At 59.5% G+C, this 56,895-nt stretch carries 53 protein-coding genes, 1 tRNA gene, 1 pseudogene and 1 other annotated feature (1 of these 56 only partly in view); of the genes and pseudogenes, 39 read left to right on the top strand and 16 right to left on the bottom strand.

The annotated features are described in order from the left end of the window. Positions 1–245: pseudogene (locus BM160_RS13345) on the top strand (group II intron reverse transcriptase/maturase); the annotation flags it as partial. A 101-nt stretch (positions 246–346) separates the two neighbouring features. On the opposite strand, the gene BM160_RS13350 reads toward BM160_RS13345, so the two are convergent. Then, positions 347–706: a YXWGXW repeat-containing protein gene (locus BM160_RS13350; protein ID WP_092006242.1), complete on the bottom strand. Its 360-nt coding sequence runs from the start codon at positions 704–706 to the stop codon at positions 347–349. A gap of 364 nt (positions 707–1,070) precedes the next feature. On the opposite strand from BM160_RS13350, the gene thrS reads away from it, so the two are divergent. From thrS to BM160_RS13415, 14 genes are all read left to right on the top strand, one after another. Beyond that, a complete protein-coding gene (gene thrS / locus BM160_RS13355) occupies positions 1,071–2,978 on the top strand; it encodes a threonine--tRNA ligase (RefSeq protein ID WP_092006245.1) in 1,908 nt (635 codons plus the stop codon). 96 nt (positions 2,979–3,074) lie between these two features. Next, positions 3,075–3,668: a translation initiation factor IF-3 gene (gene infC / locus BM160_RS13360; protein WP_092006248.1), complete on the top strand. Its 594-nt coding sequence runs from the start codon at positions 3,075–3,077 to the stop codon at positions 3,666–3,668. A 269-nt stretch (positions 3,669–3,937) separates the two neighbouring features. Next, on the top strand, positions 3,938–4,141 hold the full coding sequence (rpmI, locus tag BM160_RS13365) for a 50S ribosomal protein L35 (protein WP_068832252.1): 204 nt from the start codon (positions 3,938–3,940) through the stop codon (positions 4,139–4,141). Positions 4,142–4,167: 26 nt separating this feature from the next. Then, a complete protein-coding gene (gene rplT / locus BM160_RS13370) occupies positions 4,168–4,527 on the top strand; it encodes a 50S ribosomal protein L20 (RefSeq protein ID WP_011483030.1) in 360 nt (119 codons plus the stop codon). A 173-nt stretch (positions 4,528–4,700) separates the two neighbouring features. Continuing rightward, the gene (gene pheS / locus BM160_RS13375) at positions 4,701–5,765 is read left to right on the top strand and encodes a phenylalanine--tRNA ligase subunit alpha (RefSeq protein WP_092006251.1); all 1,065 of its coding nucleotides are present in this window, start codon (positions 4,701–4,703) and stop codon (positions 5,763–5,765) included. Positions 5,766–5,792: 27 nt separating this feature from the next. Next, positions 5,793–8,219 carry a phenylalanine--tRNA ligase subunit beta gene (gene pheT / locus BM160_RS13380; RefSeq protein WP_092006254.1) on the top strand — a complete coding sequence of 809 codons (2,427 nt, stop codon included), beginning with the start codon at positions 5,793–5,795 and terminating at the stop codon, positions 8,217–8,219. Positions 8,220–8,269: 50 nt separating this feature from the next. After that, positions 8,270–8,596, top strand: a complete 327-nt coding sequence (locus BM160_RS13385) for an integration host factor subunit alpha (protein WP_092006257.1) — start codon at positions 8,270–8,272, stop codon at positions 8,594–8,596. Between the two features lie 156 nt (positions 8,597–8,752). After that, positions 8,753–9,232 (top strand): MerR family transcriptional regulator, encoded by a 480-nt coding sequence (locus tag BM160_RS13390; protein WP_092006260.1) that lies wholly within the window; start codon positions 8,753–8,755, stop codon positions 9,230–9,232. 35 nt (positions 9,233–9,267) lie between these two features. After that, positions 9,268–9,344: transfer RNA gene (locus BM160_RS13395), tRNA-Pro, on the top strand. A 215-nt stretch (positions 9,345–9,559) separates the two neighbouring features. Further along, on the top strand, positions 9,560–10,798 hold the full coding sequence (locus tag BM160_RS13400; protein WP_092006263.1) for a tyrosine-type recombinase/integrase: 1,239 nt from the start codon (positions 9,560–9,562) through the stop codon (positions 10,796–10,798). A gap of 106 nt (positions 10,799–10,904) precedes the next feature. After that, entirely contained in the window at positions 10,905–11,549 is a 645-nt protein-coding gene (locus BM160_RS13405) for a hypothetical protein (RefSeq protein ID WP_092006266.1), read from the top strand. A gap of 162 nt (positions 11,550–11,711) precedes the next feature. Continuing rightward, positions 11,712–11,957, top strand: a complete 246-nt coding sequence (locus BM160_RS13410; protein ID WP_092006269.1) for a helix-turn-helix transcriptional regulator — start codon at positions 11,712–11,714, stop codon at positions 11,955–11,957. 10 nt (positions 11,958–11,967) lie between these two features. Then, a complete protein-coding gene (locus tag BM160_RS22290) occupies positions 11,968–12,897 on the top strand; it encodes a hypothetical protein (RefSeq protein ID WP_143093256.1) in 930 nt (309 codons plus the stop codon). A gap of 36 nt (positions 12,898–12,933) precedes the next feature. After that, positions 12,934–13,329, top strand: a complete 396-nt coding sequence (locus tag BM160_RS13415; protein ID WP_177219022.1) for a hypothetical protein — start codon at positions 12,934–12,936, stop codon at positions 13,327–13,329. Positions 13,330–13,371: 42 nt separating this feature from the next. Here BM160_RS13415 and BM160_RS13420 read toward each other — a convergent pair whose 3' ends face one another. Further along, complete coding sequence (locus BM160_RS13420) at positions 13,372–13,941, bottom strand: DUF4124 domain-containing protein (RefSeq protein WP_092006274.1); 570 nt, start codon at positions 13,939–13,941, stop codon at positions 13,372–13,374. Between the two features lie 405 nt (positions 13,942–14,346). On the opposite strand from BM160_RS13420, the gene BM160_RS13425 reads away from it, so the two are divergent. Further along, a protein-coding gene (locus BM160_RS13425; RefSeq protein WP_369821788.1) for an IS3 family transposase occupies positions 14,347–15,584 on the top strand; the annotation gives its coding sequence in 2 pieces (ribosomal slippage) (positions 14,347–14,644 and positions 14,644–15,584; 1,239 coding nt in all). Beyond that, positions 14,631–14,747 (top strand) — a sequence feature (AL1L pseudoknot). (Overlaps the previous gene by 117 nt.) A gap of 200 nt (positions 15,585–15,784) precedes the next feature. On the opposite strand, the gene BM160_RS13430 is transcribed toward BM160_RS13425, so the two are convergent. The 9 genes from BM160_RS13430 to BM160_RS13470 form a co-directional block, all read right to left on the bottom strand. After that, positions 15,785–16,678, bottom strand: a complete 894-nt coding sequence (locus BM160_RS13430) for a restriction endonuclease (protein ID WP_092006280.1) — start codon at positions 16,676–16,678, stop codon at positions 15,785–15,787. Between the two features lie 164 nt (positions 16,679–16,842). Continuing rightward, positions 16,843–17,829 carry a recombination-associated protein RdgC gene (locus tag BM160_RS13435; protein ID WP_092006282.1) on the bottom strand — a complete coding sequence of 329 codons (987 nt, stop codon included), beginning with the start codon at positions 17,827–17,829 and terminating at the stop codon, positions 16,843–16,845. A 186-nt stretch (positions 17,830–18,015) separates the two neighbouring features. After that, a complete protein-coding gene (locus BM160_RS13440) occupies positions 18,016–18,570 on the bottom strand; it encodes an NUDIX hydrolase (RefSeq protein ID WP_092006285.1) in 555 nt (184 codons plus the stop codon). Positions 18,571–18,703: 133 nt separating this feature from the next. Continuing rightward, the gene (locus BM160_RS13445; RefSeq protein WP_092006288.1) at positions 18,704–19,399 is read right to left on the bottom strand and encodes a fumarylacetoacetate hydrolase family protein; all 696 of its coding nucleotides are present in this window, start codon (positions 19,397–19,399) and stop codon (positions 18,704–18,706) included. A gap of 140 nt (positions 19,400–19,539) precedes the next feature. Further along, positions 19,540–20,940, bottom strand: coding sequence for an FAD-dependent oxidoreductase (locus BM160_RS13450; protein WP_092006291.1), 1,401 nt, complete (start codon positions 20,938–20,940; stop codon positions 19,540–19,542). 161 nt (positions 20,941–21,101) lie between these two features. Then, positions 21,102–22,088, bottom strand: a complete 987-nt coding sequence (locus tag BM160_RS13455; RefSeq protein ID WP_092006561.1) for a Bug family tripartite tricarboxylate transporter substrate binding protein — start codon at positions 22,086–22,088, stop codon at positions 21,102–21,104. Positions 22,089–22,171: 83 nt separating this feature from the next. Beyond that, positions 22,172–22,474: an antibiotic biosynthesis monooxygenase family protein gene (locus BM160_RS13460; protein WP_092006294.1), complete on the bottom strand. Its 303-nt coding sequence runs from the start codon at positions 22,472–22,474 to the stop codon at positions 22,172–22,174. A 17-nt stretch (positions 22,475–22,491) separates the two neighbouring features. Continuing rightward, positions 22,492–22,836, bottom strand: a complete 345-nt coding sequence (locus BM160_RS13465) for a 2Fe-2S iron-sulfur cluster-binding protein (RefSeq protein ID WP_092006297.1) — start codon at positions 22,834–22,836, stop codon at positions 22,492–22,494. Positions 22,837–22,840: 4 nt separating this feature from the next. Next, positions 22,841–23,884 (bottom strand): NADP-dependent oxidoreductase, encoded by a 1,044-nt coding sequence (locus tag BM160_RS13470; RefSeq protein WP_092006564.1) that lies wholly within the window; start codon positions 23,882–23,884, stop codon positions 22,841–22,843. Between the two features lie 100 nt (positions 23,885–23,984). Here BM160_RS13470 and maiA point away from each other — a divergent pair, with 100 nt between their 5' ends. Continuing rightward, positions 23,985–24,623 (top strand): maleylacetoacetate isomerase, encoded by a 639-nt coding sequence (gene maiA, locus BM160_RS13475; RefSeq protein ID WP_092006300.1) that lies wholly within the window; start codon positions 23,985–23,987, stop codon positions 24,621–24,623. A gap of 13 nt (positions 24,624–24,636) precedes the next feature. Then, positions 24,637–25,449 carry a peptidoglycan editing factor PgeF gene (pgeF, locus tag BM160_RS13480; protein ID WP_092006567.1) on the top strand — a complete coding sequence of 271 codons (813 nt, stop codon included), beginning with the start codon at positions 24,637–24,639 and terminating at the stop codon, positions 25,447–25,449. Here the strand turns inward: pgeF and BM160_RS13485 are convergent. After that, positions 25,357–25,674, bottom strand: coding sequence for a hypothetical protein (locus tag BM160_RS13485; RefSeq protein ID WP_092006303.1), 318 nt, complete (start codon positions 25,672–25,674; stop codon positions 25,357–25,359). The genes pgeF and BM160_RS13485 overlap by 93 nt on opposite strands. A gap of 101 nt (positions 25,675–25,775) precedes the next feature. Here BM160_RS13485 and BM160_RS13490 point away from each other — a divergent pair, with 101 nt between their 5' ends. The 4 genes from BM160_RS13490 (at position 25,776) to ybaL (ending at position 31,565) form a co-directional block, all read left to right on the top strand. Continuing rightward, a complete protein-coding gene (locus tag BM160_RS13490; RefSeq protein WP_092006307.1) occupies positions 25,776–27,521 on the top strand; it encodes a PHA/PHB synthase family protein in 1,746 nt (581 codons plus the stop codon). 34 nt (positions 27,522–27,555) lie between these two features. Beyond that, entirely contained in the window at positions 27,556–28,734 is a 1,179-nt protein-coding gene (locus BM160_RS13495; RefSeq protein ID WP_092006310.1) for an acetyl-CoA C-acetyltransferase, read from the top strand. A gap of 113 nt (positions 28,735–28,847) precedes the next feature. Continuing rightward, positions 28,848–29,585 (top strand): acetoacetyl-CoA reductase, encoded by a 738-nt coding sequence (gene phbB / locus BM160_RS13500; protein WP_092006313.1) that lies wholly within the window; start codon positions 28,848–28,850, stop codon positions 29,583–29,585. A 270-nt stretch (positions 29,586–29,855) separates the two neighbouring features. Then, on the top strand, positions 29,856–31,565 hold the full coding sequence (ybaL, locus tag BM160_RS13505; RefSeq protein WP_092006316.1) for a cation:proton antiporter domain-containing protein: 1,710 nt from the start codon (positions 29,856–29,858) through the stop codon (positions 31,563–31,565). Positions 31,566–31,627: 62 nt separating this feature from the next. On the opposite strand, the gene BM160_RS13510 is transcribed toward ybaL, so the two are convergent. Next, complete coding sequence (locus tag BM160_RS13510) at positions 31,628–32,023, bottom strand: hypothetical protein (protein ID WP_092006319.1); 396 nt, start codon at positions 32,021–32,023, stop codon at positions 31,628–31,630. A gap of 131 nt (positions 32,024–32,154) precedes the next feature. Beyond that, positions 32,155–33,984 carry a M14 family metallopeptidase gene (locus tag BM160_RS13515; RefSeq protein ID WP_092006322.1) on the bottom strand — a complete coding sequence of 610 codons (1,830 nt, stop codon included), beginning with the start codon at positions 33,982–33,984 and terminating at the stop codon, positions 32,155–32,157. Positions 33,985–34,122: 138 nt separating this feature from the next. On the opposite strand from BM160_RS13515, the gene dusA reads away from it, so the two are divergent. The 5 genes from dusA to BM160_RS13540 all read left to right on the top strand — a co-directional run bounded on the left by dusA (position 34,123) and on the right by BM160_RS13540 (position 41,036). Next, the gene (gene dusA, locus BM160_RS13520; RefSeq protein WP_092006325.1) at positions 34,123–35,157 is read left to right on the top strand and encodes a tRNA dihydrouridine(20/20a) synthase DusA; all 1,035 of its coding nucleotides are present in this window, start codon (positions 34,123–34,125) and stop codon (positions 35,155–35,157) included. A 204-nt stretch (positions 35,158–35,361) separates the two neighbouring features. Then, positions 35,362–37,287 (top strand): PrkA family serine protein kinase, encoded by a 1,926-nt coding sequence (locus tag BM160_RS13525; RefSeq protein WP_369821789.1) that lies wholly within the window; start codon positions 35,362–35,364, stop codon positions 37,285–37,287. 57 nt (positions 37,288–37,344) lie between these two features. Next, complete coding sequence (locus BM160_RS13530) at positions 37,345–38,616, top strand: YeaH/YhbH family protein (protein ID WP_092006327.1); 1,272 nt, start codon at positions 37,345–37,347, stop codon at positions 38,614–38,616. Next, on the top strand, positions 38,613–40,196 hold the full coding sequence (locus tag BM160_RS13535) for a SpoVR family protein (protein ID WP_092006330.1): 1,584 nt from the start codon (positions 38,613–38,615) through the stop codon (positions 40,194–40,196). Before BM160_RS13530 ends, BM160_RS13535 begins: the two co-directional genes overlap by 4 nt. A 396-nt stretch (positions 40,197–40,592) precedes the next feature. Then, positions 40,593–41,036, top strand: a complete 444-nt coding sequence (locus BM160_RS13540) for a TIGR02594 family protein (protein WP_092006333.1) — start codon at positions 40,593–40,595, stop codon at positions 41,034–41,036. A 34-nt stretch (positions 41,037–41,070) separates the two neighbouring features. Here BM160_RS13540 and BM160_RS13545 read toward each other — a convergent pair whose 3' ends face one another. Continuing rightward, positions 41,071–41,706: a GntR family transcriptional regulator gene (locus BM160_RS13545; protein WP_092006335.1), complete on the bottom strand. Its 636-nt coding sequence runs from the start codon at positions 41,704–41,706 to the stop codon at positions 41,071–41,073. 221 nt (positions 41,707–41,927) lie between these two features. On the opposite strand from BM160_RS13545, the gene scpA reads away from it, so the two are divergent. The 10 genes from scpA (at position 41,928) to BM160_RS13595 (ending at position 53,873) form a co-directional block, all read left to right on the top strand. Beyond that, the gene (scpA, locus tag BM160_RS13550) at positions 41,928–44,093 is read left to right on the top strand and encodes a methylmalonyl-CoA mutase (RefSeq protein WP_092006337.1); all 2,166 of its coding nucleotides are present in this window, start codon (positions 41,928–41,930) and stop codon (positions 44,091–44,093) included. A gap of 8 nt (positions 44,094–44,101) precedes the next feature. Continuing rightward, entirely contained in the window at positions 44,102–44,563 is a 462-nt protein-coding gene (locus tag BM160_RS13555; protein ID WP_255368884.1) for a GNAT family N-acetyltransferase, read from the top strand. 8 nt (positions 44,564–44,571) lie between these two features. Continuing rightward, positions 44,572–45,600 carry a methylmalonyl Co-A mutase-associated GTPase MeaB gene (gene meaB / locus BM160_RS13560; protein ID WP_369821790.1) on the top strand — a complete coding sequence of 343 codons (1,029 nt, stop codon included), beginning with the start codon at positions 44,572–44,574 and terminating at the stop codon, positions 45,598–45,600. A gap of 32 nt (positions 45,601–45,632) precedes the next feature. Next, complete coding sequence (locus BM160_RS13565) at positions 45,633–47,165, top strand: acyl-CoA carboxylase subunit beta (RefSeq protein ID WP_092006575.1); 1,533 nt, start codon at positions 45,633–45,635, stop codon at positions 47,163–47,165. An 18-nt stretch (positions 47,166–47,183) separates the two neighbouring features. Further along, complete coding sequence (locus BM160_RS13570) at positions 47,184–49,232, top strand: acetyl-CoA carboxylase biotin carboxylase subunit (RefSeq protein ID WP_092006342.1); 2,049 nt, start codon at positions 47,184–47,186, stop codon at positions 49,230–49,232. A gap of 135 nt (positions 49,233–49,367) precedes the next feature. Continuing rightward, on the top strand, positions 49,368–50,264 hold the full coding sequence (locus BM160_RS13575; protein ID WP_092006345.1) for a LysR family transcriptional regulator: 897 nt from the start codon (positions 49,368–49,370) through the stop codon (positions 50,262–50,264). A gap of 105 nt (positions 50,265–50,369) precedes the next feature. Next, on the top strand, positions 50,370–51,341 hold the full coding sequence (locus BM160_RS13580) for a Bug family tripartite tricarboxylate transporter substrate binding protein (protein ID WP_092006348.1): 972 nt from the start codon (positions 50,370–50,372) through the stop codon (positions 51,339–51,341). A 1-nt stretch (position 51,342) separates the two neighbouring features. Further along, positions 51,343–52,512: a CaiB/BaiF CoA transferase family protein gene (locus BM160_RS13585; RefSeq protein WP_092006351.1), complete on the top strand. Its 1,170-nt coding sequence runs from the start codon at positions 51,343–51,345 to the stop codon at positions 52,510–52,512. Beyond that, a complete protein-coding gene (locus BM160_RS13590) occupies positions 52,509–53,258 on the top strand; it encodes an enoyl-CoA hydratase (RefSeq protein WP_092006354.1) in 750 nt (249 codons plus the stop codon). Before BM160_RS13585 ends, BM160_RS13590 begins: the two co-directional genes overlap by 4 nt. A gap of 132 nt (positions 53,259–53,390) precedes the next feature. Further along, a complete protein-coding gene (locus BM160_RS13595; RefSeq protein ID WP_255368885.1) occupies positions 53,391–53,873 on the top strand; it encodes a VOC family protein in 483 nt (160 codons plus the stop codon). 30 nt (positions 53,874–53,903) lie between these two features. Here BM160_RS13595 and BM160_RS13600 read toward each other — a convergent pair whose 3' ends face one another. Next, positions 53,904–54,809, bottom strand: a complete 906-nt coding sequence (locus tag BM160_RS13600; RefSeq protein ID WP_092006360.1) for a LysR family transcriptional regulator — start codon at positions 54,807–54,809, stop codon at positions 53,904–53,906. A 158-nt stretch (positions 54,810–54,967) separates the two neighbouring features. Here BM160_RS13600 and BM160_RS13605 point away from each other — a divergent pair, with 158 nt between their 5' ends. Next, a complete protein-coding gene (locus BM160_RS13605) occupies positions 54,968–55,996 on the top strand; it encodes a YeiH family protein (RefSeq protein WP_255368886.1) in 1,029 nt (342 codons plus the stop codon). Between the two features lie 59 nt (positions 55,997–56,055). After that, positions 56,056–56,895 carry the 5' portion of a D-cysteate sulfo-lyase gene (locus tag BM160_RS13610; RefSeq protein WP_092006366.1) on the top strand. Its footprint extends 198 nt past the window's final position, so 840 of the gene's 1,038 nt are visible here — the first part of the coding sequence; its start codon is at positions 56,056–56,058; its stop codon lies off the right edge, out of view.

Here is a 56,895-nt window from a genome sequence, read left to right on the forward strand (position 1 = left end):
AAACGCCAAAAGTCTGGCGAACGTTGGAAAAATGGTTGCGCCACCGCCTGAGGGCGATCCAGCTGTGGCATTGGAAGCGGCCGAGGACGATTTACCGGGGGCTTAAGGCGATGGGTGCCAGCGAAGACGTTGCCAAGCAGGTGGCGGGAAACTGCCACCGTTGGTGGCGCAACAGCAATGGGGTCATCAAGATCGTGCTGACGATTGCGTACTTCAATGGGCTGGGGGTGCCAAGACTGTCCTGACCTCAAGCGCTCGAATCGCCCGGTGCGGACCCGCATGCCGGGTGGTGTGGCAGGGGTGCCTCCAAGAATGGAGGCCCCCTATGCCGATGGCTTGTCAATGCTTAGCGAACCCAGCCGCCACCGCGCAGTTGCCAACCGCCGTGCGGAGCCTGAGCCCAGTGGTGAGGCTGCCAGCGATAGCCGGGGCGCGGGCGCTCGTAGCGACCGGGCACCCACTGGTGACGTCCGTTGGACCAACCCCAATAGCCGCTGATCCAGACCGCGCCCGCGAAGGGAGCGACGGGAATGGCTTCAACATAGGGCGCGGGGGGCGCTACGCCCACCACCACATCGGGTTGATAGGGCGCCGCGGGCTGGCTGTAAACCGCCTGGCTTTGCGGATACGGTGCGACCACGCATGCCGATAAGGCCATAGTGGCCGCGGACAAGGCGGCCAGGCGAAAAATAGAGCTTGATGTCATCGTGAAACTCCTGCGTTTGAACCATGAAAAAGGGGTCTTTCATGCTTACAACGCTGGCGCGGTGCTTGCAGCCTACGCCTTGCTGTCGTGGGGCGCTTCTTTACCGTATAGATACAAGCCCATGCCCTGGCGGCTCAGGCCGCGTGAGGCAGTTAGAATCCAGCATCAGGCTCGTTATATCAACAGCCATTGCAAGAGCGAGAAAGGCAGACTGGTTATGACACCGCGAACTACAACGGTAAAGTTTTTATAGCTTATCAGGCCGTAGTCCGCGCGCCTTATGCGCTACCAGCTACAAAATTCATAGTAAAGCGCGGTCCGATCCGCGTTTTTTTTTGCCCGACACTTTTTCATTTTTTTCAACATGATTCAAATCACACTTCCCGACAGCTCCAAACGTGATTATTCCGGCCCCGTGACCGTGGCCGACGTTGCCGCCTCGATAGGCACCGGCCTGGCCAAGGCGGCCCTGGGCGGTAAGGTCGATGGCAAGCTGGTCGATACCAGCTACCTGATCGACAAAGACAGCGCGCTGTCCATCATCACCGCCAAAGACGCCGATGGCCTGGAGCTGATACGCCATTCCGCCGCCCACTTGCTGGCCTATGCGGTGAAGGAGCTGTTTCCGGAGGCGCAGGTGACCATTGGCCCGGTGATCGAGAACGGATTTTTCTATGACTTCTCGTACAAGCGGCCCTTCACGCCGGATGACTTGACGGCCATCGAGAAAAAGATGACAGAGCTCGCCGCCAAGGATGAGCCGGTGACGCGCCGAGTGTTGCCGCGCGACCAAGCCGTGGCTTATTTCAAGGAGCTGGGCGAGCACTACAAGGCCGAGATCATCGCCAGCATTCCGGCGAATGAAGACGTTTCGCTGTACCGCGAAGGAAAATTCGAGGACTTGTGCCGCGGCCCACACGTGCCCAGCACCGGCAAGCTGAAGTTCTTCAAGCTTATGAAGCTGGCCGGCGCTTACTGGCGCGGTGACCACCGCAACGAAATGCTGCAGCGCATTTACGGCACGGCCTGGGCCACGAAAGACGAACTCCAGCAGTACCTGACGCTGCTGGAAGAGGCCGAGAAACGCGACCACCGCAAACTGGGCAAAGAGCTGGATCTGTTCCACATTGATGAGCATTCGCCCGGTACGGTGTTTTGGCACCCCAAGGGCTGGACCGTGTGGCAAGGCGTTGAGCAATACATGCGCAAGGTCTACCAGGACAACGGCTATCAGGAGGTCAAGGGTCCGCAGATTCTGGACAAAGGCCTGTGGGAAAAAACCGGCCACTGGGACAAATACCGCGAAAACATGTTCACGACCGAGTCGGAGAAGCGCGAGTACGCGCTCAAGCCGATGAACTGCCCCGGTCACATCCTGATCTTCAAGCAAGGCATCAAGAGCTACCGCGACCTGCCGCTGCGTTACGGCGAGTTCGGCCAGTGCCACCGCAATGAGCCCACCGGCGGCCTGCACGGCATCATGCGGGTGCGCGGCTTCACGCAGGATGACGGCCACATTTTTTGTACTGAAGAGCAGATCCTCAAGGAGTGCGTCGACTACACGACGCTGCTGCAAAAGGTCTATACCGACTTCGGCTTCAAAAACATCATCTACAAGGTGGCGACGCGGCCCGAAGCCCGTATCGGCTCCGACGCCAGCTGGGACAAGGCCGAACACGCGCTGATCGAAAGCCTGCGCGCGTCGGGTTGCGAGTTTGAAATTTCCCCGGGCGAGGGGGCCTTCTACGGTCCGAAGATTGAATACACACTGAAGGATGCGATTGGCCGGCAATGGCAGTGCGGCACCATTCAGGTCGACTTCTCCATGCCCGAGCGCCTGGATGCCGAATATGTGGGTGAAGACGGTGAACGTCATCGCCCCGTGATGCTGCACCGCGCGATTGTCGGCAGCCTGGAGCGATTCATTGGCATCTTGATTGAAGAGCATGCCGGCGCACTGCCAACCTGGCTGGCACCGGTGCAGGTTTCCGTGCTCAATATCACCGATTCACAGGCTGATTACGCTCGCGAAGTTGCCAAAGCGTTGCGAAATCAAGGGCTTAGAGTCAACCTCGATCTGCGCAATGAAAAAATTACGTATAAAATACGCGAGCATTCCTTGCAAAAGCTGCCCTATATCCTTGTCGTCGGTGACAAAGAGAAGGCCGCCGGAGCAGTTGCAGTGCGCGCCCGGGGTAATAAAGACCTTGGAGTGATGTCCCTAGATGCATTTGCTCAGCAAATTTCTTCCGACATTGCACAAAAAGCCTGATTTTTGACAAGTTTGTCGATGAAATAGGCCTGTCGTCCTTGTGGGACGGGCGCGAGCAGCTATAGCTTTTATAGCAAATATTGAAGGACAAAAGCCATCGCTACTGAATTTCGTGACCGCCGCCACCGTGAAGAACGCAAGCACCGCTTGAACCGTGAAATCATGGCCCCCGAAGTGCGTCTGACTGGGCCGGACAACGAGCCCCTGGGCGTTGTCAGTCTCATGGAAGCGCTCCGGCTCGCCGGTGAAGCGGACGTAGATCTGGTTGAGATTTCGCCAACGGCTGTGCCGCCGGTATGCCGGCTCATGGACTACGGCAAGTTCAAGTACGCCGAGCAAAAGAAGGCGGCGGAAGCGAAGTCCAAGCAAAAAGTGATCGAGGTCAAGGAAGTCAAGTTCCGGCCCGGCACTGATGATGGCGACTACAACATCAAATTGCGCAATATCAAGCGCTTTTTGGAAGACGGCGACAAGTGCAAGATTACTTTGCGCTTTCGCGGTCGGGAAATTACCCACCAGGAATTGGGCTTGGCTTTGCTCGCACGTATCCGTGACGAGTTGGCCGATTTGATCGTGGTGGAGCAGTTCCCCAAGCTCGAAGGCCGGCAGATGGTCATGATGATCGCGCCGGGCCGCAAGAAGGTCGCAGCCAAGCCGTCGGCAGAGGCTACGCCTTCCGCTGCGAGCTGAGCGATTCGGCTGTAGAGATGAAACAAGGGCTTGCTGGTTTTTAATCAGCGGGTCGTGAAAGGGGCGCCTGACGGTGTTCCTGAGTAGGCGGGCGACAAGCCGGCCTTTCAAAAGTGATGGTGTCAAAACCATTGCGACAGGCGGCAGGCTTAAAACTCTGCCGCTGCAAGTGGCGAGCCTTAAAGCTTGCTACTACAAGTGGCTCGGGGCCATCAAGTCTGCGTAAGGTTCGCAGCGCCTCACGAGCACAAATGAAAAGGAGCATTAATATGCCCAAAATGAAGACCAAGAGCAGCGCGAAAAAACGTTTCCGCGTTCGTCCGGGTGGTACCGTCAAGCGCGGTCAAGCCTTCAAGCGTCACATTCTGACCAAGAAGACCACCAAAAACAAACGCCAATTGCGTGGCTCCACTGCTGTTCATGAGACCAATATGGGTCACATGGCACAGATGCTGCCAGGCCGTGGTATTTAATTTAACGACGAACAAGGAGTAATCACATGCCTCGCGTCAAACGTGGTGTAACGGCTCGCGCCCGCCACAAAAAAGTTCTCGCCCTTGCAAAAGGTTTCCGCGGTCGCCGCGGTAATGTCTTCCGTATCGCCAAAGAAGCGGTAATGAAGGCTGGGCAATATGCCTACCGTGACCGTCGTACCAAGAAACGCGTGTTCCGCCAGTTGTGGATCGCTCGTATCAATGCTGCCAGCCGTTCATTTGGCATGACTTACAGCCAGTTTGCCAATGGCCTGAAAAAAGCCGGTATCGAGATTGACCGCAAGGTTTTGTCCGATATGGCTATCCATGACAGCGCTGCTTTCGGCGCTATCGTTGAACAGGTGAAAGCCAAGCTGGCCGCCTGATTTTCAAGGTGTAATGCTATTGAATTGGTAGCTAATTACGCACGAAAATAAAGGGCTGGAGCTTGAAAAGGCTCTGGCCCTTTTTTATTGCCTGTGATGTAGCGCTCGTGTGATGGCCGTGTGGCCGAAAGTGTTGCTGCTGTTTTCCTCCTCGCACCCGTACAAGAGAATTTATGAACGAAGCTGATGCCCTCAATGAACTGGTCAGTTCTGCCAAAGCCAGTTTTGCGCAGGCCATGACGCCTGCCGATCTGGAGAATGCGAAAGCGCAGTTTCTGGGTAAATCAGGGCGTGTGACCGAGTTGATGAAGGGAATGGCGCAACTTTCCGTGGAAGAAAAAAAATCCCGCGGTGCCGCCATCAATTTGGCCAAGCAGGCCATCGAGGCCGCGCTCAACGAGCGTCGCCAGGCGCTGGCCGACGCCGAACTGCAAAAGCAGCTCAAGGCCGAAGCGCTAGACGTGAGCCTGCCGGGCCGTCAGCGCAGCCAGGGTGGTCTGCACCCCGTGTCTTTGACGCTGGAACGGATTGAAGCCATTTTCGGCTCCATGGGTTTTGATGTGGCGCAGGGCCCGGAGATTGAAACCGACTGGTTCAACTTCACCGCGCTCAACACGCCCGAAGACCATCCGGCACGCTCCATGCACGACACCTTTTATGTCGAGGGCGGCACCGAAGCGGCGCCCAATCTGCTGCGCACCCACACCAGCCCGATGCAGATCCGCTATGCGGTTCAGCATGTCAAAAAACACCGCACACTGATTGACGCCGGCGGCAGCATGCCCGAGATTCGCGTCATCGCGCCAGGCCGCACTTATCGCGTTGACAGCGATGCCACGCATTCGCCCATGTTCCACCAGTGCGAAGGCCTGTGGGTAGGCGAGAACGTGAGCTTCAAGGACTTGAAGGTCGTGTTCACCGATTTTTGCCGCACCTTTTTCGAAAGCAATGATCTGGTGCTGCGTTTTCGGCCCAGCTTTTTCCCCTTCACCGAGCCCAGCGCCGAGATCGATATCCAGTTCCAGACCGGGCCGCTGGCCGGCCGCTGGCTGGAAGTCGCCGGCTCCGGCCAGGTGCACCCCAACGTGGTGCGCAACATGGGTCTGGACCCTGAAAAATACATTGGCTTTGCCTTTGGTATGGGCCCGGACCGCCTGACCATGCTGCGTTACGGGGTGAACGACTTGCGCCTGTTCTTTGATGGCGATATCCGTTTCCTGTCCCAATTCCAGTCGTAAAAATAACAAGAACAACAAGGTAAGACCATGCAATTTCCAGAATCCTGGTTGCGCGAATTCTGCAACCCGTCGCTCACGACCGAACAGCTCGCCGAAACCCTGACCATGGCCGGGCTTGAGGTCGAGGAGCTCAAGCCTGTAGCGCCACCCTTTACCCAAATCGTTGTCGGTGAAATTCGGGAAGCCGTGCAGCATCCCAATGCTGATCGCCTGCGCGTTTGCCAGGTCGATGTGGGGCAGGGCACTCTGCTCAACATCGTTTGTGGTGCGCCCAATGCCCGCGTTGGCATCAAGGTGCCGTGCGCCCTGGTGGGTGCCGAGCTGCCGCCCGGCGAAGATGGCAAGCCCTTTCTGATCAAGCTGGGTCAGCTGCGTGGCGTCGAAAGCCAGGGCATGCTCTGTTCGGCGCGTGAGCTCAAGTTGTCCGAAGACCAAGGTGGTCTGTTGGAACTGGCAGCAGATGCGCCAGTGGGGCAAAACATACGCGAACACTTGAAGCTTGATGACACGCTGTTCACCCTCAAGCTGACGCCCAATCTGGCGCATTGCCTGAGTGTCTACGGTGTCGCGCGCGAAGTGGCCGCCCTGACCGGCGCGCCTTTGAAGGCACCTTCGATTGCAGTCACGCCCGTGGGCAATCAGGACAAACTGGCCGTCAAGATCAGCGCCCCCGATCTGTGCGGTCGTTTCTCCGGCCGCATCGTGCGCAATCTCAACACCCAGGCCACCACACCGGCCTGGATGGTGGACCGCCTGGCCCGTTGTGGCCAGCGCAGCGTGACGGCGCTGGTGGACATCTCCAATTACGTGATGTTCGAGCTGGGCCGTCCTAGCCACATCTTTGATCTGGACAAGATTCACGGCGGGCTGGATGTCCGCTGGGGCAAGTCCGGCGAGACGCTCAAGCTGCTCAACGGCAATACCGTGACGCTGGACGAAAAAGTGGGTGTGATTGCCGACGACGTTCAGGTTGAATCGCTGGCCGGGATTATGGGCGGTGATGCCACGGCGGTGTCGGATGACACCAAGCATGTTTATGTTGAGGCCGCTTTCTGGTGGCCCAAGGCCATCGCCGGCCGCTCACGCCGCTACAACTTCTCCACCGACGCCGGCCATCGCTTTGAGCGTGGCGTGGATCCCGGTCAAACCGTCGAGCATATCGAGCGCATCACCCAGTTGATCATAGAGATCTGCGGTACGGCAGAAACGGTTTGCGGCCCGGTGGATGACGCGCAGGTCAACCTGCCTAAGGCGTTGCCCGTCACCTTGCGCGTGGCGCGCGCCGCCAAGGTGATAGGCATGCCGCTGACGCAGGCGCAGTGTCTTGATGCGCTCAAGCGCCTGGGTCTGCAAGTCGCCGAAGGCGATGGCACGCTGACCGTCACACCACCGAGCTACCGGTTTGATTTGCAAATCGAGGAAGACCTTATTGAAGAGGTGGTGCGCATGGTGGGTTACAAGCACCTGCCCGAAACCCCACCGCTGGCGCCCATCACGGCGAGAATCCGCTCCGAAGCCGAACGCAGCCCGTTTGCCGTGCGCCGCGCGCTGGCTTCATTGGGTTATCAGGAAACCATCAACTTCAGCTTTGTGGAAGAGCGCTGGGAGCACGAGCTGGCCGGCAACCCGAATCCCATCAAGCTGCTGAACCCCATTGCCAGCCAGATGAGCGTGATGCGCTCCTCGCTGCTGGGCTCCTTGCTGCAGGTGCTCAAGTTCAACCTGGACCGCAAGGCCCCGCGCGTGAATGTGTTTGAGCTGGGCCGGGTATTTTTGCGCGATGCGCAAAGCCAAAATACCGACACCACGGTGGCCGGTTTCAACCAGCCTATGCGAGTGGCGGGCTTGGCCTACGGACCGCGCGCTATGCTGCACTGGGGTCTGTCCGACAAGGTGGTTGATTTCTTTGACATCAAGGGCGATGTCGAAGCCTTGCTGGCTCCGCTGCAAGCGGTTTTTGCCCCGGCAACGCATCCTGCCATGCATCCTGGTCGTTGTGCCAGCGTGTCGGTCGCGGGTCGGCAAATTGGTTTCGTCGGTGAGTTGCACCCCCAGTGGCGACAGGGCTACGACTTGGCCCAGGCGCCGCTGCTGTTTGAATTGGAGCTCGATGCGGTGCTGCAGCGACCGGTGCCAGTCTTTAAACCGGTCAGCAAGCTCCAGCCTGTGGAGCGAGACATTGCGGTGATTGTTCCTGAGAGCGTGACGCATGCCGCGCTCATGACGGCAATCCATAGTGCCAACACCCAGGGCCTGCTCAAGGACGCAACACTGTTCGACGTTTACCGACCTCAGCAAGCCAATGCCGGCATGCAACTGGGCGAGAAAAGTCTTGCCGTGCGTTTACAGCTTTCAGCTGGCACCACGACCTTGACCGACGACGACATCGAGGCCGCGGTGCAGGCGGTGCTTGTCAATCTGCAAAGTCAATTGCAAGCCCGTTTGCGTGCCTGATAAGCTCGCAGAAGTTCATATAAAAAGTAGTCAGCTGGAGGCGCACCCCGATGGAATTTTCTGTTCAGAGCCTGGAAACCCCGGCGCTTACCAAAGCGCATCTGGCTGAACTGCTGTTTGAGCAGATCGGGCTCAACAAGCGCGAATCGAAAGACATGATCGATGCCTTTTTTGACCTGATTTCAGACAGCCTGGTGGACGGCAACGACGTGAAAATCTCTGGCTTTGGCAACTTCCAGATACGCACCAAGGCGCCGCGTCCCGGTCGCAACCCGCGAACGGGGGAGGCTATTCCCATAGAGGCTCGCCGGGTCGTGACTTTCCACGCAAGCCACAAGCTCAAAGACCAGATACAGGGCAATACGACTGCCGAGTAAGGTGAGGCAGGCGCTTTTGATGGCGGGCCTGAGATGCTTCACCGCTCTGAATGGGGTTGTCTCACGACACCTGGAACAAAACCATGGCAAGCCCCTTTGCGCTAAGTTTCGACTTAGAGTAGATTTGACGTTTCGTTTCTTAGCGTATTGATTTAATTGGAAAAACCCCTTCCGTCCATTCCCGCGAAACGCTACTTCACCATTGGTGAGGTCAGTGATTTGTGCGGTGTCAAACCTCATGTGCTCCGGTATTGGGAGCAAGAGTTCACGCAGTTGCGCCCGATGAAAAGGCGCGGCAATCGTCGTTATTACCAGCACCACGAAGTGTTGATGATTCGCCGAATTCGCGACCTGCTCTATGACCAGGGCTTCACGATCAGCGGTGCGCGCAACAAACTGCAGGAGATCGTTCAGACCGAACGCGACCAGCGGCGCAATGGTGAAGTCATGCTGGAGGCTGTAGATTTGCTGGACGGGAGCGATTCCCTGTCCGACGATTTTGACGACATGGCCGATTTTGAAGACGGCAAGCCTGAGGGTGCCGATTTATCAATGACAAACCTGGCGCAATACCAATTGCAATTGGTGCGCCGTGAGTTATTCGAAATTCGCGATCTGCTCAGTCCCATGTATTGAACAGGGCCTGCATCGGGTTATAATCTATAGCTTGTCGGTGTGTGGCGCAGCCTGGTAGCGCACTTGCATGGGGTGCAAGGGGTCGAAGGTTCGAATCCTTTCACACCGACCATTACGAACGACAGAAGCCTCTAGGGAGTGATTCCTCGAGGCTTTTTTCATTGGTAAATCAATGTCTTATGCTGCAGCGGCGTACAAGGTCCGACATTGACATGCACCCCAAAGCGGGGGAACATGTAGGGGAACAAGTGGGGTAAGTCGGGCTTTTGGGGGTAAATGTTCCCCCATCCCCCAATGACAGACCTCAACCCTTTGGAGCCGTTCCCCATGCTGACCGATGCCGAATGCAAAAATGCGACTTGCCCACCTGACAAAAAACGGGCGCGGCTGGCGTGTTCCGGCGGGCTGTATCTGGAAATCAGTCCGGCAGGATCGAAGCGCTGGTTTTGGAAATACCGCAAGGACGGCAAAGAAGGCCGTATGGCGCTGGGCAGTTACCCCGACGTTGGACCAAAGAAGGCACGCGAGGAAATGACCGCAGCAAAACTCATGAAATCCGGCGGCCGTGATCCTGTGATGGTGCGCAAGATTGAAAAGCTGAAAGCCATCACACCGGCGGGCGATACCTTCAAGGCAACGGCGCTGGAATGGTACGAACAAAAGTTAGACAGTTGGAGCAGTCATTACGCCATCCGGGAAAAGCGCAACCTTGAAAAAGATCTTTTCCCGTTCTTTGCGAGTCGGCGTATTGGGGATATCGAGGCCATAGAGCTACTGGCAGTAATACGGCGGGTAGAGGAGCGTGGCGCTTTGGACGTGGCACACCGGGTGTTGACCACGGCGGGGCAGGTTTGGCGCTATGCAGTGGCGACAGCACGGGCGAAGCGGGATGTGACCCCGGATATTCGCGGGGCGCTTAAGCCACACCGGGGAAAACATTTTGCAGCTATTACCGAGCCGGTGAAGCTGGGTGGACTGATCCGGGCCATCCGTGGCTATCAAGGTGGGCCAATAGTCCGGGCGGCACTCCAACTGGCACCTATACTGTTTCAGCGACCCGGCGAACTGCGCGGCATGGCATGGGCCGAAATTAACCTAGACACGGCGCTGTGGACTATTCCGGCCATGCGAATGAAGCGCGGCAAAGACGGTAAGGAAAACGGCGACCCACACCTTGTACCGCTACCCACTCAGGCGGTGGAGATTTTGCGCAAGCTACACCCACTGACCGGACACGGCGTTTTAGTGTTTCACGGAGAGCGCAGCCATAACCGGCCTATCAGTGATGGCACCTTACGAGCGGCGCTGCTAACCATGGGTTTTGGGCCTGACGTGCAAAGCGTGCATGGTCTGAGGGCCACCGCACGCACGCTGTTGGCAGAGGAGTTGAACGTTGAACCGCTGGTGATCGAAGCGCAGTTAGCCCACGCGGTGAAGGATGCTAACGGGCGGGCCTACAACCGCACGCAGTACCTAAAACACCGTGTCACGATGATGCAGCAGTGGGCTGATTATCTGGACAAGCTAGCCATCGGTGCAGACGTGATCCAGTTCAAGGCGGCTTAGCTTTTTAACCGTACCCAGCACGTATTAATTACCCGTAGTCACAACCGGTACAGCTTGATCCGGCAGCGCTGGCTTCTTATCAAGGTGAGAGGTAAAGAGTACAACCATGGAAAATTTATCGCAGTGGGACTTTAAGTCCGAGTTCACTGGATCGGAAGCCGCAGCATTGATATTGGGGATTGATCCGGTTGAAATTGGGTCTGCTCAGGACGTGAATCGAGCGGTTATCGATCGTATGGAACTAAGCTATTACAGTGCTAGATATCGCTTAATTCGCAACCTTACTCCATCTACTGAAGGTGACTACTTGCCACCTAAAGCAGATCAGTTGCGCAGCTTGCGCATGACCGAGTTTGATGATCCAGACAATGAAAATGATGTTAGCGAATGGTTGGGGGCCGTGCAATCCGACTTCCCATATCAGAAATTTACAAGGATCGAGCTATCTCGTTGGCTTGCAGCTATTGGAGTTAAGTCTATTTATCGCTTCGAGTTGGAGCAAACTGGAGTTTCCGATAAACCTCAAGGAAATTGGCCTTGGGGTGAGCACCACACGAAAACTTTGGGGTATCTCGAATCGGCGGCGAAAAAGTGGTGGGTGAACTATGACCCTTCAGATGTATCAACCGCCCCCTTAAATGCGACCGTCATCAAATGGCTCCAAACTGAATTCGGGATATCTAAAACCAAAGCTAATTCCATCGCATCAATGCTCAGGGCTGACGGTCTGCCAACCGGACCGCATACATAGTGGTCCGACCCTAGTAAAGCCAATAACAGTGCGGCTCTACGTGGTTACCCGGGGTAATCCGACCCATGTTATCTGGGTCAATCGACCCTATTATTGAAACTCAAAATCTCCGACAGTTACCCCATCGCAACAACGGCATACAAAGCCGGATAGGGGTCAACAATGGCAATCTTAAGAATGCCCGCAGTGAAAGCGGAAACAGGGCACCGCAGCCATGCCAGCATCTACAACGCAATCAGGGAAGGGCTTTTCACCACAGGGGTTGCCATTGGGCAGCGCTCAAAAGGCTGGCCCTCCGATGAAGTGCAGGCCATCAATGCGGCGCGGATTGCTGGTAAATCAGATGCTGAGATTCGTGAGCTAGTTCAGCACTTGCACGCCAAACGCAGAGCCCTCATCTTGAGTTGAGGATGTGCACGTGAAACACATTGCCGTTATTAAAAAACCGATTCTGCGCGCCAGCTCTCGGGCGGCGGATTCTGACAGAGCAAGGGGTGTCGCCTGCGAAATAATCTCCTTTCCAAACTCACAAAGTCCTAAAGGACGTATCGAAAAAAGGAGTCAAGAGACAAAAGGAGCGATTCAAGTCGGCCTCAATAGTGCTGTCAAGGCAAGGCTGGAGCAGTTTCAAGGCGACCGAAAAGATCTATTGAGTCTTTACCGTGAGCTGCGCGAATTGTGGGGGAACGACGTTTTTTATGGCACGCAGAGTTGCCACGAAAATATGAAATCCCGGTGTAAAAAGGGCTATGCAAGTCTTGATCCAGCATTCGAAGCATTGCCGGGTTTCCTCTTGCACATGGGACCTAGACCATCTCCAGAGTTCAGCATAGATCGAGAAAATAATGATGAAGGTTATAGCCCAACAAACTGTCGTTGGGCGGATAAAGTCACCCAGACCCGAAATCGCTCCAATTCGATAACTCTCACGATAGGTAACGAGACCAAGACTGTGAAGGAGTGGGCGAAGCAGGTGGGCCAACTGGAAAGTGTGCTTTATCGGCGAAGAGCGCAGGGGCTCAGCGACTATCAGGTGGTCTACGGGAAGCGTCCCGTAATTCTTCCATCCAGCAAATTCTGGCCGCCCCATAGCTGGGATGAACTAGAGGCCTGCGTTGACGCTTGCGCCAGATGGTCCAACGAACACCGCCGCGCACTCCGAGCCGAAATTAAGTCCAACATGGATTGGATAGATCGCGAGGCTGAATTCTTTTGCATACCTGCCCCTTTCCGTGAGACTGCGCGCACGGATCTTCTAGACATCGAAAAGAAGTGGAGTGACGTTTACCAGCGATATGCAAAGCTTCTTCGAGTAGTGGCTCGCATTCCTGTCAACAGATATGAATAACGACTTACCGATGCACACGCCACAGAAAGCCACAAAATGCCACAGAATTCGAAATTGAACGTCAAGCAGATTCAGGCCGTGCAATTAACTGCACAGGGAATGAGGTGCAACCTTGTTGCCACACAAGTTGGCATTGATCCCGGAACGCTTTCACGGTGGAGACGAATGCCATCGTTTCAACAAGAGTTGAGCAAACTTCTTGAGCAGAGTGAGCGTGAATGCGTTGACTCTTTTCGAGCAATCAAGACCATTGCTATTGAAAGATTGGCGGCGCTTCTAGACTCGAAAAATCAGACGATTGCGCTTAAGGCCATTGAGTTGGTGCTATCAAAAATCGACCTCCGATCGGCGAAAGTACCTCCCACGGATCCTTACTCGGAGCTCGAGAAAGCCCATTGGAACAGCATTCTTGATGAACTACTTCGGGCTTAAGCCGCGCTACTTTGGTGGATAACGCCTACCCTTTTGAGATGCTTACCGTTCAAGCTTAGCGCAAGATCGAATCACTAGGGTGCTTAAAACTTTTTCAAAGTTGTCGGACTCTGGTAACGCGACCTTTCCGTCACGAGTCCAATAAAAGGGTTTAAATCCGACATACCCTCCCATTCGATTTTTCGAGTTCACCTCGCCGCACACAACGTCAATGACTGGCGGGCCTGAAGCATCCTCGACGCTGTAAAAGTTGCGGGCAGCGACTCCAATGTAGGCCTTGACGTTACGAAATTCAGTGCTCTTCGGATCTATCATGCGTTCTGTTATTCGGGCTTTTGCTTGAGCTTCCAAAAGCTTAGGCTGCTGGGACCGCTCCTCCGGGCTCATTGCATTGGTAGCCAAGCTGTGCTGAAGAAAGCGGTCGTTTTCAACTTCTTTCTGCTTTGCGCGACGTTGCGCATCCTCGGCAACTGTTCCAAGGGAACCAAGACAGGGCGAATCTTGAAAGACTGTTTGACCGTTTACCGTACAACGGTAAACAGCCAGCGCGTTTGAAATGGATGCCAGAAAGAGAAAGGCGACAAGTGCAAATTTCAAGAACGGCAGCTTCATTGGGCGGTACTTTGTATGGATTTTGAAAGCTGAGGATAACCTAGGCTAACGGTCTGCTCTGAGCTAACTTTGATGGGGTATCAAAATTAGAAAGGGGGAACAGACGGGGGAATAAAATGACATTTCAAAAAAGAAGAGCTAGTATTTATGCGGGTTTCTAGCCTTCTTTCAAGCGGTTTCACACCATATGAATCGAGGACTTAGAGTAGAAATGCTCTAAGTCCTTTCTTCTTTCTACCTTCAAATTCATCCATTGTCCCAACTGCGGGCAAAGCTGGAGATGATCTCAGTCGTTGTTGATCGTCTGCTGCTCGGCTATTGGATATCCGCCCCATTTACGGCGGAAAACGCGGTATGAATCGCCCCGGGTTTTGTGGAGGCTCCAATCTCTGAGAGGATTGAGCCATGAAGAAGTCGAACAAGTTTTCCCCCGAAGTCCGTGAGCGCGCAGTGCGCATGGTGCAGGAGCACCGAGGCGAGTACCCCTCGTTGTGGGCGGCCATTGAATCGATTGCCCCCAAGATCGGTTGCGTGCCCCAGACGCTGAATGAATGGGTCAAGCGCGATGAAGTCGATACCGGCGCCAGGGTCGGCACGACCACGACCACGTCCGAGCACGAACGCGTGAAAGCGCTGGAGCGCGAGGTCAAGGAACTGCGCCGGGCCAACGAAATTCTTAAACTGGCCAGCGCGTTTTTCGCCCAGGCGGAGCTCGACCGCCGACTGAAGTCTTGAGGACCTTCATCGATCAGCACCGCCACACGCATGGGGTCGAGCCGATCTGCAAGGTGCTGCAGATTGCCCCGTCCGGGTACAGACGGTATGTGGCTCGGCAACGTGACACGGCGCGGCTGAGCAAGCGCGCCCAGCGCGATGCCGCCTTGTTGCCGCACATCGAACGCGTCTGGCAGGCCAACCTGCAGGTCTACGGTGCCGACAAGGTCTGGATGCAGATGAACCGTGAGGGCATCGCCGTGGCACGCTGCACCGTCGAGCGTCTGATGCGCCACCTAGGCTTGCGTGGCGTCGTTCGAGGCAAGGTGGTGCGCACCACCGTCAGTGACCGCAAGGCGGCTTGTCCGCTGGACCGGGTCAAGCGGCAGTTCCGGGCGGACCGACCGAACCAACTCTGGGTTTCGGACTTCACCTATGTCTCGACCTGGCAGGGCTGGCTGTACGTGGCCTTTGTCATCGACGTGTACGCGCGGCGCATCGTAGGCTGGCGGGTGAGCAGTTCGATGCGCACGGACTTCGTGCTGGATGCGCAGGAGCAGGCGTTGTACGCCAGGCAGCCTGAGCGTGATGGGACACTGATTCACCACTCGGACAGGGGTTCGCAATACGTCGGCATCCGCTACAGCGAGAGGCTGGCCGAGGCCGGCATTGCGCCTTCGGTGGGCAGCAAGGGAGACAGCTACGACAACGCCTTGGCCGAGACGATCAACGGGCTGTACAAGGCCGAACTGATCCACCGTCGCGCACCCTGGAAGACCAAGGAATCAGTGGAGCTGGCAACCCTTGAATGGGTCGCTTGGTTCAACCACCACCGATTGCTGGAACCCATCGGGTATATCCCACCTGCAGAAGCTGAGGCAAACTACTACAGGCAACTCGCCAATCAGGCCACCACGGTGGCGGCCTGACTTAAACCAACCAGCCTCCACGAAAGTCGGGGCGATTCAGTACGTTTTCAGAGCATTCCGACGGGCCGCCGCTGGAAAGTGGGTTGTTCCCTTTGGCCGAAGTCGTTCAGATTGAGGCTGAGGATTTTGGCGAGACCGGTGAACCCCATCCCACCAAGTCGCTCGACTTGGGGTCACCTGAGTGGCGAAGCCAGCCCGCCTTACTGCCCGTCTGCCAACGCAGTGAACCAGTCTGGGTTGACGACCACCCGCGGCACCAACTCTGTCGTCACGCCCAGCGACAACTCCCTCAGCTTTTCCGCAAGTTCGTCTCCGTCGACCAAGTCAATGGGCGGAGCACCGTCTCGTGTGGCCTCTTTGACGGCCGCCGGCGTGAACGTGCCCGTGGTAATGAAAAGCCCCTTATCAGCACGCCCCACCATAGCACCACGGAAGTCCCGTATTTCGCTTGAACCTACCGAGCCCTTGTATCGCTTGCACTGGAACAGCACGTGAAAGCTCATGAACCCGTTGATACGAGCTATGCCCTTGCCGTCAATACTTCCGTCCCCGGTGCGGCCCGTGACCTCCACCGCAACGAACCCTGACTCACGAAGAATTCGCTGAACCAGGCGTTCAAAGCCCTGTGGACTAACCTGCTGAGTCAAAACGATATTAAGCTTGTCTTTCCAGCGCTCCTCCTCAGGAAGCTCTTTGCCAATCTCTGGTTCATCGATTTTTTTCGACTGCTTTTTGGCAGGCTCTTGCTTGTCATTGGCACGGACAAACTTGACGATGTCCGTTGGGTCAATGGTTTCTGCCGAGGTTCCCTTGGCGGTAAGGGACCAGACCCCACGGGTGGAGTTTTCCAGAAGACCAAATTTCTTCAGGTAGGTGCGTGCCCACGCAAGGCGGTACCCGACCTCAGTCATGTTGCTCTTCTCCGGGTCATGCATTTGGGCAAGCACGTCCTCTGATAAATTTGCTACCTCTACCGTCTTAGCGTAAATCTCCTCAATGGAGCCAGACCCGCCAAGGTCACGCAACGCCTTAAGCAGCGGCGTGAATAGCTCATCGAACGTTGGCATTACGGATGTCTTGGGGTTCGCACTCATGAGGGCCACTTTTCTGTTTTGGTGGAGTTCATGGAACAGAAGGATAGGTGGAGATTTAGATGACGTGCATACAGGGCTCAGGGGCCACGCCGCAGGACGTGGGGCTACCCGATTCTGGAGGCCGCAGCAAGCCAGGATGCGCGCCCACGGCCTGAGCTTTAGACTCAGGCCGCTTCAGGCATAGGCTTGAGGGCCTGCGCGCCTTCGGATGGCGCAGCCACACCGCCTTCTTCCTGCTCGCCGCCCAGGGCTTCCAGCAGGTCGGGAATCAGGGCCGAAAGCTCGCCGGTGACGATGGCCGCATCGGCGTCGAAGCCGTCGTCGTCCTTGCCTTTTTCCTGTTGGCCGTCCAGCACCACGTCGAGCAGGCTGATTTTTCTGAGCTGGGTCATATCGGTGAGGACAAAGGACACGCGCTCGTTCCAGGTCATGGCCAGCTGCGTAGGCACTTTGCCGGAGGCGATGTGCTGGGAAACCTCGTCGATTTCCAGCGTGTGGCGTGAATAGCGCACGGTCGATTTCTGATCATCGGGCATCTTGAGTTCGCAGTCGCGGTCGACCGTGAAGCCGACCGGCGCCTCGCGGCTGGCGAGCCAGTGAGCCATGGAGGCGCCGGCCGACATCGTCGTCTGCACTGGCTTGACCAGGATGCCGGGGCCAGAGTTGGGAATCTCGCCCAGCGCTTCAATCAGGTAGCTCACGACCTTGTCGGCGCCGGTCAGGCTGCCCGAATCCACCACCAGGAATTTATTCACCGGGTCCAGCCACAGCGTGGTCGTGGAGCGTTTGGTGAAGGCGCGCGGCAGCAGGTCAAGAATGGCTTCTTCCTTGAATTCTTTCTTGATTTTCGAGGGCACGCGCTCATTGCCGGTTTCCTGCTTGTAGCGCTCTATGCGCTCTTCGACGGCGGCCTTGACGGCCGAGGAGGGCAGGGGGCGGCGCTCGGTACACAGGCGCAATATGAGTTGGCGGCCCACCATTTCAGCCAGCACCGTGCTTTTGTTGCCGCGCGGCGGTACCCAGCCATCGGACTCGGGCTGCGTCGCGCCGCAGGGCAGGAAGGGCGCGGCCTGGAGCGCCTCCTCCAGTGCTTCCAGGGGCGGCAGCACGAAGTCGTTGGCAATGTGGAAAAAGGTCGCGGATTTGAACATGGCGTCTCGCAAGGGGGTGGGATGGGGTGGCGAAAAGAGCGCGTGCGGGGCAACTAGAAGAAGGCCTTTGATAAGGCCTTGCCGGGCACGCCTTGGATGGAGGGAATTTTAAGTGAGGCCAGCTGGCCTGGCGCCCGGACAGCACTTGCTTACATTCAGGCGCTGCGATGGCGGTGCTGCGCCCGCTCAGGCGATATCTAGGGTGTGAATGCCATAGTGGCCGCTGCGCCGGTCGGCGAAGTAGCAGGCCAGCGTTTCCTTGACGGTCTTGAAGGCAATTTCCTCCCAGGGAATCTCGGCCTCGGTGAACAGCCTGGCTTCTATGGTTTCATGGCCGGGATTGAATTCGGTGCTGAGCAGCCGGGCGCGGTAAAACAGGTGAACCTGGCCGACCCGCACCACGTTCATGATGGAAAAAAGACCCAGCATTTCAAACTGGGCACCGGCTTCCTCGTCGGTCTCGCGGGCAGCGCCTTGCGCGGTGGTTTCGCCCATTTCCATAAAGCCGGCCGGCAGCGTCCATTTGCCCCAGCGCGGCTCGATATTGCGCTTGCACAGCAGCACTTGCGCGCCATCCTCGCCCCAGAAGGGCACGGTGCCGACGACGTTGAGCGGATTGTCGTAGTGAACGGTGTGGCAGCTGGGGCAGACGGCGCGCTCCCGGGTGTCTCCGTCATCGGGCAGGCGGAAAATCACGGCGCTGCCGCAAACGCGGCAATGTTTCTGGGGGGGACGGTGCATCAAATAAGTGTAGCCAGTTTGTGGGCCTCACCGCGCCAGCCTGGCCAGCGGCGGGACTGGGCTTTGCTATTGAATAGATAGCTATTTGCGCCCGACTGGCGGGCGAAAAAGCCGTATTTCATTAAGAAATGAATCAAATAACCTGCAGGCTTAGCGTACCCAGGCCGGCAACGCCGCCGACCAGGATGTCGCCCTTGACCACGGCCGCCACGCCTTCCGGGGTGCCGGTGTAAATCAGGTCGCCGGGCTGCAGCTCCCAGGCGGCGGACAGGTGCTCAATGGTTTCGGCAATGCTCCAGATCAGCTTGGAGACATGGCTGCGCTGGCGGTCCTGGCCGTTGACCTGCAGATGGATTTCGGCCTGGCTGATATCGCCGGCCTGGGCCACGGGCGTGATAGCGCCTATCGGTGCCGAGTGCTCAAACGCCTTGCCGATGCACCAGGGCCGGCCTTGCTTTTTCATTTCGCCTTGCAGGTCGCGCCGCGTCATGTCCAGGCCCACGGCATAGCCGTAGATGTGCTTGTGCGCGTCAGCCGCCAGGATGTCCTTGCCGCCGGTGCCAATCGCCACCACCAGCTCAATTTCGTGGTGCAGGCTTTTCGTCAGGCTGGGATAGGGCAGGCTGCCCATGGTGCCGGCCGGCACGGCCACGATGGCATCGGCCGGCTTCAAGAAGAAAAAGGGCGGCTCGCGACCGGTGAAACCCATCTCCTTGGCGTGATCTTCGTAGTTGCGGCCCACGCAGTAAATGCGGTGAACCGGAAAACGCTCTTGGCTGCCCACGATGGGGACGGACACGGTGGCGGGAGGGGGGAACACAAAACTCATGGCAAGCTGTCCTCTTGGCTTCTTGGAGATAAGCCCGGGGCCAGCGGCGCCGGGCGGGCTGAAAAATGGGGTAGCGTGCGCTGAACGCCGCTGCTCAGTGTGCCACGGTGGCTGCGCCGAAAAGACCGGCGAGCCAAATTTTAAGGGCTCTGCGCCTGGCCGTCGGCCGCATCGAAATACACGCCGTCCTGCTTGAGTCGCTGCTGCAATGGCTTGACGTCGATATCGGCAAAGCGCTGACCGGCCTGTAGCGTGGCCGCCGCCGTGCCCGCCGCCTGGCCCATGACGAAACAGGCGCCGCTGGCGCGTGCGGCGGACTGGCCCTGGTGCGTCATGCTCGCGCAGCGCCCGGCCACCAGCAGGTTGTCGACGGCCTCGGGCACCAGCATGCGCCAGGGCAGCTCGTTGTAGGCGCGGCCTATTGGACTGTCGATATTGCGCGCAAACTGCCAGTCGATCCGCCCCTGGCCATGCAACTCCATAGGCCAGGCGTTGATGCCTATGGCATCGTCAAAGCGCGCCGAGGACAGGATGTCTTCGCCGCTCAGCGCGTACAGGCCCTGAATGCGCCGGCTCTCGCGTATGCCCACCTGCGGCGCGATGTCGACGATGGCCGAATGCTCAAAGCCCGGCACCTCGTTGCGCAGAAAGCGAAAGTATTCGCTGATCTGGCGCCGGCCTTCCAGCTCGCCGTCGCTGAGCTGGCGTGCATCGGTGGCGTCCATGGCCTGGCCGGCCGCATTGCGGATTTGCGTCACGTTGACGCGCCATTCGCTGGGATTTTTTTGCGGCCTGAGAATCGCCCCTTCGCGGGCAAACTGGTAGCGGCCGGGCGCCTTGGCCTGGCTTTGCGCCATCAGCTCGTTGATGGCCTTGAACTCGCCCACCGCCGCCAGCGCGCGCGGCGCATCGACATGGCCAACGCGAAACATGGTGGAGGGAAACAGCCCGCTGCCCTGGCCGTCGCCCAGCTCAAAGGGCACGCCGGCGAAATGCGCCACGTCGGCATCGCCCGAGCAATCGATAAAGCGCTGGGCGCGAATCGCCTGGCGGCCGGATTTGGTTTCCACCAGCAGCGCGCTGATGTGCCGGCCATCCATCACGACGGCGGCGGCCCAGGCATGAAACAGCAGTTGCACGCCGGCGGCCAGCAGCCACTGGTCGGCCGCGCACTTGTAGGCCGAGACATCGTAGGAGCGCACGCGTATGCGGCCTTGCATGCCGTCTTGCGGCGCATTCAGCCCGCCCAGCGCGTCTATGCGCTCCAGCAACTCATCGACCACGCCGTGCACCACCTGGCGCATCTCGCCATCGTGGCGGCCATAGAGGCCGGCAAAGTTGGTTACGCCGCCGGCCGTGCCCATGCCGCCCAGAAAGCCGTAGCGCTCGACCAGCAGGGTGCGCGCGCCGTGCCTGGCGGCGCTCACGCTGGCGGCCAGGCCGGCCGGTCCGCCGCCAATCACGACGACGTCAAATTCGCCGTAAATGGGCAGGCTGCGGGCGGCTTCGGTGATGGTGTTTAAACTGGATGAAGCTGGCATGGAGAGTGCTTAATGGAGATTGTTGCTACACGCAGTGAGTGCGAGCGTGGGGGCATTCCCATCCAAGCAGGGGCCGTGGATCTGGCTCTGCCAGTCCGCAGGCGCAGCGCCCCCTCGGGGGGCAGAGAGCTACACGCAGTGAGCGAACGTGGGGGCATCATTTATTCGATCTTGATGCCGCGGCTCTGGATGATGTTGCCCAGAATCGCGGCCTCGTCCTTGATGCGGCTTTTCAGGCCCTCGGGCGAAGTGCCCACTGCTTGCCAGCCCTGGATAAAGAGTTTTTGCCGGGTGTCGGCCTCGCGCAGTATGCGCGGCACTTCCCGGGCCAGCCGCGCTTGCGCCGCCGGGGACAGGCGGGCCGGGCCTATCAGCGCGGTCCAGACTTCCAGGTTGAAGTTTTTCACGCCGGCGTCGGCCAGCGGCGCGATCTCCGGTGCCAGCGCGCTGCGGCCACCCGTCAGCCCGATGGCCTGCAGCTTGCCGGCGCGTATGTGCGGCAGGGCGACGCCGGGCGGAATCAGCGCCATCTGGATTTGGCCGCCCAGCATGGCTGTCACGGCTTGCGGGTTGCCCGGATAAGGCACGTGCACCGGCTGCAGGCCGGGGACGCGGCTTTTGAGCAGCTCCATGCCCAGATGCGCCACCGAGCCATTGCCGACCGAGCCGTAGTTCCACTGGCTGCCGGCCTGGCGCGCGGCACTGAAAAATGCGGCGCCGCCGGGCAGGTTGGCGGGCGCCACCAGCAGCAGTGGCGCGGTGGCCAGCAGCGAAATCGGCGCAAAGTCCTTGGCCGGGTCGTAAGGCAGTTTGGGATAGAGCTGCTTGGCCGAGGTCAGGTTGCCATTGATGACGACGCCCAACGTGTGGTCGTCAGTGGCCTTGGCCACCTGGTCGGCGGCAATATTGCCGGAGGCGCCGGGTTTGTTTTCAATGATGACCGGCTGGCCCAAGGCCCTGGCCAGTGGCTCGGCCAGGGTGCGTGCCGCCATATCGGGCGTGGAGCCACCGGGAAAGCCCACCAGAATGCGAACCGGCCGGCTTGGCCATTCGGCCTTTTTTAAGCTGTTTTGGGCTCCAGCCCATGCCGGTAGGGCGCAAGCAGCTATTAAAAGTGTAGTGCGCGACCAGGCGGCAAGAATTCTCATGAGCATCTCCGAAGGCAGTGAAGCCCTGATTGGAACAGCTTTGACGCGGTGTTCCGATCAGGCTGTCTTGCCCTAGGGCGGGCTCAGGCCGATTTGGCCAGCAGCTCGAAATGTTCTACCGTGGGCGGGCCGGCAAAAAACGGCCCGACGATGGCGCGCCAGTCGGCAAAGGCCGGCGACTGACGGAAATCGACGGTGTGGTTTTCCAGCGTGTCCCAGAAGATTTGCAGGATGTAGCGCTCTGGGCTTTCCATGCCCTTGTTGACCTTGTAGCCCTGAAAGCCCTTGGCCTTGGCGATCACGGTGGTCACGCCGCGCTGGATGGCTTCGTCAAAAGCAGCTTGTTGGCCGGGGTGTATGCGGATGTCGGCGAGTTCGAGAATCATGGTCTTCCTGTGTTGAATCAATATTGGCTAAGCGGCAACTCTAGCGTCAAACCATCGAGCGCCGGCGTCAGTTGAATCTGGCAGCTCAGGCGGCTATTGGCTTGGCGCGGCATGGCGGTAAAGGCCAGCATGGCCAGCTCTTCGGCGCCGGGCGGCGAAAGTTTAGCCGCATCCGAGGCAAAGGGCTCGCGCACATAAACGTGGCAGGTGGCGCAGGTCAGCTTGCCGCCGCACTCTGCCACCACTTCGCTGATGCCGCCGGCCACCGCGGCCTGCATCAGGCTTTTTCCAATCTTGCCGCTGATGGTGCTGGCGCGGCCATCGGCGCTGACGAAGTGCAGGGTGATCGTGCGGCTCAGCATGCGTTCAGTCCGGCGCGACCTGCAGCACCAGCTTGCCGAAGTTTTCGCCGTTAAAGAGCTTGAGCAGGGTTTCGGGGAAGGTGTCCAGGCCGACCACCACGTCCTCCTTGCTCTTCATGCTGCCGGCCAACAGGTAGCTGGCCAGTTCGGCGATGGCCTGCGGATAGCGCTCGGCGTAGTCGAACACCACGATGCCTTCCATGCGGGCGCGGTTCACCAGCAGCGACAGGTAGTTGGCCGGCCCCTTGACGGGCGTGGTGTTGTTGTACTGGCTGATGGCGCCGCAGATGATGATGCGGGCGCCGCGGCTGATTTTGGCCAGCACCATATCCAGGATGTCGCCGCCCACGTTGTCAAAGTAAATGTCCACGCCCTGCGGGCAGTGCTCTTTCAGACCGGCCCGCACGTCGGTGTTTTTGTAGTCTATGCAGGCGTCAAAGCCCAGCTCCTTGACCACCCAGTCGCACTTGGCCTGGCCGCCGGCAATGCCGACCACGCGGCAGCCCTTGAGCTTGGCGAGCTGGCCCACGGTCTGGCCGACGGCGCCGGCCGCGCCCGAGACCACCACGGTTTCCCCTGGCTTGGGTTGGCCGACATCGAGCAGGCCAAAGTAGCCTGTCATGCCGGGCATGCCCAGCACATTGAGCCAGGTGCTCAAGCCCAGGCTTGGGTCTATCTTGAAGATGCCGCTGCGCTTGAGCTGCTCCTGCGGAATCAGGCAGTACTCCTGCACGTCCAGCCCGGCGCTGACATGGTCGCCCACGGCAAAGGCCGGGTTTTGCGAGGCAATCACCCGGCCCACGCCGCCAGCGCGCATCACCGCGCCTATTTCCACCGGCGCGATATAGCTTTTGCCCTCGTTCATCCAGCCGCGCATGGCCGGGTCCAGCGAGAGGCACAGCGTCTTGACCAGCACGCCGCCCCGGCCGGGTTCGACGACGGGCTCGCAGGTGTTGTTCCAGTTGGCGCGGGTCGGCAGGCCGACGGGGCGGCTGGCCAGGCGGATCTGGTGGTTGGTCAATTCAGCAAGGGCGGGAAGGGCGCTCATGAGATGTCTCCAGGCAAGGCGGTTGAAGTCGGACAACAGATGGTAGCGGCGGCCGCTTTCCCGCAAGGTCGCGCAGGCGATTCGGTTTATGCTTTCGCTCATGAAACTGCACAATTACTTTCGATCTTCCGCCTCCTATCGCGTGCGCATTGCGCTGGAGCTCAAGGGCCTGAGCTACGAGTACATTGCCGTTCACCTTGCCAGGGGTGAGCAGAAGAAGGACGCTTATGCCGCCCTGTCGGCCGACAGGCTGGTGCCGCTGCTGGAGGTCGATGGCGAAAAGCTGTCGCAATCCATGGCCATCATCGAATACCTGGACGAGCAGCATCCAACGCCCGCGCTGCTGCCGGCCGACGCCCTGGGTCGCGCCAAGGTGCGCGCGCTGGCGCAGTCGATCGCCTGCGAAATTCACCCCCTGAACAATCTGCGCGTGCTCAAGTACCTGGTGCACGAGCTCAAGGTGGCCGATGAGGCCAAGAACGGTTGGTACCGCCACTGGTGCCGCAACGGCCTGGAAGCCTTTGAGCGCCAGCTGGCGCCGTTGCCCGCCTCCATTTATTGCTACGGCAACACGCCGACGCTGGCCGATTGCTGCCTGGTGCCGCAAATCTACAACGCCCAGCGCTTTGATGTGAATCTGGACGGCTTGCCGCGCACCATGGCGGCCTTTGAGGCCTGCATGGCGCTGCCGGCTTTCCAGAAGGCCCAGCCCTCGGCCTGCCCTGATTTTGAAGCCTGAAAGCGGTCTGGCTTTGCACGCCGATTGGCTGATTCCCGACTGGCCCGCGCCCAGCAATGTGCGGGCGGTGTTCACCACGCGCGCCGGCGGCGTCTCGCTGCCGCCTTATGACAGTTTCAACCTGGGCGACCATGTGGGCGACAGTGCCGAGCATGTGGCGGCCAACCGCGCCTTGCTGCAGCAAGCCATAGGCACGCAGGCCGTTTTTCTGCAGCAGGTGCATGGTTGCGAGGTGCTGGCGCTGGAGGCAACAAGCCTTGACGGCCGGCCCGCCGATGCCTGTGTCACGGTGCAGCGCAAAGTCGCTTGCACCATCATGGTGGCCGATTGCCTGCCGGTGCTGCTGAGCACCGCAGAGGGCGATGTGGTGGCCGCTGCACACGCCGGCTGGCGCGGCCTGGCCGGCAGCCGTGAAACCGGCGGGCAGGGCGTGCTGGAGTCGACTCATGAGTCTTTTAAGGCTCTAGCGCAGGCCGGACGGGCGCAGGCAGCTATTGATACGATAGCGTGGCTGGGCCCTTGCATTGGGCCTTCGGCCTTTGAGGTTGGCGAGGAAGTGAAGTCTGCGTTTGTCGCGGTGCTGCCCGAAGCCGGTGCCTGCTTTGCTGCGGCGGGGTCGGGCAAGTATCTGGCCAATCTGCCGGCACTGGCGCGCCTGCGCCTGCAGGCCATGGGCATCAGCCGGATTTACGGCAACGATGGCAGCTTGCCCTGGTGCACGGTGAGCAATCCCTCAAGGTTCTTTTCGTACCGGCGTGACGCCGGGATCGGCGGCAACGGTTTCGGCACCACCGGCCGCATGGCTGCCTGCATCTGGCGCGATTGAAGGACTGGCCTGGGCGATGTGCCGTTCCCGCTCTTCGGCCTGGCGTTTCTTGATGGCCTTGCTGCGCGCCGGCGCGCCCATCAGGTAAACCACCAATGCCACAGGCCCTAGTCCATAGAGTAGAAAGGTGATGAGCGCACCCAGCAGTGTTCCGTTGCTGTTGGTTGCTTCTGCAACACTCATCATGAGCACGACATAAATCCAGGCGATAACAATCAAATACATAAATACGTTGCGCTTAGTCAGAGATCAGGTAGCAAACCCTACGATACTGAACTGACAGTGAACTCAAAAAAGTCAGCATGGCTCAATACGAGGGGAACAAGATGAATTCTGACGCAAACTGGGCCCAGTCGGCCCAACAGATGCAAGAGATCTTTGGCGCCGGCCTGCAACAAGCGATGGGCGCCATGGCCGGCCTGGGCCTACCAGCCGGTTTTCCTGGCATGACGCCGCCGCCTTTGAAGCCGGCCACCTTGCCTTCCGTGCAGTTCGACCCGGCCAAGCTTCAGGCGCTGCAGCAACACTATCTTGAAGACGTCACGGCTCTGTGGAATCAGTGCCTGCAGCCCGGCGATGCGGCGCCCGCCGCGACCGACCGGCGCTTTGCCGCCAAGGCCTGGCAGAACAATCCGGTCTCCAAGTTTTCTGCCGCCGCCTATCTGCTGAACGCCCGCGCCCTGATGGGTCTGGCCGAGTCTGTAGATGGTGATGCCAAGACCCGGGCGCGCGTGCGTTTCGCGGTTGAGCAATGGATGGCGGCCAGCGCGCCCAGCAATTTTCTGGCCCTGAACGCCGAAGCCCAGCAAAAAGCCATAGATACCAAGGGCGAAAGCATCGCCAAGGGCATGCAAAATTTGCTGCACGACATGCAGCAAGGCCATGTCTCCATGACCGACGAGAGCCTGTTCGAGGTTGGCAAAAACGTCGCTACCACCGAGGGCGCGGTGGTATTTGAAAACGACTACTTCCAGTTGCTGGAATACAAGCCGCTGACGGCCAAGGTCTACGAAAAGCCTTTCCTGTTCGTGCCGCCCTGCATTAATAAGTACTACATCCTTGATTTGCAGCCCGAAAACTCACTGATCCGCCATGCCGTGGCCCAGGGCCACCGCACCTTCGTGCTGAGCTGGCGCAATCCGGATGAGTCCATGGCCGGCAAGACTTGGGATGACTACATCGAGAATGCCGCCATCAAGGCCATTGAGGTAGTGCAGGACATCACCGGCGCCGAAACCATCAATGCCCTGGGCTTTTGCGTTGGAGGCACGATTCTGGGCACGGCGCTGGCGGTGCTGGCGGCGCGCGGCGAGAAGCCGGTGGCCAGTGTCACGCTGCTGACTTCCATGCTGGACTTTAGCGACACCGGCATTCTGGATATTTTTATTGACGAAACTTCCGTCAGCTTTCGCGAAGCGGAAATGGGCAAGGGCGGGCTGCTCAAGGGCTCGGACCTGGCTTCCACCTTCAGTTTCTTGCGCCCCAATGACCTGGTCTGGAATTACGTGGTTGGCAATTACCTGAAGGGTGAAACGCCGCCACCGTTTGACCTGCTTTATTGGAACAGCGACGCCACCAATCTGCCCGGGCCGTTTTACGCCTGGTATTTGCGCAACACCTATTTTGAAAACAACCTGATTCAGCCGGGCAAGCTGGTGGTTTGCGGCGAGAAGATTGATCTGCGCCAGCTTGACATGCCGGCCTATCTTTACGGTTCGCGGGAAGACCACATCGTGCCGATAGGCGGCGCTTACGCCTCAACGCAGGTGCTGACGGGCAAAAAACGCTTTGTGATGGGCGCTTCGGGTCACATCGCCGGGGTGATCAATCCACCGGCCAAAAACAAGCGCAGCTACTGGACTCACGACAAACAGCCGGGTGGAAAATTTCCTGCGGCACACGCCGATTGGCTCAAGGGGGCGACCGAGCATCCCGGCAGCTGGTGGACCGACTGGTCGGCCTGGTTGAAAGATCAGGCTGGCAAGCAAGTTGCTTCACCTAAAAACTACGGCAGCCGCAAGCACCCGGTCATAGAGGCGGCACCGGGACGCTACGTCAAGGTCAAGGCCTGAGCTATCGCCAGATTTCACAACAAGGACTCAACTCATGGAAGACATCGTTATCGTTTCAGCCAGCCGCACCGCGGTTGGTAAATTTGGCGGCTCGCTGGCCAAGACACCGGCCACCGAACTGGGCGCGGCCGTCATCAAGGCGGTACTGGAGCGCTCCGGCCTTGGCGCCGAGCAAATTGGCGAGGTGATTCTGGGGCAGGTCTTGACAGCCGGCGTGGGCCAGAATCCGGCGCGTCAGGCGGTCATCAAGGCTGGCTTCCCCCACGGTATTCCCGGCCTGACCATCAATGCCGTGTGTGGCTCGGGTTTGAAGTCGGTCATGCTGGCTGCGCAGGCGGTGGCCTGCGGCGACAGCGAGATCGTGATTGCCGGTGGCCAGGAAAACATGAGCGCCTCCCCGCATGTGCTCAACGGCTCGCGCGACGGCCAGCGCATGGGCGACTGGAAAATGGTCGACACCATGATCGTCGACGGCCTCTGGGACGTTTACAACCAGTACCACATGGGTATCACAGCGGAAAACGTCGCCAAGAAGTACGGCATCAGCCGTGAGGCGCAGGATGCGCTGGCGCTGGCCAGCCAGACCAAGGCGGCCGCGGCGCAAGACGCCGGCAAGTTCAAGGATGAGATCGTTCCCATTTCGATTCCGCAGAAAAAAGGCGATCCATTGGTGTTTGCGGCTGATGAGTTCATCAACCGCAAAACCAGCGCCGAGGGCCTGGCCGGCTTGCGTCCGGCCTTTGACAAGGCCGGCGGCGTGACGGCAGGCAATGCGTCCGGCCTGAACGACGGCGCTGCCGCCGTGATGGTCATGACGGCGAAAAAAGCCGCTGCGCTAGGCCTCAAGCCGCTGGCGCGTATCGCCAGCTACGCCACCAGCGGGCTGGACCCGGCCTATATGGGCATGGGCCCGGTGCCGGCATCGACCAAGGCACTGGCCAGAGCCGGCTGGAAAGCGCAAGACCTGGATTTGCTGGAAATCAATGAAGCCTTTGCCGCGCAGGCCTGTGCGGTCAACCAGGAAATGGGCTGGGACACCAGCAAGGTCAACGTCAACGGCGGCGCGATTGCCATCGGCCACCCGATTGGTGCATCCGGTTGCCGCATTCTGGTCACGCTGCTGCACGAAATGGTGCGACGCGATGCCAAAAAAGGTATTGCCAGCCTGTGTATTGGCGGCGGCATGGGGGTTGCCCTCACACTGGAACGCTGAATTTCAGATAGATTCTTTTAAGTGGGCGCTAGCCCACGTCATTCGGGCGCAATTAGCTACTGAATTTATAGCAAGACGGGTTCGAGAAAATTCCCAATATCAAGGAGCGCACTATGACAAATCGAGTTGCTTACGTCACCGGCGGCATGGGTGGCATTGGAACCGCTATTTGCCAGCGGCTGGCCAAGGACGGTTTTACCGTGGTGGCAGGCTGCGGCCCGACGCGTGACTTCACCAAATGGATTGATGAGCAAAAAGCCCTGGGCTATGCTTTTTACGCTTCGGTGGGCAATGTGGGGGATTGGGATTCCACCGTGGCAGCCTTTGACAAGGTCAAGGCCGAGCATGGGCCGGTCAGCGTGCTGGTGAACAATGCCGGCATCACGCGCGACGGCCAGTTCCGCAAGATGAGCAAGGCCGACTGGGATGCCGTGATTTCGACCAATCTGAACAGCATGTTCAATGTGACCAAGCAAGTGATTGAAGGCATGGTCGAAGCCAACTTTGGCCGCATCATCAACATCTCGTCGGTCAATGGCCAAAAAGGCCAGTTCGGCCAGGTCAACTACTCCACCGCCAAGGCCGGCCTGCACGGCTTCACCATGGCGTTGGCGCAGGAAGTGGCGAGCAAGGGCGTGACCGTGAATACCGTGAGCCCGGGTTACATAGGCACTGACATGGTCAAGGCGATACGTCCGGACGTGCTGGAGAAAATCGTTGCCGGTGTGCCCGCCAAGCGACTGGGCCGGCCGGAAGAGATTGCCTCCATCATTTCCTGGATTGCCTCCGACGAGGGTGGTTATGCCACCGGGGCCGACTTCTCTCTCAATGGCGGCCTGCACATGGGTTGAGTCTTGGCGCGTCGATACTTTCGAACTCCAAAAAACCCGCTTAGGCGGGTTTTTTTGTGAGCGCTACCCCTAGGCAATGAAGCTTGAGAGGCCTTGAGCTGGCCTGTTTTTTGCGTACTCAGTTGAATGCTTGGCGTGGCGTAGGGGAAATGCAAGCGCCTAGTCTCAACTGTAGTAAATTGATTTCTCGCGCGTTCTACGGGGACAGCCTGCCAGTCAGGCTGCGTCGCAGGGCCTCTTCACCCGCTTCCTGAAGGACCTTTTGCCGCCATGCCCCATAGCGTTTCACTGATCAGCACCATCGCCGCCGGCCTAGGCCTGGCTTTGATTTTTGGCTTTGCAGCGGTGCGTCTGCGCTTGCCGGCGCTGGTCGGTTACTTGCTGGCCGGGGTCATCATAGGCCCCTTCACGCCCGGCTTTGTGGCAGACGCTGGCATCGCCAGCCAGCTCGCTGAAATCGGCGTGATGCTGCTGATGTTTGGCGTCGGGCTGCATTTTTCGCTGAGCGACCTGCTCGCGGTACGCAAAATTGCCGTGCCCGGCGCCGTGGTACAGATGACGGTGGCGACGGCGCTTGGCATGGGCGTGGCGCATGGCTGGGGCTGGAACTTGGGCGGGGCATTGGTGTTCGGCCTTTCGCTGTCATGCGCGAGCACGGTGGTCTTGTTGCGCGCGCTGGAGAGTCGCGGAATTGTTGACACCATCAATGGACGTATTGCGGTGGGTTGGCTGGTCGTCGAAGACCTTGCCATGGTGTTGGTCCTGGTGCTGCTCCCCCCGCTGGGCAGCTGGCTGTCTGGTAAGGGCGCTACCGACGTGGATGCGCTGTGGAAGTTAATTGGCTTGACCTTGCTACAGGTGGGCGGTTTTGTGGCCTTGATGCTGCTGGTGGGGCGGCGATTTTTTCCATGGATGCTTTGGCAGGTTCAGCGTACCGGTTCGCGCGAGCTGTTTACCTTGTGTGTGGTGGCGGCGGCGGTGAGCATCGCGTTTGGCGCCACAGCGCTGTTTGGTGTGTCATTTGCGCTGGGTGCTTTTTTTGCCGGAATGGTGATGCGGGAGTCCGAGTTCAGCCACCGCGCTGCCCAAGAGTCGCTGCCGCTGCGTGACGCGTTTGCGGTGCTGTTCTTTGTCTCGGTGGGCATGCTGTTCGATCCCTGGGTACTGATAGAGCGCCCGCTGCAGGTGCTGGCGGTGGTCGGCATCATCGTCGTCGGGAAAACGGTGGCCGCAGGTTTGCTTGTCACGGCATTTCGCTATCCCCTGAATACGGCCCTCACGGTGTCGGCCAGTCTGGCGCAAATTGGCGAATTTTCTTTCATTCTGGTGGGGCTGGGCGCTTCGCTCGGCCTGCTGCCGCCGGAAGGGCAAAGCCTGGTTCTGGCCGGTGCGCTGATTTCTATGGCATTGAACCCGCTGGTCTTCAAGGCCGTTGAGCCTTTTCAGCAGTGGATATTGGCCAAATCAGCGCTGGCACGCAAGCTGGAGGCGCGCGATGACCCCATGGCCGAATTGCCGCCGACCACGGAGGCCAAATATCTTTCGCACCATGTGGTGCTGGTGGGTTATGGGCGGGTAGGCCGACGCATTGCGACGGCGCTCAGCGCCAACCATATTCCTTTTGTGGTGGCCGAGCAGAATCGGGAGCTGGTTGAGCGGCTGCGAGCCCAGGGCCTGGCCGCGGTGTCAGGCGATGCCGTTGATCCGGTTGTGCTGATTCAGGCCCATATTGCCAAGGCCCGGATGCTGGTGATTGCCACGCCAGATACGCTGGACGTGCGGCAGATGATTGCCACGGCCCGTGCGCTCAATCCGGGCATTGAAACCGTGGTCCGTACCCACAACGAGGCAGAGGCCACATTGCTCGATAGCGAGCACGCAGGCCGGATTTTTCTGGGGGAGCAGGAGCTGGCGCAGTCCATGACTCGTCACGTGCTGGAGCGCTCGGGTGCCAGCCTGTCGCAGTCGCAGGGTGTTTAGGTTGTGTCCCAGTGAATCACTGCCGCAGTAAGGGAATTGGTGTCGCGGGTCTGTAGGGCAGGCTACTCCAGATCTTCCATAGCCAGCATGTGGTACTTTTGTGCATAGGAAAAAGGGACCTTGCGCACCGCCTTCATGATGTGCTCCGTGGCCTCCTTGGATGGCACGGGAATCATCAGCGCATAGTGGCCCTCGCGCGCCAGGTCGGTGTATTTGTGAACGGTAGCGCTTTCGGTGCCCACGTGCGGCAGCCTTAGTTCCGAATGGCCATCGGCCTTGCTGATTTCTTCCAGAATCGTTTCCGGTGTCAGCAGCATGATGCCGTCACCGTTGGTTTCGAGCTCCTGTGCCACCTGTCTGGCGTCTTCAACATCTGGAAACATGATGAAGGCGTAGCCTGTCGGGTAAAACACCCCGCCCAGGCTCACCATTTTCCGGGTCAGTTCAAAGTCCTTCATGGCGAATCCTTTCGTGTATGAACGGAATCATCAAAGCGCAAAGATTAAACACTCACTGTCAGCGTTTGCATCCTCTTCCTGTCAGTCGCTGGCGTCAAGTCCAGGCCGGGGAGTTCGAATCGCTTACGCGTTCAAGGCAGCTCTTCCAGTTTGATCGTGGGTTCGGCCATGACGCGTACCGTGCTTTGCAGGCTGTCAAGGAGCTGGTTGGCAAAGTAACTGCTCTGGGTATCGGGCTCCAGGGCCGCAAACACCAGGTTGGCCAGGGGCTGGTTGAGTGGCACGTAGTAACTGCCGCGCGGCACATCCACCAAACCGCGCGTTAGGCTGACTTGGGCATTGATGATGCTATTGCCGTCGGCAATCGGGCCGCGCACATCCTGGCGTTCACCCACGGCACGCGCGGTTTCCCGGTAGCTGTCGCCCAGCACGGAGCCGGACTCGGCGATACGCATAAGCTGCACGCCGTGCAGTCGCAGCCGGTCTACGGCTGTGGTGGAAGCCGCCGACAGCCAGTAGCCGCAGGGACGTGCGCGTACCTTGATGTCGCGAAGCAGGAGAGCGGAGTCCCAGTCCACCGTAATGGCTTTGTCGGCGCCGCTCACGGGGTCCAGCATGAGCAGATCGTGCTGGGCCGCCGTGGGCGCCGATTCAACGGTGGCATCCCCTTTGCAGGCCTGGGTGCTGACGTCTTTGTCGAGATAGGGGCGCAACTGGCCGAGTGCTTTGGTGCGTTGGGCGGTGCTGGCGAGCACACTGGAGATGGCCGTGACCTGGGTGTGCACGCGTCGCTGTATATGCAGCTGGCCAATGCCTACGCCGCGGGTTTCAATCAGCAGACTGACGGCGTTTTTAAGCCCGTTTACATTGCGGTCCGTGTCGGGTTTTGTTCCTCCCATGGAGATTTTTTTGTCGGCCAGATCTGCCGAGGTGGTGTAGTACCACTCGGTGCTAAGGCCCTGAGCTTTGAGCGCGTCCAGCAGTGGACGGCGATACCACTCTTCGGCGGCCTTGGTTAAAAATTCCGGCAGATTGGCCGTGGTGGCGTATTGCAGCAGTGCATCGAACTTTTGCACCGCGCCAAACTTTTCCAGATAGCGGCCAACCACGGTGTATTCATGGGCATCTACCACCACCGTGGGGTGATAGTCGCGCGTGAGCTTGGCCAGAGCCTGGGCTTCTGGCGTGTTGAGTAGCAAGTGATCGCGGTTCATGTCCAGCCCACTTGCGGTAAGGCGCTGGCCTGCGGCCGCGCCGTCAGGATTGGCGCGTGGCACGATGAGCACGTTGATCTGCGCCAGCAAGGGGCGCAACAAGCCTTGCGAGAGCTCCCGGGCGATGACCAGCAGGGCTTCGCTGCCTGCCGGTTCGTCACCATGTTGCTGGCCGATCAGAAGAACGGTGGGGCGACCGGTGGCCAGCACGCTGGCGGCATCGGCGCTATCGGCACGCGTCAGGAGCAAGGCCTCGAGTGCTTCGCCACGCTGCGATTGACCCAGTGGCAGTACCGCCGCCTGCACGCCGGCCGGGCGATTGGCCGCGTTCGCCAGATTGCGCAACCAGGACTGAACCTCGCTATTGGAGGTGAAGCTGGTGCGCCCGGCTTGCAGGCCTGGCGTGTTGTAAGTGACGGCAGGATCGGGGAAACGCGCAGCGACGGCTGCGCTGTAGGGCGCCGCCGGGGTCGTTTTGACTAGGGCGGGCGAGGCAATGGGCGTGCCCGATGGCGGCACCGGGCTGGCGTTGGGTGCGGCCCCCGGCTTTGGTGCGGGCGTGACCTGCGTTTTCTGGGCCGATTGCCCCGGACCCGGCCAGGGTGGCAAAGGCACGGATGTGCAGGCAGCCAGCAGAACCAGTGGGGCAGCCAGCAGGCTGGTGCTTGGAAAACGCTTCCAGAAACCGAACGAAAATCTGACGTTCGAGGCCCTTTGGCAGGGGGTGGCGGTGTTTTTTTTGCTCATGGTTTCAATCGCTTTCAGTTTTGCGAGTGTGGACACCGGTTCTGGTCTTGATACCTATTATCTGGGTTGTCAGCGGGCGTTTGCGGTGATTACAGGGCTTGTTCATGGGCGCTCCCAGTCTGCTGGGATAATTGAAGCATGTCAGTTTTAGCGCCAGAACCCTCCGTTTCTTCATTTTCAGCCTCGCAGCACGGCTCAGTTTCCCCTTGGCGCCTGAGTGTCGCCCCGATGATGGACTGGACCGACCATCATTGCCGCTATTTTCATCGTCTGCTTTCAAGCAAGGCTTTGCTTTATACCGAGATGGTGACCACTGGCGCCCTGATTCACGGTGATGTGGCCCGGCACTTGCGTTTCAACGCCGAGGAGCATCCCGTGGCGCTGCAACTGGGCGGCAGCGAACAGGCTGATCTGGCGCATTGCGCCAGGTTGGGCGAGCAATGGGCTTATGACGAAATCAATCTCAATTGCGGCTGCCCGAGCGAACGGGTACAGCGCGGGGCATTCGGCGCCTGCCTGATGAATGAACCTCAACTGGTAGCCGACTGTGTGAAAGCGATGGTGGATGTTGTCAGCATTCCCGTGACGGTGAAGCATCGTATCGGCATCGATAAAGGCGAAAGCTATGAGTTCGTGCGCGATTTCGTCGGTACGGTGAGCGAGGCCGGTTGCAACACCTTTGTGGTCCACGCACGCAACGCCTGGCTCAAGGGGCTGTCTCCCAAGGAGAATCGCGAAGTGCCGCCATTGCGCTATGAACTGGTGCATAGACTCAAGGCCGAATTTCCGGATCTTTGCATTGCGGTAAATGGCGGTATCACCAGCAGTGTGCAGGTGGCCGAGCAACTGGGTCAGCTCGATGGCGTCATGATTGGCCGCGAGGCTTATCACAACCCCTGGTGGTTGGCCGAGTGGGATGAAACCTTTTACGGTGCAGTGCCTGGTGAACTGAGCCGCGAATCCGTTGAAGCGCAGATGGTGGATTACATGGCTAGGGAGGCGGCAGCACACGGCACACCCTGGAGTTCGATTGCCCGCCACATGCTGGGCTTGCGTCACGGCCTGCCGGGCGCGCGACGCTGGCGTCAGGTCTGGAGCGACCACAAGCTTAAAGCCTTGCATCCACGCGATGTGATGGTGCTGGCGCACGAGAGTGCGCAAAAAAGTGCTTGAACAAAGCGCCCAAGCGCAACCTGCGTCAATTTTGATCTAAGTGCTTTACCTTGTTGAATGAATGTTCTAGAACTTTCTTCACGCTTTTCGGTCTACCCATCACTTGAAACAAGGAGTACATTGAAGTCAGGGAGGCGGTAAAGTTGGGCTGACCGTCATTTCGGAGTGATGTAGTCTTCAAGCGCAATTTGCGAAGGAGGTTATATGGTGGATGTCGTCCGTAACTTTTTGACGCGTTACGAGCAAACGCGGGAAGAGGAACTGTCCCTTGAGGACTACCTCGAGCTCTGTAAAAAGAATCCTCTGGTCTATGCAACGGCAGCCGAGCGCATTCTTGCTGCCATCGGTGAGCCCGAAATATTTGACACTCACCATGACCAGCGCCTGTCGCGTATTTTTGGCAACAAGGTCATCAAGATTTACCCGGCTTTCCGCGATTTCTACGGCCTGGAAGATCCGATAGAGCAGGTGGTTGCTTTCTTTCGCCATGCGGCCCAGGGCCTGGAAGAGAAGAAGCAGATTCTTTACCTGCTGGGTCCGGTCGGTGGCGGCAAATCCTCGATTGCCGAGCGGCTCAAACAGATGATGGAGCAGGTGCCTTTTTATGCCCTGAAAGGCTCGCCTGTCAACGAGTCGCCGTTGAGCCTGTTTAACAATGCTGAGGATAGTCCGGTGCTCCAGTCACAGTACGGCATTTCGCCGCGCTACCTGCAGCGCGTTATGTCACCCTGGGCTGTCAAACGCCTGGAAGAGTTCGGCGGCGACATCCGCAAGTTTCGCGTCGTCAAGCGTTATCCCTCCATCCTGAAGCAGTGCGCGATCGCCAAGACCGAGCCCGGTGACGAAAACAACCAAGATATCTCTTCACTGGTTGGCAAGATCGATATCCGCAAGCTGGAAACCTTCGCCCAGGACGATCCGGACGCCTACAGCTATTCCGGTGGCCTGTGCCTGGCCAACCAGGGCCTGCTTGAGTTTGTCGAGATGTTCAAGGCACCGATCAAGGTGCTGCATCCACTGTTGACGGCAACCCAGGAAGGCAATTACAAGGGCACCGAAGGCTTTGGTGCGATTCCTTTCGATGGGATCGTGATGGCCCACTCGAATGAAAGCGAGTGGAAAGCCTTCAGGAACAACAAGAACAACGAGGCCTTTCTGGACCGGATTTACATCGTCAAAGTGCCTTATTGCCTGCGTGCGTCGGAAGAGGTCAAGATCTATGAAAAGCTGATTAAAAACTCTTCGCTGGCTGGAGCCATTTGCGCACCGGGGACGCTGAAGATGATGGCTCAGTTTGCCGTTTTGACGCGCCTGAAAGAGCCCGAAAACTCCAGCATTTTCAGCAAGATGCAGGTGTACGACGGTGAAAACTTGAAAGACACCGATCCGAAAGCCAAGAGCTATCAGGAGTACCGCGACTATGCCGGTGTGGACGAAGGCATGAGCGGCATCTCGACGCGCTTTGCCTTCAAGATTGTCTCCAAGGTGTTTAATTTCGATTCCACCGAAATCGCTGCCAACCCGGTGCATTTGATGTACGTGCTGGAGCAGCAGATCGAACGCGAGCAATTCACGCCGGAAATTGAACAGCGCTACCTGGCCTTCATCAAGGAAAATCTGGCAGTGCGCTATGCCGAGTTCATTGGCAAGGAAATCCAGACCGCCTATCTGGAGTCTTACTCGGAGTACGGTCAAAATATATTTGATCGCTACGTCACCTACGCCGATTTCTGGATCCAGGATCAGGAATACCGGGATACCGATACCGGTGAGATTTTCGACCGCTCGGCGCTCAATGCCGAGCTTGAAAAAATCGAAAAACCGGCCGGCATCAGCAATCCCAAGGACTTCCGCAACGAGATCGTCAATTTCGTGCTGCGGGCGCGTGCCAATAACGCCGGCAAAAACCCGATCTGGACCAGCTACGAAAAGCTGCGTGCCGTGATCGAGAAAAAAATGTTCTCCAACACCGAAGACCTGTTGCCGGTCATTTCCTTTAACGCCAAGGCGAGCGCAGAAGAAAAACAAAAACACGAGGACTTCCTCAATCGCATGGTGGCCAAAGGCTATAGCGCCAGACAGGTGCGCCTGCTCTGCGACTGGTATCTCAGGGTCCGCAAGAGTTCCTGAAGCCCGCAGTGCTGCACTGCGCCTTATTGCCTATCTACAGACCAACCGGAGGTCAGCATGCTCCAACAAGTCATTGACAGGCGCTTGTCGGGCAAGAACAAGTCGATAGGCAACCGTGAGCGATTTCTGCGTCGCTACCGGGAGCAGATTCGGGACGCGGTGCGCCGGGCCGTTGCGGGTCGCAGCATTCACGATATCGAGCAGGGCGAGGACATCACCTTGCCCAGGCGCGATGTGTCCGAGCCGGTGTTTGGTCACGGCACCGGCGGCACCCAGGAGCGGGTTCATCCCGGCAACCAGGATTACGTGCGTGGCGACCATATCGCCCGGCCGCAAAGCGGCGGAGCGGGCGGTCAAGGCCCCGGTGCCAGCCCGGATGGCATCAGCGAAGACGATTTTGTTTTTCGCATCACGCGCGAAGAGTTCATGCAGTATTTCTTCGACGATCTGGCACTGCCGCACTTGGTGCGCACGCAGCTCTTGCCCGATGCGCCGGAATGGAAATCGCAGCGCGCCGGCTTTGTATCCGAGGGGACGCCGACCAACTTGCATGTGGTGCGCTCTATGCGCATGGCGCTCAGCCGGCGCATTGCCTTGGGCGGCGATGCCAGGCGTCAGCTGCGGGAGTTGCAAGCGCGCTTGTCCGAGATGCAGTGTGACGCGCATGCACCGCGTAGCGAAATCCTGGCGCTGAAAGCGCAGATTGAAGCCTTGCGGCGCCGGCTGATGAAAATCCCGTTTCTCGATCCCTTCGATCTGCGTTACCGCAACCGGGTCTTGGTACCTGTGCCGGCGACCCGGGCCGTGATGTTTTGTCTGATGGATGTGTCGGGGTCCATGGATGAGACGCGCAAGGACATGGCCAAACGCTTTTTCATCCTGCTCTACCTGTTCCTGATGCGGCATTATCAGAAGACGGATGTGGTTTTTATTCGCCATCACACCCAGGCCACCGAGGTCTCGGAAGAGGATTTTTTCCAATCAACGGAGAGCGGCGGCACCGTGGTTTCCAGCGCCCTGACCTTGATGCACCAGATCATCCAGGCGCGCTACTCGCCGAGCGAATGGAACATATATGGCGCCCAGGCTTCCGACGGCGACAACTGGCATCAGGATTCGGCCAAATGCCGGGAATTGCTGGTTGAAAAGCTGCTGCCGGCATGTCGTTACTTTGCTTACATTCAGGTGGCCGAAGAGAACCAGAATCTGTGGGAAGAGTACAGCCTGGTGCGCGAAGATCACCCCAACTTCGCGATGCAAAAGATCGCCGATGCGTCGGGGATTTATCCGGTGTTCCGTGAGCTGTTCAAGAAAGGAAACCCGGCATGAGCACGATTTTGCGAGCTGAAGGTGCTGGTGAATCGGGGGCCTTGCCGCCGAAGAAGGCTGGGCGGCAGCGCGCGGCACTGCCTTGTCCCTCCGACTGGTCCTTTGAGTTGATAGAGCTCTATCACCACGAAATCGAACGCACCGCCAAGCGCTTTGGGCTGGATACCTACCCGGTGCAGCTGGAGGTGATTACCGCCGGTCAGATGATTGACGCCTACGCGTCTGTGGGTATGCCGGTGAACTACCGGCACTGGTCCTTTGGCAAGCAGTACATCGCCACCGAAAAAAGCTACCGCCGTGGCCATATGGGATTGGCTTATGAGATCGTCATCAATTCCAATCCCTGCATTGCCTATCTGATGGAAGAAAACACCATGCCCATGCAGGCGCTGGTGATGGCTCACGCCTGCTATGGCCACAATTCCTTTTTCAAGGGCAACTACCTGTTCCGGATGTGGACCGATGCGAGTTCCATCATCGACTACCTGGTCTATGCCCGGGCCTATGTCGCCGAGTGCGAGGAGCGTCATGGGCTGGATGCGGTCGAAGAGTTGCTGGACAGCTGCCATGTCCTGATGAGCCACGGCGTCGATCGCTATCAGCGCACGCAGAAGCTGTCGCTGGCCGAGGAAGAGGCGCGCCGCAAGGATCGTGAAGCCTATTTGCAGCAGCAGGTCAATGACTTGTGGCGTACGCTGCCCAAGGCAGCGGACAAGCCGGTGGAAAAAGTCAACCGCCGTTTCCCGGCGGAACCGCAGGAAAACATTCTGTACTTCATCGAGAAAAACGCGCCCTTGCTCGAGCCCTGGCAGCGCGAGGTGATACGCATAGTGCGCAAGATCGCCCAGTACTTCTATCCGCAGCGCCAGACCCAGATCATGAACGAAGGCTGGGCCACGTTCTGGCACTACACCCTGCTGAACGCCATGTACGACGAAGGCCTGCTTAGCGATGGCTTCATGATCGAGTGCCTGCGCTCACATACCAATGTGATTTATCAGCCGCCGGTAACCCATCCGGCCTATAGCGGCATCAACCCCTATGCGCTGGGGTTTGCCATGTTTCGTGACTTGCGACGGATTTGCGAAACGCCGACCGCCGAGGATAGGCAATGGTTTCCGGATATGGCGGGCTCGGACTGGCGCATGACGCTTGACCATGCCATGCGAAATTTTCGCGATGAGAGCTTTGTCGGGCAATACCTGTCGCCCAAGCTGATGCGCGAATTTCGCCTGTTTACCATCGTTGACGATGCAGCCGAACTCGAGCTTGAGGTGTCTGCCATCCATGACGATTCCGGCTACCGCCACGTGCGCGAGGCGCTAGCGCGGCAGAACGACCTGAGCTATCGCGAGCCCAACATCCAGGTCTGGAACGTCGACATTCGTGGTGATCGTTCGCTGACGCTGCGTCATACCCAGCACAACAACCGGCCGCTCAACGACGACGTCCAGGAAATCCTCAAGCACGTGGGGCGCTTGTGGGGATTTCTGGTCCGGCTCGAAAGCGTTGACCGGCATGGCAAGGTGACCAGGCATTGGGAAGTTATGCCATCTGCACCTCCCGCCTCGGGCGAGTGAAGTTTGATGTGAAGCGGCAAAGGACTGCTCGAAAAGGCCTTTGCATGAAAAATCATGTCAGAACGTGTTTGCAATCTCTATGGGGCCGCGTTGGGGTGCAATCGGGATGAGTGGGCCGCCCGGCACCGCCGCATGGGCTGGTGCCCATGCAAGGGGTTGGGTGGCTCAATCGCCCGATTTCACCGCCAACCCACAGGGCAAGTGCCTTTTCGGGCGGTCTGCGGCGTTGCGATGCTTGCCATAGCCGGGCTATGGGCGGCGCACCGCGCCTTGCACCCCATCCCGAAAAGTCACTTGCGCGACCCCGTAGAGATTGCAAACACGTTCTAAGATCCCGGGCATGGATCTCTCCTCAATGGCCGGATACGGTCTTCTCAGGCTTGGCGGTGGGTATTTATGAACCCACGCTGGTTATCTGTTGCGCTCGCCGAAGTCGGGGTTGCTCAATACCCGCTTGGGCAAAGCAATGCGCGCATTACCGAATACCACGGCGGCACCAATCTTCGCGGCTATGACGACAAGGTGGCTTGGTGCTCATCTTTCGCCAACTGGTGTCTGGCTCAGGTGGGCATAGTGGGGACCGGATCGGCGCTGGCTCGCTCCTGGCTTGAGTGGGGCAAAGCGCTGACCGAGCCGGTGCCGGGTTGCCTAGTGGTGCTTTATCGCGACGACCCCAACAGCTGGAAAGGCCATGTCGGTTTTTATTTGCGTGCCGACGCGCAATATATCTACCTGCTAGGCGGCAATCAGCTGGAGCAGGTGCGCGAGCATTTTTACCCGCTGGAGTGCGTGCTGGGCTATCGCTGGCCGCTAGCGGCGGCGCCAACGTCGCTCGCTTGAGTCGAGTGAATTAGCCGACTTGCCGCGCTCGCTATCAGGCCGCGGCTTCCAGCCCGTGACTGAAATGCTGGCGCATGCGCAGCGCCGTGGCATCGGCATCGCGCGCAGTCAGCGCGGCCATGATGGCGCGATGCTCTTGCAGGGATTCTTCAATCCGCCCCGACTTGAGTAGCGAGTTGTGGCGATTGAGCTTCATGACCTTGCGCAGGTCGGCCACCATCTGGTCGCGCCAGCGGTTGTTGGCGATTTCCAGCAGGCGCATGTGAAAGATTTCGTTGATCTCAAAAAAGCGTTCACGGTTGTCTGCCGCCTTTTCCAGCTCGTTGTGCAGACCTTGCAGTTCCTGCAGCTGGGATTCGGTGGCTTGGGCGGCCACCACCCCGGCGGCATCGCTTTCCAGAAGGGCCAGCAAATGGTAGACATCGGCCAGATCGCGTTCTGACACCTCGGTCACATAGGCGCCACGCCTTACTTTCATGGTGACCAGGCCCTCGGCCGCCAACACCTTCAGGGCTTCGCGCAGGGGCGTGCGGCTGATACCGTATTCCTCGGCCAGCTTGAGCTCGTCAATCCAGCTGCCGGGCGCCAACTCACGATTGAAAATGCGCTGGCGCAAAAGCTCGGCAACTTCTTCGTAAAGCGCTCGGGGAGTGAGGGAAACGGCGGTCATGGAGGGCTGGTATTTCCTGGTGTCTAGCAAGCTGTGGTTTAACCACGGGCCATGCCATTAGCGGGGGAGGCAAGGGCGAGTATGCTTGAAACTGAATTTTGCATCAATAATTATAAATGATGTAAACTTGCCGCCGATTCATGAATTCCTTGCATGCTGGCTGGGTGACGTATTCAATGTTGCCTGTCGCATGTTGATTTTGTTCAATGTAGAAACAGCCCATGTCCACGCGCAATACAGAACCTGAATTTCTCGCAGCCAGTCTTGATGACTGGGCCAAATCAGCGGCCAAATCAGCCCCGGGTGGTGATGTAAGCGCGCTGAACTGGCAAACGCCGGACGGCATCAGCGTCAAAGCGCTGTACACGGCTGATGACATCAAGGATTTGCCCCACACCAATACCTTGCCGGGTTTTGAGCCCTTTATTCGTGGCCCGCAAGCGACCATGTATGCCGTGCGCCCTTGGACGATTCGCCAGTACGCCGGTTTTTCTACCGCCGAAGAATCCAATGCTTTTTATCGCAAGGCGCTCGCCGCCGGCGGCCAGGGCGTGTCGGTGGCGTTTGACCTGGCTACCCACCGTGGTTACGACAGCGATCACCCGCGTGTGACTGGCGATGTCGGCAAAGCGGGTGTGGCGATCGATAGCGTCGAGGACATGAAAATCCTGTTCGACCAGATCCCGCTGGACTCTGTGTCAGTTTCCATGACCATGAACGGCGCGGTGCTGCCGGTGCTGGCAGGCTATGTGGTCGCGGCGGAAGAGCAGGGCGTGAGCCAGGACAAGCTAAGCGGAACCATCCAGAACGACATCCTCAAGGAGTTCATGGTTCGCAACACTTATATCTTCCCGCCCGAACCCAGCATACGCATCATCGGCGACATCATCGAGTACACGGCGCAGAACATGCCCAAGTTCAACTCGATCTCGATCTCCGGCTATCACATGCAGGAAGCCGGCGCCAATCAGGCGCTCGAATTGGCCTTCACCCTGGCCGACGGCAAGGAGTACGTCAAGACCGCCATAGGTAAGGGTCTGGATGTGGATGACTTTGCCGGCCGCCTGAGTTTCTTCTGGGCCATAGGCATGAACTTCTACCTGGAAGTGGCCAAGATGCGCGCCGCGCGCCTGCTCTGGTGCCGCATCATGAAGGGCTTCGACGCCAAAAAGCCCAAGAGCCTGATGCTGCGCACCCACTGCCAGACCAGTGGCTGGAGTCTGACCGAGCAAGACCCCTATAACAACGTGGTGCGCACCACCATAGAGGCCATGGCCGCGGTGTTTGGCGGCACGCAAAGCCTGCACACCAACAGCTTTGACGAAGCGATTGCGCTGCCCACAGAGTTCTCATCGCGCATCGCCCGCAACACCCAGCTCATCATCCAGGAAGAAACCCACATCACCAATGTGATAGATCCCTGGGCCGGCAGCTACATGATGGAAAAACTGACCCAGGACATGGCCGATGCCGCCTGGGCCATCATTGAAGAAGTCGAAGCCATGGGCGGTATGACCAAGGCCGTGGACAGTGGCTGGGCCAAGCTCAAGATTGAGGCGGCTGCGGCAGAAAAGCAGGCGCGCATAGACAGCGGCAAGGACGTCATCGTCGGCGTCAACAAGTACAAACTCAAAACCGAAGATGCGATCGAGTCGCGCGACATCGACAATGTCGCCGTGCGCGACGGGCAAATTGCGCGTTTGCATGAAATCAAGCGAAAACGCGATACAGCCCAGGTGGAGCGGGCGCTGGCTGCTATCACTTCTGCAGCAGAAAGCAACTCCGGCAATCTGCTGGATCTGGCCATCAAGGCGGTTCGTCTGCGCGCCACGGTGGGCGAGGTCAGCGATGCGCTGGAAAAAGTTTACGGGCGCCACCGCGCCGACACACAAAAGGTGACCGGTGTGTATGCCGCTGCTTATGACTCGGCCGAAGGCTGGGAAACCCTCAAGTCCGAGATCAACGCATTTGCCGAAGACCAAGGTCGCCGCCCGCGCGTGATGATTTCCAAGCTCGGCCAGGACGGCCATGACCGCGGCGCCAAGGTGGTGGCCACTGCCTTTGCCGATCTGGGCTTTGACGTGGACATGGGGCCGCTGTTCCAGACGCCCGAAGAATGCGCCCGTCAGGCGATTGAAAACGACGTGCATGCCGTGGGCGTCAGCACCTTGGCCGCCGGCCACAAGACGCTGGTGCCAGCCATCATCGCCGAGCTCAGGAAGCAGGGCGCGGACGACATCATCGTGTTTGTCGGCGGCGTGATTCCGCGCCAGGACTACGACATGCTTTACGAGGCGGGTGTCAAAGGCATTTACGGCCCGGGCACACCGATTCCGGCCAGTGCCAAGGACGTGCTGGAACAGATCAAAGCCGCCGTGCAGGCGTGACCGCAGCCATGCTTTTGCTCGCCCCCGTAGCCGTCGGCGATTTCGATGAGATGGCGGCCCTTCGCATTGAGGCCTTGCGCGAAAGCCTTGAGCGCCTGGGACGTTTTGACCCGGTTCGGGCGCGCGAACGTCTGGCTGCGGGCTTCGTGCCAGAGCATATGCGCCACATCATGGCCGATGGCCAGCGTGCGGGCTACATCACGCTGCGTCCGGCTTCTGGGCCTGAGCCGCGCGCCCGGCAGCTGGATCACCTGTACATTCGGCCCGATTTCCAGGGTGCCGGCATAGGCGCATGGGCGCTGGACTGGGCCAAGGAGCAGGCCAAGGCTCAAGACCTCGACATCACCTTGTCGGCCTTGAAACAAAGCGCCGCCAACCGCTTTTACTTGCGCCATGGATTTGTCCAGGTCGGCGAAAGCGAGTTCGATCTGGATTACCGCTGGTGCCCCGCGCGTGGAGTGCGGGCATGAGCGCGGGCGTGAGTGCCGTTGACGCGATTGTTCGCGGCGAAGCGCTGGTCCAGCGCCGCGCCATTGCCAAGGCCATCACGCTGCTCGAATCGACCCGCGCCGACCACCGCGCGCAGGGCGACGAGCTGCTCACCGCCTTGCTGCCCTACACCGGCAAGGCCTTTCGCCTGGGGCTGAGCGGCGTGCCCGGTGTCGGTAAATCCACCTTTGTCGAGGTGCTGGGCCTGTATCTGATTGCCCAGGGTCACCGCGTGGCCGTGCTGACGATCGACCCTTCTTCCACCGTCTCCGGCGGCTCCATCCTGGGCGACAAGACCCGCATGGAGCATCTGTCGGTGCACGAGCGCGCCTACATCCGCCCCAGCCCGTCCAGCGGCACGCTGGGCGGCGTCGCCGAAAAAACCCGCGAAGCCATGCTGGTCTGCGAGGCTGCGGGTTACGACGTGGTGATCGTCGAAACCGTGGGCGTGGGCCAGTCTGAGACCGCCGTGGCCAATATGACCGACATGTTCGTCGTGATGCAGCTGCCTAATGCCGGCGACGATTTGCAGGCGATTAAAAAAGGCGTGATGGAGCTGGCCGATCTGGTCGTCATTAACAAGGCCGATATCGACGCCGATGCCGCCATGCGCGCCGAGGCGCAAATCCAGTCGGCCATGCGCCTGTTTGGCCTGGTCAACAACGCCATGGGAAGCGCACAGGCTGCCGACTTCGACAAGCAATGGCATCCCAAGGTGCTGCAACTCAGTGCCCTGCATAACAAGGGGGTGGATGCCTTTTGGGCGGCGGTGACGCAGTTCAGGAGCCTGCAAAGCGCCAACGGCAAGCTGGCCAGCAGGCGCCAGCACCAGTCGCTGGCCTGGATGTGGGAGCGCATAGACGCCGGGCTCAAGCATGCCTTCAGGCACGATCAGGCGGTCAGCGCCTTGTTGCCAACGCTGCAGGCGCAGGTCGAGAGCGGCCATCTTCCTGCCTCGACTGCAGCAAGAAATCTGCTTGCAGCCCAATCAGGTCGGGCGCAAGTAGCTATCAAATAAGTAGTGTATTGAAAGAAGACAGAAAGCAAATCATGCAAGAAATTCTTGAACAACTTGAACAAAAACGCGCCGCAGCTCGCTTGGGTGGTGGTCAAAAGCGCATAGACGCGCAGCACGGCAAGGGCAAGCTGACGGCGCGCGAGCGACTGGAGCTGCTGCTCGACGAAGGCACGTTTGAAGAGTGGGACATGTTTGTCGAGCACCGCTGCACCGACTTCGGCATGCAGGACAACAAGATTCCGGGCGACGGCGTGGTCACCGGTTACGGCATGATCAACGGCCGCCTGGTGTTTGTCTTCAGCCAGGACTTCACGGTGTTTGGCGGCGCGCTCAGCGAAGCCCATGCCGAAAAAATCTGCAAGGTGATGGACCAGGCCATGAAAGTAGGCGCGCCTGTGATTGGTTTGAACGACTCGGGCGGTGCCCGCATCCAGGAGGGTGTGGCGTCGCTGGGCGGTTACGCCGATGTGTTCCAGCGCAACGTGATGGCCAGCGGCGTGATTCCGCAGATCAGCATGATCATGGGCCCCAGCGCCGGCGGCGCGGTGTATTCGCCGGCCATGACCGACTTCATCTTCATGGTGAAAGACAGCTCCTACATGTTCGTCACCGGCCCCGAAGTGGTCAAGACCGTCACGCATGAGGAAGTCAGTGCGGAGGAACTGGGCGGCGCCATCACCCACACCACCAAGAGCGGCGTCGCCGACCTGGCCTTCGAGAACGATGTCGAAGCGCTCTTGATGCTGCGCCGGCTTTACAACTACCTGCCGCTGAACAACCGCGAAAAAGCCCCGGTGCGCCCCAGCGCCGATCCGGCCGGCCGCATGGACCTGAGCCTGGACACGCTGGTGCCCGAGAACCCGAACAAGCCCTACGACATGAAGGAGCTCATCGTCAAGACGGTGGACGATGGCGATTTTTTCGAGATCCAGCCCGAGTACGCCAAAAACATCGTCATCGGTTTTGCCCGCATGGAAGGGCAGTCGGTCGGCATCGTCGCCAACCAGCCGCTGGTGCTGGCCGGCTGCCTGGATATCAAGAGTTCCATCAAGGCCGCCCGTTTTGTGCGCTTTTGCGATGCCTTCAATATTCCGGTCATCACCTTTGTCGACGTGCCCGGCTTCATGCCCGGCACCAGCCAGGAATACGGTGGCATCATCAAACACGGCGCCAAGCTGCTCTACGCCTACGCCGAATGCACGGTGCCGAAAATCACCGTCATCACGCGCAAGGCCTATGGCGGCGCCTACGACGTGATGGCCTCCAAGCATTTGCGCGGCGACGTCAACTTTGCCTGGCCCAATGCCGAGATCGCGGTGATGGGCGCCAAGGGCGCGGTGGAAATCATCTTCCGTGAAGACAAGGGCGACCCGGCCAAGCTGGCCGCCAAAGAGGCCGAATACAAGGCGCGTTTTGCCAACCCCTTTGTGGCCGGCGCCCGTGGCTTTATCGACGACGTGATCCTGCCGCATGAAACCCGAAAACGCATTTGCCGCTCGCTGGTGATGCTGAAAGATAAGAAGCTTGAAAATCCGTGGCGCAAGCACGGCAACATTCCACTGTAAGCGCCCGAGGAAAGAACCATGTTTACCAAAATTCTCATTGCAAACCGGGGCGAGATCGCCTGCCGCGTCATCCTGACGGCCCGCAAGATGGGCATCAAGACCGTGGCCGTTTATTCGGATGCCGACAAGGACGCCCGCCATGTGGAGCTGGCCGACGAGGCCGTCAACATCGGCCCCGCGCCCAGCCGTGATAGTTATTTGCAGGCCGACAAGATCATTGCCGCCTGCAAGCAGACCGGCGCCCAGGCGGTGCACCCCGGTTATGGCTTTCTGAGCGAAAACGCCGGCTTTGCCAAACGGGTCGAAGAAGAGGGCATCATTTTTATTGGCCCCAAGCATTATTCGATTGCCGCCATGGGCGACAAGATCGAATCCAAGAAGCTGGCCGGCGCCGCAGGCGTCAACTGCATTCCCGGCGTCAATGATGCGATCGAAACGGCAGAAAAGGCCGTCGAGATCGCCAAGGGCATTGGCTATCCTGTGATGATCAAGGCCAGCGCTGGCGGCGGCGGCAAGGGTTTGCGCGTCGCCTTTAACGACAAGGAAGCGCTGGAAGGCTTTACCAGCTGCCGCAACGAAGCGCGCAACAGCTTTGGCGACGACCGTGTCTTCATCGAAAAATTTGTCGAGGAGCCGCGCCACATTGAAATCCAGCTGCTGGGTGACAGCCACGGCAACGTGATTTACCTGAACGAGCGCGAATGCTCTATCCAGCGCCGCCACCAGAAGGTGATTGAAGAGGCGCCATCGCCCTTTATCAGCGAGGCCACGCGCAAGGCCATGGGCGAGCAGGCCGTGGCCCTGGCCAAGGCGGTGAAATACCAGAGCGCCGGCACGGTGGAGTTTGTGGTCGGCAAGGACCAGAGCTTTTACTTTCTGGAGATGAACACCCGCCTGCAGGTGGAGCACCCGGTGACCGAATGCATCACCGGCCTGGACCTGGTGGAGCTGATGATCCGCGTGGCGGCAGGCGAGAAGCTGCCGCTCACGCAGGCCGAAGTGAAGCGCGATGGCTGGGCCATCGAATGCCGCATCAATGCCGAAGACCCATTCCGCAGCTTTCTGCCCAGCACGGGCCGGCTGGTGCGCTTTCAGCCGCCCAAGGAAACCATGTTCGCGGCCGACATGTCGCAGACCCATGGCGTGCGCGTGGATACCGGCGTGCAGGACGGCGGCGAGATTCCTATGTTTTATGACTCGATGATCGCCAAGCTCATCGTGCATGGCAAAGACCGCCAGGATGCGATTGCCAAGATGCGCGCGGCGCTCAATGCCTTTGTGATTCGCGGCATCAGCAGCAACATCCCGTTTCAGGCGGCGCTGCTGGCCCATCCCAAGTTTGTGGCGGGTGACTTCAACACCGGCTTTATTGCAGAAAACTACAGCAAGGGTTTTCACGCTGAAGACGTGCCGCACGACGATCCGAACTTTCTGCTGGCGCTGGCGGCCTATGTGAACCGCCGCCTGCTGGGCCGTGCCGCGGGCATCAGCGGCCAGCTGCCCGGTCACGGCGTGACGGTGAGCGAACAATTTGTGGTGATCGGTCTGGGGGCGGACGGGGAAAACTCGCCGCAGCCGGTGCTGGTTCGAGATTTTCAAGCGGAATCGGGCTCTAGCGCAGTAGAGACGGGCGGTAAGTGCTATGAAATTTGTAGTAATTGGCATTTGGGCGGAGCCCGCATTCGTGGCACCGTGAACGGCCAGCCCTTTGCCGCCCAGGTCGAGCGCGGCGTCGGCCGCAACCCGCTGGCGATTCGTATCGCCCACAACGGCACCCGGCTCGATGCGCTGGTGCTGTCGCCGCGCGCGGCCGAGCTGCATGCCCTGATGCCCTTCAAGGCCGCGCCCGACATGAGCCGCTATGTGCTGTCGCCCATGCCCGGCCTGTTGGTGGAAGTCGCCGTGCAAGTGGGGCAAAAAGTCCAGGCCGGTGAACGCGTGGCGGTGATCGAGGCCATGAAGATGGAAAACGTGCTGTTTGCCGTGGCCGACGGGGTGGTCGGCAAGGTGCTGGCCGCCAAGGGTGAGTCGCTGACGGTGGATCAGCCGATTGTGGAGTTTGTGTGATGGCCCGAACGGGCCGAATGGTCATCTGCGCTTGATGGGCGCACTTGTCGAACCAGCCCGCCCGCGCACCCGCAGGCGGGCTTTTTACCTGGGCTGCGCCTGGGCCCCATGCCTTGGTGCGCGCTGTGAGTGAGCATGAAAATTGATACGACCACCGTCCAGTTGGTGCTGGCCATTGCCGAAGAGGGCAGTATTTCCCGCGCCGCCGACAAGCTCAACCTGGCCGTTGCGGCGGCCTCCAAACGGGTGACGGATCTGGAGCAGCAACTGGGCACCAAGCTGTTCAAGCGCCAGCCGCACGGCGTCAAGGTCACGGAATCTGGCGCCAAGCTGCTGGCGCATATCAAGCAGATCGATAACCTCATAGGCCGGCTGGAAGGCGATGCGCAGGCCCTGAGCCATGGCCGCGACGGGCGCATCATCATTGGCGCGCCCAAGGCGGTGATCATCCAGTCGCTGGCCAAGGACATTTCCCGAGTTCAGGAAAAGTACCCCCAGATCACTTTGAAAATCCTGGAAGAAAACAGCCAGGTCATCCAGCAGTTGCTGCGCGACAAAGTGATTGATGTGGGCATTTACGAGAAAACCAGCGGTTTTCTGGACCTGGAGAAATTTGACTATCAGCACGACAGCCTGGTGCTGGTCTATAGCCGTCACCATTTTCAGTTTCCGACCGAGCCCGTGGGCATTGACGACATTCTGAACACCCCGGTTGTGAGTCTGGGCAAAGGGTCGGCCATTTTGTCGGCCGTGCAAAGGGCGCACAAAAGCCGTGGCCGGGTGTTTCGCAACAACTTCACCGTCAGCGGCTTCGACACCATGCTGGCCCTGGTGCGCCATGGCCTAGGCATAGGCCTGATGCCTCCTGAAATTCTGCGCGGCTTTCACCCCGAAGCGGCGCTGGGCTGGGCAGACATCGAGGGGGACTGGCACCAGCGTTCCTACGTGTTGTCCTTTGTCGAAGGCCAGGCGCAGGAACAAACCCTGCGCAATGTGGTGGCCCAACTGCTGGGTACAAAAAGCCAATCCTGAATCATCAGGTTTCGCGAATTAAGAAGCCAGGCATGTGTTTCGCATGCTTGCGGCTACTCCAGCCGTGGGCGACAGTCGTGGCATAACCACCATGCAGGAGACTCAATGAAACGTCGTGACTTTATTGCCGGCAGTGCCGCCGTGCTGGCCGCACCCTGGGCCGTGGGCGCTGATCTGCCCAAAGGCCCCATCAAGATTCTGGTCGGCTGGGCGCCCGGCGGCGGCACCGATGTGTTTGCGCGCATCGTGGGCCAGAAGCTTTCCGAATTGTGGGGCCGCCCCGTCATCGTCGAGAACAAGCCTGGCGCCACCGGCGTGCTGGCAGCGGATTATTTTGCCAAGACCAAGTTCACCGACGGCATCACCTTGCTGATGGCCCATGTGAACACCCATGGCATTGCGCCACATATTTTCAAAAGCATCTCCTACGATCCGCTCAAGGATTTTTCGCCCATTGCCCTGATTGGTGCGACGCCGCATATCCTGGTGACCAGTGCCAAAAACCAATACGCCTCGATCAAAGAAGTGGTGGAGTTGTGCAAGAAAAACCCGGGAAAAATCAGCTTCGGTTCGTCGGGCACCGGTTCGGTACAGCATTTGGCGGCCGAGATGTTCAACATGGCCGCCGGGGTGAAAAGCATCCACGTTCCTTACAAGGGATCCGGCCCCATGCAGACCGACCTGATCGGCGGGCAGATCGATTTCAGTTTCGACACCATGACGGCCGCGACCGCGATGGTCAAGGCCAAGAAGTTGACGGGTGTTGCGCAAACCCGCGTCAAGCGGGCCAAGGGCTTTCCGGACATGCTGACCATGGATGAGCAAGGCTTCAAGGGCTTTGATGTCTCCAGCTGGTATGGCGTGGTGGGGCCCAAGGACATGTCCAAGGACGTGGCGCGCCAGATCAATGCCGACATCAACAAGGTGCTGCTCATGCCCGACGTGGTTTCGCGTTTTGACGGCTACGGCGTGGAAGACGGCGGTGGCTCGGTCGACAAGTTTGCTGCCTTCATGGCAACGGAATACAAAAAATGGGGTGAAGTGGTGCGTGCCGCCAAGATCACCGAGGAGAGCTGACATGAGCGCCACACCCATGCCTTTGCCACTGCAAGGAATTCGCGTGCTGGATGTCAGCCAGGTCATGGCCGGGCCTTTTGCCTGCATGTTGCTGGCCGATCTGGGGGCCGACGTGATCAAGGTGGAGCCGCCGGAAGGGGACCAGACGCGCGGCGCCATGGGCTTCAAGATGAAGGGCCCGGACAGCATGGGCTTCCTCAACATGAACCGCAACAAGCGTTCGCTGACGCTCGATCTGAAAACGGAAGAAGGCAAACAGGTTTTCTACGAGCTGGCCAAGACCGCGGATGTGATCGTCGAGAACTACCGCCCCGGCGTGGTTCAGCGTCTGGCCATCGACTACGAAACCATCAAGAAGATCAACCCCAAAATCGTCTACGCCAGCATTTCTGGTTTTGGGCAAAGCGGGCCCTGGGCCAGCCGCCCCGGCTTTGACCTGATGGCGCAGGCCATGTCCGGAGTAATGAGCGTGACCGGCTACAAGGGCGAAAAACCCGTCAAGGCCGGTGTGCCGGTGGCCGACATTGGCTGCGCGCTGTTCGCCACCTATGGTTTGCTGGCCGCCTACATAGGCGCGCAGAAAACCGGCCAGGGCCAGCACATTGACGCTTCCCTGTTTGACTCGGCCATGGCATTTTCCGTGTGGGACATGTCCGAATACTGGGGCACGGGCGTGCCGCCGGCACCGCTGGGCACCAGCAACAAGATGAGCGCGCCTTATCAGGCTGTGAAGGCGCGTGACGGCCATTTCGTCATGGGCGCGACCAATCAGAAGCTCTGGGCCAAGCTGTGCGCCTTGCTGGAACGGCCAGACCTGCTCAAACACCCCAGCTACGAAACGGTGTCGCTGCGTCTGAAAAACCGCGAAGCGCTCATTGATGAGATCGAGCTGGAGTTTGCCAAAAAAGACAGCGCCGACTGGGTGGACACCATGCTGGAGGCTGGCATTCCCGCCGGCCCCATTCTGAGTTACCCCGAGGCTTTCGAAGGCGAACATGGCACGCACAGACGCATGTGCATGGAGATTGACCACCCGATCGAAGGCAAGGTGAAAAACATCGGCTTTCCGGTCAAGATGCTGGGCACGCCCCAGCAGGTGCGGCGCCATCCGCCCTTGCTGGGTGAACACACCGAGGAAATCCTGGCCGAGCTGGAGGCGCTGAAGGTATGAGCGATCTCGTGCGCCTGTCGGTCACCGAAGGCATTGCCCAGATACTGATCCAGCGGCCCGAGCGCCACAACGCCATGACGCAGGCGATGTACGAGCGGCTGCTGCAGTTGCTGGATGAATGCAATGCCAACGTCGAGGTCCAGGCCATGGTTTTTCGGGGCGCGGGCGGACGCTCGTTCATCTCGGGCACCGACATCCAGCATTTCGCGCAGTTCAGCCAGGGCAGCGAAGGCGTGCAGTACGAAGCCTTTGTGGAAACGGTGATTGACGCAATCGAACGGGTGCGTGTGCCCACCATTGCCGCCATCGATGGCTGGGCCGTGGGCGGCGGCCTAGCGATTGCCACTGCCTGCGACTTCCGGGTGTGCAGCCACGGCGCCCGTTTTGGCGCACCGATTGCCAAGACCTTGTCGAACACCCTGTCGTCCAGAAACATTGCCCGGCTAATGGCGGCCTTCGGCGCGCCCCGGGTCAAACGGATGTTGATGCTGGCCGAGTACCTGGACGTGTCGGAGGCGACGAGCTGCGGCTTTGTCTACAGCGCCTGCGCGCCGGAGGAGCAGGAGGCCACGGCCCACGGCCTGGCGCTGAAGCTGGCGGGTTTGTCCCGGGTCACGCAACACGCCGTCAAGGAGAGCATGCGTCGCATCGTGGTGGACCAGAGCCTGGCCGATCAGGACTTGGTTGAAGCGGTGTACGGCAGCGCGGCCTTCAAGGCCGGCGTCGCCTCGTTTCTCAAAACCTGATGCGCTGCTGCGCCTGGCAGTGTGGGGGAGGTGAGTGGCGCAAAGATTGGAAATCTGCGAGCCATGCCGCCCGGTGGCCGAAAGAAAAAAGCACAATAGAGGGCGTTATTGATGCAAAGAAAGCGATCCATTGTGAATAAAAATCGGCCATTCAAAGTGCTGGGCATACAGCAAATCGCCATAGGCGCACCGAGCAAAGACCGCTTGCGCACCCTCTGGGTCGACATGCTAGGCCTGGAAGTCACCGGCAACTTCGTCAGCGAGCGTGAGAACGTCGATGAAGACATCTGCGCCATAGGCAGCGGGCCGTTCAAGGTCGAAGTCGACCTGATGCAGCCGCTGGATATGGACAAAAAACCGGCCGTGCACACCACGCCGCTGAATCACGTCGGCCTGTGGATTGACGACCTGCCCAAGGCCGTTGAATGGCTGACCGCGCAGGGCGTGCGCTTTGCGCCTGGCGGTATCCGCAAGGGGGCCGCCGGCTTTGACATCTGCTTCATGCACCCCAAGTCCAGCGAGGAGTTTCCGATTTCCGGTGAGGGCGTGCTGATTGAAATGGTGCAGGCCCCGCCCGAGGTGGTCAAGGCTTTTGCCGCGCTCGCCGCCGGCTGAGCATCAGTTTTCTCGGCCTCAAGCCAAGGCTCAGACCGTGGGCTTGGGGGCGTTTTGCTGCAAGTAGTCGGTGAATGCCCGCAAGCCGCGTGTCAGATATTTGTCTTTGTGCAGCACCAGATGCAGCGGGCGCACCAGCGGCGGCAGACCTTCACGCAGCGCCACCAGGCTGCCGCGAGCCAGTTCCTCGCTCACCACGTGCAAAGACAGGCAGCTCACGCCAAAGCCGCTCATCACCGCGCGCTTGATGGCTTCGGCGTTACCCAGTTCCAGCGCAAAGCGCAACTGGCCCAGATGCGGCGCCAGGCGCTCTTCAATGATCTCGCGTGTGCCTGAGCCGGGCTCGCGCACCACCCAGTCGGCATCGCGCAGCGCGGCAGCGTTGGACGGCTGGCCTGCCAGCGGGTGGCTGGGACTGACCACCACCACCATCTGGTCATCGCCCCAATGCGTGGCAATCAGCTCATGGCCCTGGCAGTGGCCTTCCACCAGGCCGATGTCGGCCTCGAATTTCATGAGGGTTTGCAGCGTCTCGCGGGTGTTGCCAATGCGCATGTCCAGCGCGCAGGGGCCGCTTTGCGCGTGGCGAAAACCGGCCAGCAGGGCGGGCAGTATGTAGCTGCCTATGGTGTTGCTGGCCGCCACGCGCAGCTGCACGCCCAGGGGCTGCGGCAGGCGCTCCAGCTCATGGGCCTGGTCCAGCAGCGACAGGGCGCGTGGAAACAGCATGCGCCCGGTCTCATTGATCATCAGCCGCCGGCCCAGGCGGTCAAACAAGGGGCTGCCAAGCGCCTGCTCCAGATCGGCCAGCGCGCCACTGACGGCTGACTGCGACAGCGCCAGTTCATCGGCGGCGCCCACTGTCGTGCCGTGCTGTGCCACGGCGACAAAAACCGAGAGCTGACGCAGCGTGAGGCGCAGTGGCGGTGTTTTCATATCGTTAATACAGATAAGTAGTAGCCATATTACTGATTTTACTTATTTGCAGGCCGGAATTAATCTCGAACAGTCTTAACTCGGGTACTCGCATGTCTTCCTCATCCACCGCCAGCGCCGCCTCTTCTCATGCAGCCTCAGCCTTCAACCTATCTGCCATGAAAAACCTTCCTTGGTTGAGTTTTCTGCCCCTGGGCCTGGTGGCCGCGGTGGCGCTGTGGCTGTCGCGCACGCCGGCCTTGGCGGGCACAGGCCTGTCGGCGCTGACCTTGGCCATTGGCCTGGGCATGCTGGCCGGCAACCTGCTGCCTAAACACTGGCTGAAGCCTTTGGCACCCGGTGTTGGCTTGGCGCGTCAGCACTTTTTGCGGCTGGGTGTGGCCCTGTATGGTTTGCGCCTGACCTTTGGCGCGGTCATGGCGCTTGGTGTGGCGGGTGTGGCGGTGCCGCTGCTGATGCTGGCGGGGACGCTGCTGGTCGGTCTTTGGCTGGGCACCAAGGTGCTGGGCCTGAGCGGGCGCGAAGCCCTGGTGATCAGTGCCGGCAGTGCTGTTTGTGGCGCGGCGGCGGCGATTGCGGTGGCCTCGGTGGTGCGCAGCGATGAGCACGAAACCGCCGTGGCGGTGGCCACAGTGGTGGTATTTGGCACCCTGGGCATGTTTTTGTACCCGGCCCTGTATGAGCTGGCGCTGCAGCACTGGGCTGTCAATGCGCACCTGTTTGGCATTTTTACCGGCGCCACGCTGCATGAGGTGGCACAGGTGATTGCCGCCGGTCAGATGGTGAACCCGACCGTGGCCGATGCGGCGGTGGTGGCAAAGATGGTGCGCGTGCTGGCGCTGGCACCCTTGCTGCTGCTGATTGCCACTTTCCCGCAGCAAGACAATGAGGCTTCGGCCGATAAGCCAGCGGCAGGCAAGCCCTCCCTGATGAAGTCCGTGCCCTGGTTTGCACTGGGCTTTATCGTCGTCATGGCGATTCACTCGGCCGGTTGGGTGCCCGCCGACTGGAAGCCTGCCCTGATGACTTTTGATGACTGGCTGCTGGCTTGCGCCATGCTGGCGATCGGTTTGAACACGCGTCTGGGCGACCTGCTGCGCGCCGGTCGGCGCCCCATGATGCTGGCCGGCATGCTGTTTGTGTTTCTTATCAGCGTCGGCGCCTTGCTGTGCTGGGTGGTGGCCTGACGCAAAAACAAGCTTCGGTTATGGTGGGTACTCCTTAGCTATTAATGGAGTATCGAGACATGGATTTATCCCGCTTCCCGCGCCGCCGTTATACCCAGGGGCCCACCCCGCTAGAGTTTTTGCCGCGCTTTACCGAGGCCTTGCGGGCCTCCTGCCCGGCCGGTAGCGGTCCCAATGTCTGGATCAAGCGCGACGACATGCTGGGCCTGACGCCCGGCGGCAACAAAACGCGCAAGCTGGAGTTTTTGGTGGCCGATGCGTTGGCGCAAGGCGCCGATACGCTGATCACCTGCGGCGCGCCGCAGTCCAACCATTGCCGCGCCACGCTCTGCGCCGCCATTAAAGAGGGCATGAAATGCCGCTTCGTGATCGAGGAGCGCGTGCCCAAAAGCTACAAACCTGAGGCCAGCGGCAACAACTTCCTCTTTCGCCTGCTGGGCGTCGAGGCCATCACCGTGGTGCCGGCCGGCAGCAATATGTTGGAAGCCATGCAGCAGGTGGCCGCCGATCTGGCCAAAGAGGGGCGCAAAGGCTACATCGTGCCGGGCGGCGGCTCCAATGCGTTGGGCGGCCTGGGTTATGTGGCCTGCGCGCAAGAGCTGCAACAGCAGTTTTTTGAGCAGGGCGTGCAAATCGATCGCGTGGTGGTGGGCTCCGGCAGCTCGGGCACGCATGGCGGTCTGCTGGCGGGCTTCATGGGCAACCACATCAATATCCCCATCGTCGGCATAGGCGTGAGCCGCGACCCGGTGGACCAGAACCCTCTGGTCCACAAGGAGGCGCAAGCGGTGGTGGATTTGCTGGGCCTGGACATCACGATCCCGCGTGCCGCCGTGGTCAGCTATGGCGACTGGTGGCGGCCCAAGTACTCGGTGCCCAATGCGGCCATGGTGGAAGCG

The sequence above is a fragment of the Polaromonas sp. OV174 genome (assembly GCF_900112285.1).
Taxonomy (GTDB): domain Bacteria; phylum Pseudomonadota; class Gammaproteobacteria; order Burkholderiales; family Burkholderiaceae_C; genus Polaromonas.

Excerpts from the sequence above, each read along its gene's own strand:
- BM160_RS13460 (WP_092006294.1), bottom strand. The coding sequence starts at position 22,474 with ATGATTCTCGAACTCGCCGACATCCGCATACACCCCGGCCAACAAGCT.
- BM160_RS13445 (WP_092006288.1), bottom strand. The coding sequence starts at position 19,399 with ATGAGTTTTGTGTTCCCCCCTCCCGCCACCGTGTCCGTCCCCATCGTG.
- BM160_RS13525 (WP_369821789.1), top strand. The coding sequence starts at position 35,362 with ATGGTGGATGTCGTCCGTAACTTTTTGACGCGTTACGAGCAAACGCGG.
- BM160_RS13600 (WP_092006360.1), bottom strand. The coding sequence starts at position 54,809 with ATGAAAACACCGCCACTGCGCCTCACGCTGCGTCAGCTCTCGGTTTTT.
- BM160_RS13400 (WP_092006263.1), top strand. The coding sequence starts at position 9,560 with ATGCTGACCGATGCCGAATGCAAAAATGCGACTTGCCCACCTGACAAA.
- BM160_RS13490 (WP_092006307.1), top strand. The coding sequence starts at position 25,776 with ATGAATTCTGACGCAAACTGGGCCCAGTCGGCCCAACAGATGCAAGAG.
- BM160_RS13510 (WP_092006319.1), bottom strand. The coding sequence starts at position 32,023 with ATGAAGGACTTTGAACTGACCCGGAAAATGGTGAGCCTGGGCGGGGTG.
- rpmI (WP_068832252.1), top strand. The coding sequence starts at position 3,938 with ATGCCCAAAATGAAGACCAAGAGCAGCGCGAAAAAACGTTTCCGCGTT.
- scpA (WP_092006337.1), top strand. The coding sequence starts at position 41,928 with ATGTCCACGCGCAATACAGAACCTGAATTTCTCGCAGCCAGTCTTGAT.
- BM160_RS13385 (WP_092006257.1), top strand. The coding sequence starts at position 8,270 with ATGGAATTTTCTGTTCAGAGCCTGGAAACCCCGGCGCTTACCAAAGCG.
- BM160_RS13440 (WP_092006285.1), bottom strand. The coding sequence starts at position 18,570 with ATGCACCGTCCCCCCCAGAAACATTGCCGCGTTTGCGGCAGCGCCGTG.
- phbB (WP_092006313.1), top strand. The coding sequence starts at position 28,848 with ATGACAAATCGAGTTGCTTACGTCACCGGCGGCATGGGTGGCATTGGA.
- BM160_RS13540 (WP_092006333.1), top strand. The coding sequence starts at position 40,593 with ATGAACCCACGCTGGTTATCTGTTGCGCTCGCCGAAGTCGGGGTTGCT.
- BM160_RS13410 (WP_092006269.1), top strand. The coding sequence starts at position 11,712 with ATGGCAATCTTAAGAATGCCCGCAGTGAAAGCGGAAACAGGGCACCGC.
- BM160_RS13545 (WP_092006335.1), bottom strand. The coding sequence starts at position 41,706 with ATGACCGCCGTTTCCCTCACTCCCCGAGCGCTTTACGAAGAAGTTGCC.
- BM160_RS13530 (WP_092006327.1), top strand. The coding sequence starts at position 37,345 with ATGCTCCAACAAGTCATTGACAGGCGCTTGTCGGGCAAGAACAAGTCG.
- BM160_RS13515 (WP_092006322.1), bottom strand. The coding sequence starts at position 33,984 with ATGAGCAAAAAAAACACCGCCACCCCCTGCCAAAGGGCCTCGAACGTC.
- BM160_RS13570 (WP_092006342.1), top strand. The coding sequence starts at position 47,184 with ATGTTTACCAAAATTCTCATTGCAAACCGGGGCGAGATCGCCTGCCGC.
- BM160_RS13420 (WP_092006274.1), bottom strand. The coding sequence starts at position 13,941 with ATGAAGCTGCCGTTCTTGAAATTTGCACTTGTCGCCTTTCTCTTTCTG.
- BM160_RS13430 (WP_092006280.1), bottom strand. The coding sequence starts at position 16,678 with ATGAGTGCGAACCCCAAGACATCCGTAATGCCAACGTTCGATGAGCTA.
- BM160_RS13450 (WP_092006291.1), bottom strand. The coding sequence starts at position 20,940 with ATGCCAGCTTCATCCAGTTTAAACACCATCACCGAAGCCGCCCGCAGC.
- BM160_RS13575 (WP_092006345.1), top strand. The coding sequence starts at position 49,368 with ATGAAAATTGATACGACCACCGTCCAGTTGGTGCTGGCCATTGCCGAA.
- BM160_RS13470 (WP_092006564.1), bottom strand. The coding sequence starts at position 23,884 with ATGAGCGCCCTTCCCGCCCTTGCTGAATTGACCAACCACCAGATCCGC.
- BM160_RS13495 (WP_092006310.1), top strand. The coding sequence starts at position 27,556 with ATGGAAGACATCGTTATCGTTTCAGCCAGCCGCACCGCGGTTGGTAAA.
- BM160_RS13555 (WP_255368884.1), top strand. The coding sequence starts at position 44,102 with ATGCTTTTGCTCGCCCCCGTAGCCGTCGGCGATTTCGATGAGATGGCG.
- BM160_RS13590 (WP_092006354.1), top strand. The coding sequence starts at position 52,509 with ATGAGCGATCTCGTGCGCCTGTCGGTCACCGAAGGCATTGCCCAGATA.
- ybaL (WP_092006316.1), top strand. The coding sequence starts at position 29,856 with ATGCCCCATAGCGTTTCACTGATCAGCACCATCGCCGCCGGCCTAGGC.
- BM160_RS13415 (WP_177219022.1), top strand. The coding sequence starts at position 12,934 with ATGCCACAGAATTCGAAATTGAACGTCAAGCAGATTCAGGCCGTGCAA.
- BM160_RS13405 (WP_092006266.1), top strand. The coding sequence starts at position 10,905 with ATGGAAAATTTATCGCAGTGGGACTTTAAGTCCGAGTTCACTGGATCG.
- BM160_RS13535 (WP_092006330.1), top strand. The coding sequence starts at position 38,613 with ATGAGCACGATTTTGCGAGCTGAAGGTGCTGGTGAATCGGGGGCCTTG.
- pheT (WP_092006254.1), top strand. The coding sequence starts at position 5,793 with ATGCAATTTCCAGAATCCTGGTTGCGCGAATTCTGCAACCCGTCGCTC.
- BM160_RS13435 (WP_092006282.1), bottom strand. The coding sequence starts at position 17,829 with ATGTTCAAATCCGCGACCTTTTTCCACATTGCCAACGACTTCGTGCTG.
- BM160_RS13465 (WP_092006297.1), bottom strand. The coding sequence starts at position 22,836 with ATGCTGAGCCGCACGATCACCCTGCACTTCGTCAGCGCCGATGGCCGC.
- pheS (WP_092006251.1), top strand. The coding sequence starts at position 4,701 with ATGAACGAAGCTGATGCCCTCAATGAACTGGTCAGTTCTGCCAAAGCC.
- BM160_RS13455 (WP_092006561.1), bottom strand. The coding sequence starts at position 22,088 with ATGAGAATTCTTGCCGCCTGGTCGCGCACTACACTTTTAATAGCTGCT.
- thrS (WP_092006245.1), top strand. The coding sequence starts at position 1,071 with ATGATTCAAATCACACTTCCCGACAGCTCCAAACGTGATTATTCCGGC.
- BM160_RS13580 (WP_092006348.1), top strand. The coding sequence starts at position 50,370 with ATGAAACGTCGTGACTTTATTGCCGGCAGTGCCGCCGTGCTGGCCGCA.
- maiA (WP_092006300.1), top strand. The coding sequence starts at position 23,985 with ATGAAACTGCACAATTACTTTCGATCTTCCGCCTCCTATCGCGTGCGC.
- dusA (WP_092006325.1), top strand. The coding sequence starts at position 34,123 with ATGTCAGTTTTAGCGCCAGAACCCTCCGTTTCTTCATTTTCAGCCTCG.
- BM160_RS13585 (WP_092006351.1), top strand. The coding sequence starts at position 51,343 with ATGAGCGCCACACCCATGCCTTTGCCACTGCAAGGAATTCGCGTGCTG.
- rplT (WP_011483030.1), top strand. The coding sequence starts at position 4,168 with ATGCCTCGCGTCAAACGTGGTGTAACGGCTCGCGCCCGCCACAAAAAA.
- BM160_RS13565 (WP_092006575.1), top strand. The coding sequence starts at position 45,633 with ATGCAAGAAATTCTTGAACAACTTGAACAAAAACGCGCCGCAGCTCGC.
- BM160_RS13605 (WP_255368886.1), top strand. The coding sequence starts at position 54,968 with ATGAAAAACCTTCCTTGGTTGAGTTTTCTGCCCCTGGGCCTGGTGGCC.
- BM160_RS13485 (WP_092006303.1), bottom strand. The coding sequence starts at position 25,674 with ATGTATTTGATTGTTATCGCCTGGATTTATGTCGTGCTCATGATGAGT.
- BM160_RS13350 (WP_092006242.1), bottom strand. The coding sequence starts at position 706 with ATGACATCAAGCTCTATTTTTCGCCTGGCCGCCTTGTCCGCGGCCACT.